The sequence below is a fragment of the Paraburkholderia sp. BL25I1N1 genome (assembly GCF_003002025.1).
Classification (GTDB): Bacteria; Pseudomonadota; Gammaproteobacteria; order Burkholderiales; family Burkholderiaceae; genus Paraburkholderia.
The window spans coordinates 57,672-114,200 of sequence record NZ_PVZB01000015.1; the positions used below are offsets into that span (position 1 = coordinate 57,672).

Below are 56,529 nucleotides of genomic sequence, written 5' to 3' on the forward strand. Positions count from 1 at the left end.
CGCACTAACCGATTTTCCGTCGCGCCCTCCAGTCGATCCGCGCGGCGGCTTCGTTCGCCTTTTCAAATGGAGAGATTGTCATGACCGATATCGTTCGTATCGACACCAACCAGCGTATGAGCCGCGTCGTCAAAGCAGGCGGCCTTGTGTTCGTCGGCGGCCAGACTTCCGCCGATCACACCCCTGACGTCAAACTCCAGACCGCGAAGGTGCTGGAAAAGATCGACGGCTATCTGGAGAAGGCGGGCATCGACAAGACGCGCCTCGCTTCCGCACAAGTCTGGCTCGCGGACATTGGCCGGGATTTCGCAGGCATGAACGAAGTGTGGGACGCGTGGGTTCCGCAAGGTCACGCACCGGCGCGCGCGACGGTGCAAGCAAAGCTTGCCGCGCCCGAGCTGCTGGTCGAGATCGCGGTCGTGGCGCTGGGTTGAGTAACGCAGTTAGCGCAACCGCGCCGTGCTGATCACGGCGTGCCGATGCCTCGCCGCCCAATCCATCAGGTTGGCGAGCGGCCCGTCACCAGGGCACGGCGCGTCCGAGATAGTCGAGGTAATGGAAACCGGCGCGCCCTTCGTAAGCCTCGATGGTATTGACGAGATTCGGAATGCTTTCCTCGATGGTCAAGCGCGCCGCAGGGCCACCCATGTCTGTCTGCACCCATCCGGGCGCCATGAGCAGAAGGCTGCGCGGATAACTCGCGCTACGCGCCGCGAAGGTACGCATGAACATGTTCAACGCGGCCTTGCTCCCTCGGTAGACTTCATAGTTCGCGTTGGTGGCATTGGTGATACTGCCCTGCCCCGACGACATGACACCGATCGTTCCAGTCGGCGGGACCAGGTCCTGAAACGCATGGATGACCCTCATCGGACTCAGCGAGTTCGTGACCATCACGCGCACAAATTCCTCGGTCGAGACGTCCGCCAGCGTTTCACGATCGTCGTTCTTCACGCCCGCGTTCACGAAAAGCACATCGACACGCCGACCTTCAAGGCGGCCGCGCAGCGCTGCGATCTGCCCGGGAATCGTGATATCCACAGTCTCCACTTCGAGCGAGCCAGCGCAGGCGTTGGCAAGATGCTGAAGTCTTTCTGTAGAGGCAGCTCGCCCGGTAGCGATGACTCGGTAGCCGCGCTTCAACAACTCCTCGGCCATCGCCAAGCCAAGGCCGCGCGAGGCGCCGATAAGGAGAACGGTTTTCTGCGAAGGTGTGTCTTGCATTGGCATCCTCGATAAACAAAGCTGCTCTCGAACCTGAGTAACGAGAGCGATCCTTTCGGCTCGATCACGCAAACCAATGTAGCGGTTCATCGGGCATGGCGGAAGCCGCACTGAATGCAACTAATATATGCATCGGACGCCCTACCTCACCTTGCTTACCACGATCAAGCGATGCCAGAACCGGACCTCAATCTACTCTTCGCGCTCGATGCGTTGCTGACCGAGAAAAACGTCACACGTGCCGCTCGATCGTTGCATCTCAGCGCGTCCGCGATGAGCCGCACGCTGAGCCGCCTTCGCGCCGCAACCGGCGATCCATTGCTGGTCCGGGCGGGGCGCAATATGGTGCTGACTCCGCATGCCGAAGCGATTCGAGAGCAAACACAAAACATTGTCCTCGAGGCGCGTTCGTTGCTTTGTCCGTCGTCGACGGCAGCAGATTTTTCAACGCTGCGCAGAACCCTGAGGATTCGTGCCAATGAAGCTTTCGTGGAAGCCTTCGGCGCAGCATTGATTGCTGAAGTGAGCGCGGTTGCGCCGCTCGTGCGTTTGCACTTTTCCTCCAAACCGGAAAAGAGCGCCGAGTTTCTGCGAAATGGTTCGGCCGATCTCGAGATCGGCGTGCTGGAGGAGATGGGACCTGAAATACGCGTGCGGGCGCTGTTTCGAGACCGCTACGTGGGTGTGGTCAGAAAGGGGCTCCCCTTGAGATGAAACAGGACGTGACTACCGAACAATACGCAGCCTTTGGCCACGTGGTCGCGCCGCACGGCCGCCAGATAATCGAGTCTCTCGACGCCGCGATTGCCTTGCTGGGATTGGAGCGAACAACCATGGCGATCGTGCCGAGTTTTCCGGCCGCATTGGCGGTGGCGCGAGCATCCGATCTGGTCGCGCTCCTGCCTGCATCTTTCGTGAACGCCCAGCAGAGCGAATCCGTCCACTCTTTTGAGCTTCCCGTAACGACGGATGGCTTTACGATTTCCCAGATGTGGCATCCCCGTTTAGAGAACGATCCGGTTCATCGTTGGTTTCGGCAATTGGTTCTCGACGTATGCCGTCGGCAGGTGCCGTTCTGAACGCAAGCGGAAGCCCGCAAGAGCTCACGAAGACTCCGTGTCTCCGGCATTGCGCGCGGTACACAGGCGCCACGCGGACTTTGGCGCAGCAACGGTCTCGCCGACGTGGCGCCACCAGCGTTCGCCGCGATGCGGCGCGCTCAGATCCAGCCGTTCGCCCATGCGCGGCGTCGACAACGAGACACCGCGCGCAAGAGCCAGTGCCATCACCCTTTCGAACGGCTCCTGCCAGCGGTGCATGGCGAGGTCGAAGGTGCCGTTGTGAATCGGCACGAGCCAACGGCCGCGCAGGTCGATGTGCGTCTGCACGGTTTCTTCGGGCTGCATGTGAACATACGGCCACTGCGCGTCGTAAGCGCCAGTTTCGACCAGCGTGACGTCGAACGGCCCAAGCCGCTCGCCGATCGTTTTGAAACCATCGAAGTAGCCCGTGTCGCCGCTGAAGAACACGCGCAGATCATCGTCGACGATCACCCACGACGCCCACAACGTACTGTTGCCGTCGAACAGGCTACGGCCGGAAAAGTGCTGCGCGGGCGCAGCGGTGAATTGCACACCGTCGACCTCGGTGCCCTGCCACCAATCGAACTGCCGCACCTTCGACGCGTCGATACCCCATTCGATCAGCCGGTCGCCGACGCCGAGCGGCGTCAGAAACACGCCGGTGGTCTGCGCGAGCGCGAGCACGGTTTCGCGGTCCAGGTGATCGTAGTGATCGTGCGACAGGATCACGCCGCGCAACGGCGGCAAATCGGCGAGCGCGATCGGCGGCGCATGGAAGCGCTTCGGGCCGAGATGCCGGAACGGCGAGGCACGTTCGGCGAACACCGGATCGGTCAGCCAGAACTGGCCGCGCAGCTTCAGCAGCATCGTCGAATGGCCGAGCCGGTAGAGGCTGCGGTCGGGCGCCGCATCGAGCTGGGCGCGCGTCAGCGCGTCGACGGGCAACGCCTCGGCCGGCACGGTGCCGCTCGGCTTGTTGAGCAACACGTTCCACACAATGCCGAGCGTCTTGCGCAGGCCTTCAGTGGGACGCGGCTTGACGTTGCGAAAGCGTTCGCCGTCGTGCTGCGGCGAGGTGCTGGACAACGCGCGGCCGCGACGCGCGGCGGTAAAGCCGAGCACGCGGCTCACAAGAGCGGGAAGCGACGTCATGAGGTAGGCCGTCCAAAGAAAAATGTACACTCGGCAGTGTAGTTTGTTTTCGAGAAAAGTAAACTACCCGGTGTAAAATCTCTCGATGGATCCAAGTACCACTCACCAACGCCTGACTGACCGCAAGCGTGTCGCCATCGTCGGCGCCGCGATCGAGGAATTCCTCGCGGCCGGCTACGACGCGACCAGCATGGACCGTATCGCCGCTCGCGCGAACGTCTCGAAACGTACGGTCTACAACCATTTCCCGAGCAAGGAAGTGCTTTTCGCGGCGATTCTCCATCGGCTATGGGACGCGAGCCAGAGTGGCGATGCGCCCGCCTACCGCGCCGACCAGCCCCTGCGCGCGCAGTTGCTCGACCTGTTGGGCCGCAAGCTGCGGCTGCTGAACGACGAGTCCTTCCTGTCGCTGGCACGTGTGGCGATCGCGGCCGGCATCCATTCGCCGGAACGAGCGCGAAACATGGTCGCCCGACTCGGCGAACGCGAGGAAGACCTGACCGTGTGGATCCGCGCTGCCGCCGCCGACGGCCGTCTCAAGACCGACGATCCGCTCTTCGCGGCGCTGCAGATGCAGGCGCTCGTGAAGGCTTTCGCCTTCTGGCCGCAGGTGACAATGGGCCAGGCGCCGCTCGGCGAACTGGAGCAACAGCGGGTCGCGGAATCGGCCGCTGACATGTTCCTCGCGCGCTATGCATGAGCGGACAGCCGGGCCTTGCATGGCATAAAAGCCCGGCCAAACGCCATGTACGAGCGTCTACAATCGAGATTTTCGACCCGTTCAAACTGTGCCGATGTCCCAAAAGATCGACTACCTCAACCCCGCCCTTCCGGCCGGCCTCCGGCGCGTATCGATCCCCGTGGTCGACGCCACGCCGGCAACGCTCGATGGATTTGGCCGGCTCGTAGCGGACCCGAGCGAGTGTCCGATCGAGATCGTGCAGTGGCCGCCGATGGGCTCGCGCCCCATCGACCCCGGAACCGGCGATGAGGCCGGCACCACCGAAGGCACGTTCGTAAGCGAATGGCGCGGCGACATCCTCTACGGCTGCAACGAGGCTGTGGGCGGCCACTACGTTCTTGCCTACGCAACCGAGCCTGAAGCCGCGCGCGACGATAGCGCCCACACACCGGAGCGCATGTTGCTGTGGCACGCGAACTACCATCCGGATGGCGGCCAACTGTTCTTTCCGCTGGACCATCGCCCGTTCTACGTTCCCCTGGCATTACCCGGCGACGACATCGCGCCGGAGAAGTTCGTGTGCTTCCGCTTCGACGGCAAGCAAGGGCTCTACATTCATCCGAGCATCTGGCATGAAGGGGTGTTCACGCTTGAAGGGACGCAGCGGTTCTTCGATAAGCAGGGCGCGGTCCACGCACGGGTCTCTGTCGACTTTGCCCGCGAGTTCGGTTGCCTGCTCGAGGCTCCGATCGTGCGTGACGTCCCACTGTCCGGGCGAAACGGCGACCACCTGTAGCGGTGGGAAGAACGGGGTGATGGCCCAGCGCTTGCGGAAAGCGGAGGTGTTGTGACAGCGCGTCTAGGCGCGCCGCGGATGTAGAAAAGGCCACGTCCTTCACAGAACGTGGCCTTATTTCCTGGTGCGTGAGGCCGGACTCGAACCGGCACACCATTTCTGGCGTCAGGACCTAAACCTGGTGCGTCTACCAATTTCGCCACTCACGCGAATTTTTACTGCAGGCAGGACCACTGCGGTCTCGCAAGCGAAACAACTCGCCGCAATTCCAGCAACAGCCTTTTATTCTACGCGGGTTCCAACGACTTCATCCCCGCCACCGCCCGCGCAGGCGGGCATGACACACTGCGCCTGCCTGTTGTTCCGCGTGCTTTCGGCCGCGTCGAAAACACGCGCCCGAAAGCGTAAGCGCGAGATTCTAACCGATTGATTCGCGCTTGTCTGCATTTGCCCGGCATCTGTCCGGACGGCGCCGATGCTACAATTTTTGGCTTGATGCACGCACAGCGTGCGCCCTCTTCGCCTGCCCTTCCCCAAAACCAATCCCGTGAATTTCGACGAATATTGCCAGCAGAAAGCGGCGCCGCCCGGATCGAGTACTTACTATGCACTTCGGCAGGCGCCCGCAGCCAGCCAGCCGCTGTTGACCGCGCTGTTCGCACTGCGCCGCGAGTTCGAGGAAACGGTCAAGGAGACCAGCGATCCGGCCATCGGCCGCACGAAACTCGCGTGGTGGCAGAACGAACTCGCCGCGCTGGCGTCGGGCTCGCCGTCGCATCCGGTGTCCAAGGCGCTGGCCGCCTACCTGCCCGATGTGAAGGCCGACTACCCGATGCTGCAGGCCTTGCTCGCCGGCTTCGAGATGGATCTCGACCAGGCGCGCTACCTCGACTATCCGAATCTGCGGCGCTATGTGCAAGGCGTCGGCGGCACGTTCGCGTCGCTGGTCGCGCGCGCCACGGCGAAAGATGCCGCACAGGCGTCGAACTGGTCCGCGGCGCTCGGCGAGGCGCTGCTGCTCGCGCAGTTCGTAGTCGAAACGGGCAATGACGCGCGCCACGGCCGCATCTACATTCCGATCGACGAAATGCAGCGCTTCAATGTGACCGCCGCGGATCTGATCAATCGAAAATATAGCGACGCGTTCACCGAGTTGATGCGCTTCGAGACGAAGCGTGCCCGCGACGCGTTGCAGACCGCGCTCGGCGCCGTGCCCGCCGGCGAGCGCCGCTCGCAGCGCACGCTCGTCGCGCAGGCGGCCTTGGCGTTGGCCCTGCTGGATGAAATCGAACGCGACGGCTATCACGTTCTGCATCAGCGCATCGCGTTGACGCCGATTCGCAAGCTTTGGATCGCGTGGCGCGCGAAGTGAACTGAGCTACTGGCGCGTCGGCTTTACGCGAGGCGCGTTCAGCACGTCGTCATGCGCGTAGCAACGGCAGCGGTTCGAACCGCTGCTGCAGGATCGTCGACGCGTCGAGTCCCCACCAAGGCCCGAGCACGGTGGCGTAAAGCTGCCGGAAATCGACGCCGACCGGCAAGTTGCCATTGCCGTCGAGCCGCGCGAGCACCGGGGGCACGCCGTACAGGCCGCCGCGCACGCGTCCGCCCACGACGAAATGCGGCGCCACGGTGCCGTGATCGGTGCCGTTGCTCTGATTCTCACGCGGACGCCGGCCGAACTCGGCATAGGTCATCACCAGCGTATCGTCCCAACGGCCAAGCTCGACAAGCGCCGACTTCATCGACATCAATCCTTCCGCGAGCTGCTTGAGCAGCGCCGCCTGTTGACCCGGCTGGTTCTGGTGCGTGTCGAAACCGTTCAGCGTGAGACGGATCACCGCCACGCCTTGGCCTCGCTGCGGCGATTCCTGCTGCGCGTTGCGCGACGCAACGTCTTTTGGAACTTCGCCGGCTGCCAGAACCTGCATCGCCGTTCTGATCGAACTGCCGAACGCGCCGTCGGGAAACACGGTCTTCAACGGCGCCTGCCCTTGCACGGGGCGCAGCCGGTCGGCGGCTTTCACGATGTCGTTTTCGACGTCGAGAATATGCGCCAGTTCGGGATTGCGCTCGTGCAGCGATACCGGCGTGGCAAGCCGCGAAGCCTTCACGAACTGCGCCGGATTGACCAGCGCGATAGCGCGCGCGCCGTTCGCGAGCGGCCCCATCTCGGCGCTGCCGATCACCACGCCGTCGGCGGCAAAACCGGCGGGCACCGGCGTTTGGGCAAATGCGCGCGTTAGCCACCCCTCGCGCAGATACTGGTCGGAACGCGACGCGGTGTCCCAGATTTCGATCGAGCGGAAGTGTGACAGGTTCGGTTGCGCATAGCTCACGCCCTGCACGATCGCCAGTTGCTGGTCACGCCATAGCGGCATCAACGCTTGCAAGGACGGATGCAGCGCGGTGCGTTCGTCGAGTTGAATGACCTGTTCGCGTTTGATGCCGATGTTCTTGCGCAACTGGTAGTACGTGGGATCGGCAAAGGGAATCACCGTATTCAAACCGTCGTTGCCGCCCTTCAGTTCAACAAGAATCAACAGGTTGTCGTAGCCGCGTGCCGAAGACGCGCCCGGCGCCGCCATTTGCGCGCCGAATGCGCGGGGCAGCCAGAGGGTCGCGCTCGCGGCCGCGCTCATCGAGAGAAAGCTGCGTCGTTTCATCCTGCACCTCGTTCGATTGCCGCGGCGCGAGTCGTATCGCCGTCGACAGACACATTCTTTTTAGCTGCCTTGTGCGTGCTTAGTTCAGCGGTTCACTTCAATTGATACGCCGGGTCCATCAGCAATGCCTCCAGATACGCACTCGCGGTCGAACCGGTTTCGATCGCATCGACCGGCGTGAGCGGCAGGACCGCATGCTGCAACTGCAGCTCGGTCGACAACCCCGGCCTGGCCGTCGGCGCGGTGTTGTAGTGCGCAAGCCATGTCTCGATGTCGAAGCGTACGCCACCTTTGCCGCCTTGAGCGGCGCGCGCCATCGCGCGCTGCAGCGTGGGAGCCGGCTGCATGTCGGGCATGGTGCCGCTCGCGGCGATCCTTGTGGTCGTCGGACTGGTCATGCGCTGCGGGCCGGCGGCCTCGGTCGCGCGAAACAGTTGCTCGACGAATTGCTTGCGGGCAAGCAGCGTGGAACTGTTGATCCATGTCGTGCCGCCCGGCCATCCTTTGACGTTCGGCGGGTAGAACAGGTTCTCGCCGAGCGTGCGGATTTGCGAGGCGAACGGCGCCGTATTGTCGTAGCCGATGTCGAACGCGCGCAGCGTGCCGACCACGAACTCCGCCGGCGACTTCACGAGGACACCCCGATCGCCGTCGTCCCAGAACGCCTCGCTCAGAAAGACTCCCCGCAGCGCGACCTTGATATCGTAGTGGCTCGCGCGAAACCGCGCCGCGATCGGTTCGACGCGCGACAGGTCCGGCGTGTCCGAGACAAATTCGCGCCACAGTTTGGCGGTCACGAAGGTGGCCGTTTCCGGCCGCGCGAGCAGGATATCGAGCACCTGATCGCCGTCGAATGGCCCTGTCTCGCCGAGCACAGTCTTCTCGCCGTCGTCGTGCTGGTTGGCGCGCCACACGTAGGCCTGCGTGTCCGGATCGAGACTCCAGCCCGTATAGGCGCGCGCGGCCTCCGACACGTCACGCTGCGTGTAGTGTCCTTCGCCTAGCGTGAACAGCTCCATCACTTCACGGGCGAAATTTTCGTTGGGCTTACCCTTGCGATTGCTTGCGCCGTCGAGGTATTGCAGCATCGCCGGATCCTTCGCGACGTCGTGCAATAACTCGCCGAAGTTGCCGAGCGCGTCGCGCCGCAACAGCATGTTCTGCTGCGCCATCTGCTGCGGATACGGCACCTTGTCCTGACCCGAGGTGAAGTGGTTATGCCAGAACAGCGTCATGCGCTCGGTGAGCGGCGACGGTGTGGTCAACATCTCGCGCACCCACCATGAGCGTAATATTTCGTAACGCTGCGCGCGCAGTCGCTGCTCCTCGCGACGTTGATCGTCGGTCCACGCTTTCTTCGTCTCGCGAGTCGGAATCGGTTCGAGGATCCAGTCGGGTAGTGGCGTGACCGCCTCGGTCCGCGCGCTCGCGAGTGCTTTATCGACGGCCTGCGCTCGCGTGAGTCCAACGTATTGCGCGAGTTCGGCGCTATCCGGCGCGAAGCCGACACGTGTCAGGAAGAAGCGCGCATCGTCGGCATCGAGGACGCTTTGTTCATGCTGCGAAGCGGCCTGCTCGTCGGCGCCCGGCAGAGCGTGCCTGATGTGTGGAACACGAGTCGCGCCAGGCTGCACCGCGGCCGCCGGGCCGCTTAGTGTCACCACCGCCAAGGCAAACGCCGACGCTACAAACTTGCGGCCACAACTACCACGCGCGTGCAATTTCATCATCGGTCATCGAGGTTGCCGCGATGTCATGGAGAGGCGTTGCGTGCGCACTGCATACATCGCGCGCTTCGTTCTGACGACTTTTCGGCAGATTGAACGGGGAGAGTGGACAGGGAAAGTGCAACGAATTCTTTCACGCAGGGAAGAAGCGTGAACCGCGTGCCGAGGGCTGGCACGATAATAGCTACCGTTTGTAGAGTTCGCGGACAGCATCTTCGATGTGCTGCCGCAACAGGCGCCGTTCGTCGGGCGTCATATGACCGTCGCGACGACGTTGATCGAGATCGGGGGGAACTGCGGTGCGCAACATGACGTCTGATGCGGGATGGTCGGTGCTCGGGTCGTGGCGGTTGGCCTTGCCCTGCCTGGGCGCGCGCTGGCTCATGGCTCTGTCGGCGGAAGGCTGGGCATGGGCGAGCGTTGGTCCTAGTGAGCCTGCCAGCGTACCGGCTACCGCCAGTGCAATCACGCTTAGGCGCACATTCGGCCAAACCCCTCCCTTCATGTTGTTCCCTTCGTGGCGCGGCAACCGGCTACCTCAAATGCGTATACAAACCCCGGTAACGAGCCGGGTGCGAGAGTTTTAGTCGTGTGAAGTATCCACCGAACAGCCGCATTCAGTAAAGGAGTCTACCTGCCCCCGCTTTACGTCGTGCCACAGTGCGGGTAAATTTTGTAACTGACTGTAACCCGTTAAATGATGCAAACGCGCACCCCTTTCTAATCGCGCTAAGATGCCGACCATGGAAACCAAAAACCCTTCGAAAATCCTCGTCGTCGATGACGATCCACGCCTGCGCGATCTGCTGCGCCGCTACCTCGGTGAACAGGGCTTCAACGTCTATGTCGCCGAGAACGCGCCGTCCATGAACAAGCTTTGGGTGCGTGAGCGCTTCGATCTGCTGGTGCTCGATCTGATGCTGCCGGGCGAAGACGGTCTGTCGATCTGCCGCCGCCTGCGTGGCAGCAACGACCGTACGCCGATCATCATGCTGACGGCCAAGGGTGAAGACGTCGACCGGATCGTCGGCCTGGAAATGGGCGCCGACGACTATCTGCCCAAGCCGTTCAACCCGCGCGAGCTGGTTGCGCGCATCCACGCGGTGCTGCGCCGCCAGTCACCGTCGGAGTTGCCGGGCGCGCCGTCCGAAACCACCGAGGTATTCGAGTTCGGCGAGTTCGCGCTGAATCTCGCCACCCGCACGCTCACCAAGGCCGGCCAGGAAATTCCGCTGACCACGGGCGAGTTCTCGGTGCTCAAGGTGTTCGCGCGTCATCCGCGCCAGCCGCTGTCGCGTGAAAAGCTCATGGAGCTCGCACGCGGCCGTGAGTACGAAGTGTTCGACCGCAGCCTCGACGTGCAGATCTCGCGTCTGCGCAAGCTGATCGAACCCGATCCGGGCAGCCCGCGTTTCATCCAGACCGTCTGGGGTCTGGGCTACGTGTTCATCCCCGACGGTGCAGCCTGAGTTTGTTCTCACCTCCAGTTTTTGATTTCAGATAAGAAGGGCCCATGCGGATCGACCGGCGCCTCCTGACGCTCGCGTTCGGCGGCCTTTTCTGGCGGACCTTTCTGTTGATCGCGCTGTTGATCGCAGTCAGTCTCGCCGCGTGGTTCCAGAGCTTCCGGGTGATCGAACGCGAGCCGCGCGCGCAGCGCGTGGCGCTGCAGCTCGTCGCCATCGTCAAGCTCACGCGCACCGCACTCCTCTATTCCGATCCCGACCTGCGGCGCGCCCTGCTGCAGGATCTGGAAAGCAATGAAGGGGTGCGCGTGTACCCGCGCGAAACCACCGACAAGTACAAGCTCCAGCCCGACGAGTCGCTGAACCGGCTGATCGAACACGACATTCGCGGCCGCCTCGGCGACGACACCGTGATTGCCCAGAGCGTGAACGACATCCCCGGCGTCTGGATCAGCTTCAAGATCGACGACGACGACTACTGGGTCGCGCTCGACCGCGATCAGCTCGACAACGCCACCGGTTTGCAATGGGCCGGCTGGGGTGTGTTCGCGCTGGCGCTGTCGCTATTCGGCGCGGCCTTCATCACGAGTCTCGTGAACCGTCCGTTCGCGCGCCTCGCCATGGCCGCGCGCAAGGTCGGCTCCGGGCAGTCGCCCGAGCCGCTGCCTGAGCGCGGCATGGGCGTGGCCGCGGAAACCAATCGCAGTTTCAACCAGATGGTGCAGGACCTCGAACAGCTCGAAGCCGACCGCGCGCTGATGCTTGCCGGCATCTCGCACGACTTGCGCACTCCGCTTGCGCGTCTGCGGCTCGAAACCGAAATGAGCCCGTCGGACCAGGCTACCAAAGACGCGATGGTCGATGACATCGAGCAGATGGACATGATCATCGGCCGGTTCCTCGACTACGCGCGCCCGGTGCAGCGCGTGCCGGAGCCTGTCGACCTGTCCGTGATCGCGGGCGAGTTGGCCGCGCGCATGCAGAGCGAAGACAGCATGCGCCTGATCACGCGGCTCGCGCCGTCGGCGGTGATCGAGGCCGACGAGACCGACATGCGCCGGGTGGTCGGCAATCTGCTCGAAAACGCACGCAAATATGGCTTGAGCGATGGCGACGGCATTCCGCACGTGATCCTGGAAACGCGGGTGTCGCACTCGCGGGTCGAGCTCTCGGTGGTCGACGAAGGGCCCGGCATTCCGGAAGACCAGCTATCGCTCGTTACACGGCCGTTCTACCGTGTGAATTCGGCGCGCACCCAGGCGAACGGCACGGGCCTAGGCATGGCCATCGTTCAACGCCTCGTGGGCCGTTACCGCGGCGCGCTGCGCTTGCGCAATCGCACGCCTGGACCGGGTCTCGAAGTCACCATCGAATTTCCGCTGGCCAAGGGCGCCTAACGGAACGGGCATCGCCCGACAGAGGCGAAAGCAGATAACGTGTAACGCGTTCGTTGCGACGAGTTAGTCGCTTCAGACATGCTGTTTTCCGACGCACGAAGGAGCACTCGCATGAAAACGGTCGGCGATAAAGTTGAAGCATTCACCGTCACGGCGGCGAAGCCGGGCTTCAATCATCATGAAGAGAACGGCATTTCGGCATTCGAAGAGATCACGGAGCAGTCGTTTCCGGGCAAATGGAAGATCATCTACTTCTACCCGAAGGATTTCTCATTCGTGTGTCCGACGGAGATCGTCGAGTTCGGCAAGCTGGTCAGGGATTTCGAGGAACGTGACGCAGTGTTGATGGGCGGCAGCGTCGACAACGAATTCGTGAAGCTGGCATGGCGCCGCGAGAACAAGGACCTGAACCGGCTGAATCACTATTCCTTCGGCGACGTGAAGGGCGAGTTGATCGATCAGCTCGGCGTGCGTGATCAGGAAGCGGGTGTCGCGCTGCGCGCCACCTTCATCATCGATCCGGACAACACGATCCAGCATGTGTCGGTGAACAATCTGAACGTGGGCCGCAATCCGGAAGAAGTGCTGCGGATTCTGGACGGCCTGCAAACGGACGAGCTGTGCGCTTGCAACCGCCCAATCGGCGGCGCCACGCTCTGAGTCGTGCCGGTGAAAAGGCCGCCGCGCTGTTGAATGCGCGCGGCGCGACTTGACTGCCGTTGCCGCGCGCCTCCTGTAAAACCGGGCTCAGTTCTTGATCAGCAGAACCGCGGCCTGAGCTTCAATGCCCTCGCCTCGGCCGAGATAGCCGAGCTTTTCGTTGGTCTTGGCTTTGACGTTGACGCGCTCGACCGGCAGACCGAGATCGGCGGCGATATTGGCGCGCATGCCTTCGATATGCGGCGCCAGCTTCGGCGCCTGCGCGACCACGCTGCTATCCACGTTGGCGATGGAAAATCCCGCCGCTTTCACACGCGCAAAGCATTCACGCAGCAACACGCGGCTGTCCGCGCCGGCAAACTTCGCGTCGGTGTCGGAAAAATGCCGGCCGATATCGCCCATCGCGGCGGCGCCGAAAATGGCGTCGGTAATGGCGTGCAGCAGCACGTCCGCATCCGAATGGCCGAGCAGACCGCGCTCATAAGGAATCGTCACGCCGCCGATAATCAACGGGCGTCCCGGCACCAGCGCATGCACGTCATACCCTTGCCCAATTCTGAAATCCATATGCGTCAAGTCCTCAAGCCCGCTAGTTAAAATTGAATTCGTCCAGTCAGGACGCAGCCGCTGGCCGGCTCAGAATCGCCTCGGCCAGATCGAAGTCTTCCGGATACGTCACCTTGAAGTTGCGCAAGCTGCCCTGCACCAGCTTCGGCGCGTGGCCCAGCCATTCGATCGCGCTCGCTTCGTCGGTCAGATCGTGACCGTCGGCCTGCGCGCGCAGGATCGCCTCGCGCAGCATGCCGATGCGGAACATCTGCGGCGTCTGCGCCTGCCACAAGCCGTCGCGCGCCTCGGTGCGGGCGATCCGGCCATCGGAAGAAGCCGCGTCGATGCGCTTCAGCGTGTCCGCCACGGGCAAGGCCATGATGCCGCCCACCGGGTCGTCCTTCAACGCGCCGACCAGCGTGCGGATCAGCGCGGGCGTGATGCCGGGGCGCGCCGCGTCGTGCACCAGCACCCAGTCGTCGTCACGCGCGCCGAACTCGACGAGCGCATGCAGACCGTTGAGCACCGACGCCTGGCGCGAGGCCCCGCCGCTGCGGCGCACCGCGAAACGCAAGCCGCCGAAGCGGCGGCCGTCGAAATGAGCGTCGTCCGGAGCGATCACGACGAGGGTTTGCGCAAACTCGCTGCAGGCGTCGAATGCCGCCAGCGAGTAATGCAACATGTCGCGGCCGGCAACAGTGCGATATTGTTTGGGCATCGCGGCGCCGGAACGGCTGCCGGTGCCAGCGCACGGAATCAGGGCAAATAGACGGGAAGTCACGAGTGCGGATGCCGCGAAGTCAAAGTAAAGGATGGATTTTATAATAGGTCCTTCGCATCCACGCCCCGACGCGCGTAAACTTGCCGGTCACGTGTGAGCCTGAGGCCGCTTTTTCTCTTCTATGCCAGACATCGCCGCATCATCGCAGTACTCCCCGCCCGTCGCGCTCGTCAAGGCCGGCCAGCGTTTCGCCTTCGACGGCACGCACGGCTCGTCCGACGCGCTGCTGATCGCCCGCTACCATCTCGCCTATCGCGAGCAGGTGCCGCTGCTCGCGGTGGTGTGCGAAAGCGCCGTCGATGCGCAGCGTCTTGCGCAGGAAATCGGCTTTTTCGCGCCCGAGGCGCGCGTGCGTCTGCTGCCGGACTGGGAAACGCTCCCTTACGACACCTTTTCGCCGCATCAGGATCTGGTCTCGGAGCGTCTCGCCACGCTGCACGATCTCGGCGAAGGCCGCTGCGACATCCTGCTGGTGCCCGCCACGACGGCGCTGTACCGCATGCCGCCCGCCTCGTTCCTGGCCGCCTACACGTTTTCCTTCTCGCAAGGTCAGCGGCTCGACGAAGCCAAACTCAAGGCGCAGTTGACGCTGGCCGGCTATGAACACGTGAGCCAGGTGGTGCGTCCGGGCGAATACTGCGTGCGCGGCTCGCTGCTCGATCTCTATCCGATGGGCTCCCCCTTGCCCTACCGGATCGACCTGTTCGACGATCAGGTCGACTCGATCCGCGCGTTCGACCCGGACACGCAGCGCAGCCTCTACCCGGTGAAAGACGTGCGCCTGCTGCCCGGCCGCGAGTTTCCGTTCGACGAAGCCGCCCGCACCGCCTTCCGCAGCCGCTGGCGCGAGACCTTCGAGGGCGACCCGAGCCGCGCGTCGATCTACAAGGACATCGGCAACGGCGTGCCGTCGGCGGGGATCGAATACTATCTGCCGCTGTTCTTCGAAGACACGGCCACGCTGTTCCATTACCTGCCCGAAGGCGCGCAACTGGCGTTCGTCGGCGATCTCGAAGCGGCGATCCGGCGCTTTACCAACGACACGAAGCAGCGCTACAACTTCCTCTCGCACGACCGCGACCGGCCAATTCTGGAGCCGCAGCGTCTGTTCCTGTCGGACGAGGATTTCTTCACGCTCGCCAAACCGTTCGCGCGGCTCTCATTGCCTGCGAACGCCGGCGGCGGCTGGTCCACGCCATTGCCGAATCTCGCGATCGACCGTCATGCGGAAGATCCGGTTTCGGCCTTGCGCGCCTATCTCGACACCACGCCGAATCGCGTGCTGTTCGCCACCGAATCGGCGGGCCGGCGCGAAACGCTGCTGCAATTGCTCGCCGACAATCAACTGCGGCCGGTATCGAGCGACAGCTTCCAGGACTGGCTGACGAGCGACGAGCGCTTTTCATTGGGCGTCGCGCCGCTCGCCAACGGCTTTGCGGTGCCGGTCGACGGCATCGCGATCATCACCGAGACCGAGCTGTATGGTCCGCTCGCGCGTCGCGCGGGGCGCCGCCGTCAGGAACAGGCGAGCAACGTCGATTCGATGGTGCGCGATCTGTCCGAGCTCAAGGTGGGCGATCCGGTCGTGCATTCGCAGCACGGCATCGGCCGCTATATGGGACTCGTCACCATGGATCTCGGCGAGGGCGAGACCGAGTTCCTGCACCTCGAATACGCGGGCGATAGCAAGTTGTACGTTCCTGTCGCCCAGCTACACGTGATCTCGCGCTACAGCGGCGCCGATCCGGAAAGCGCGCCGCTGCATTCGCTCGGCTCCGGCCAGTGGGAAAAAGCCAAGCGCAAGGCCGCGCAACAGATCCGCGATACCGCGGCCGAACTGCTGAATCTCTACGCACGCCGCGCGGCACGTGAAGGCCACGCGTTCGCGCTCGAACCGAAAGACTACGTGAAGTTCGCGGAGAGCTTCGGCTTCGAGGAAACGCCGGACCAGGCCGCGGCGATCGCTGCCGTGATCGGCGACATGACGAGCGGCAAGCCGATGGATCGCCTCGTGTGCGGCGATGTCGGCTTCGGCAAGACCGAAGTGGCATTGCGCGCGGCGTTCATCGCGGTGATGGGCGGCAAACAGGTCGCGCTGCTCTCGCCCACTACGCTGCTCGCCGAGCAGCACACGCAGACTTTCAGCGACCGCTTCTCCGACTGGCCGGTGCGGATCGCCGAGCTGTCGCGCTTCAAATCCACCAAGGAAGTCAGCGCGGCAATCCAACAGATCAACGAAGGCACGGTCGATATCGTGATCGGCACGCACAAGCTGCTCTCGTCCGACGTGCAATTCAAGCGGCTGGGACTCGTGGTCATCGACGAGGAACACCGTTTCGGCGTGCGTCAGAAAGAGGCGCTGAAGGCCTTGCGTGCCGAAGTGGACGTGCTCACGCTGACCGCCACGCCGATTCCGCGTACGCTCGGCATGGCGCTCGAAGGCCTGCGCGATTTCTCCGTGATCGCCACCGCGCCGCAGAAGCGCCTCGCGATCAAAACCTTCGTGCGTCGCGAGGAAGACAGCGTGATTCGCGAAGCCATGCTGCGCGAGTTGAAGCGCGGCGGCCAAGTCTACTTCCTGCACAACGAAGTCGAGACGATCGAGAATCGCCGGCAGATGCTCGAAGCGCTAGTGCCTGAAGCGCGCATCGCGGTCGCGCACGGCCAGATGCACGAACGCGAACTCGAACGCGTGATGCGCGACTTCGTTGCGCAGCGCGCGAACGTGTTGTTGTGCACGACGATTATCGAAACCGGCATCGACGTGCCGAGCGCCAATACCATCCTGATTCATCGCGCCGACAAGTTCGGTCTTGCGCAATTGCACCAGTTGCGTGGCCGGGTGGGCCGTTCGCATCACCAGGCGTATTCGTATCTGCTCGTTCACGATCCGCAAGGGCTGACCAAACAGGCGCAACGCCGGCTGGAGGCGATCCAGCAGATGGAGGAACTCGGTTCGGGCTTCTATCTGGCCATGCACGACCTCGAGATTCGCGGCACGGGTGAAGTGCTCGGCGATAAACAATCCGGCGAGATTCACGAGATCGGCTTCCAGCTCTACACCGACATGCTGAACGACGCGGTGAAGGCGCTCAAGGAAGGCAAGGAGCCGGATCTCACCGCGCCGCTCGCAGCGACCACCGAGATCAACCTGCATGCGCCGGCGATTCTCCCCGCGGACTATTGCGGCGACGTGCAGGAGCGTCTGTCGCTCTACAAGCGGCTGGCTAATTGCGAGCACAACGATTCGATCGACAGCATTCAGGAAGAACTGATCGATCGTTTCGGCAAGCTGCCGCCGCAAGCGCATGCGCTGGTGGAGACGCATCGTCTGCGGCTGGCGGCCAAACCGCTCGGCATTTCGAAGATCGATGCCGGCGAAGCGGTGATCGGCTTGCAGTTCATCCCCAACCCGCCGATCGACGCGATGCGGATCATCGAGATGGTGCAGAAACACAAGCACATCAAGCTCGCGGGTCAGGACAAGCTGCGTATCGAAACGCGCAGCCCCGATCTGGCGGTGCGTGTCGCCACCGTCAAGGAAACCTTGCGCGCGCTCGGCACGCCGAGCCGTGGCACCGCGGCGAGCGCGGCCGCGCGATAAGTTCGTGCGTTACACGGCAGCGGCAGCGCTAGCGCAGCGTCGAAAACCGGGGTACGTCTAGCGTTTTTCCCATTCATGCTGCGGTGCGCAAACACGCACCGCAGCATACGGGCGTCTTTTTTTTGGGTATGATCGAAAGACTCAAATGCCGGAGTCTTGTCATGTCTCATGTCGCTGAAACAGCGCAGTCCACGCCGCAGTCCACCTCGTCTTCGCCCGTTTCGCTCCCGTGGGTCGCCCGCCTCGTGTCGATGGACACGGTCAGCCGCAATCCGAATCTCGGTCTGATCGAAACAGTGCGCGACGAATTGCGCGCGGCCGGCGTCGAGGCCACGCTCACGCACGACGCAAGCGGCAAATGGGCCAACCTGTTCGCGACGATTCCCGCGCACAACGGCGAAACGAACGGCGGCGTGGTGCTGTCGGGCCATACCGACGTCGTGCCGGTTGACGGCCAGCAATGGGACAGCGATCCGTTCAAGCCGGAAATTCGCGGCGACAATCTGTACGGCCGCGGCACCTGCGACATGAAAGGCTTCATTGGCGCGGCGCTGACGCTTGTGCCGGAAATGCAGCGCACCAAACTCGCCAAGCCGATTCACTTTGCGCTCTCCTTCGACGAGGAAGTGGGCTGCGCCGGCGCGCCGCTCCTGATCGCCGACCTGATGAAGCGCGGCGTGAAGCCGGACGGCTGCATCGTCGGTGAGCCGACCAGCATGCGGCCGATCGTGGCGCACAAAGGCATCAACGCCTACCAGTGCTGCGTGCGCGGTCAGGCGGCGCATTCGTCGCTAACGCCGAAGGGTTTGAACGCGATCGAATACGCCGCGCGGCTGATCTGCTATATCCGCGACATGGGCGATCAATTCCGCGAGCAAGGCCCGTTCGACGAACTGTACGACGTGCCCTTCACCACCGCGCAAACCAGCACGATCGTCGGTGGCAACGCGATTAATACCGTGCCGGCCGAATGCAAGTTCCAGTTCGAGTTCCGCAACCTGCCCACGCTCGATCCCGAACCGATCTTCGCGCGCATCGATCAATACGCACGCGAAACGCTGCTGCCGAAAATGTTGCGCGAGCATCCATCGGCGGCAATCGAGATCACGAAGATCGCCGCGGCGCCGGGGCTCGATTCGTCTGAACAAGCCGCCATCACGCAACTGGTGCGCGCGTTGACCGCCGATCAGGACAAACGCAAGGTGGCCTACGGCACGGAAGCCGGCCTGTTCTCGCTCGCGGGCATTCCGAGCATTGTTTGCGGACCCGGCAGCATCGAGCAGGCGCACAAGCCCAACGAATTCGTCGCGCTGGATCAGTTGGTGGCATGCGAGCGTTTCCTGCACAAATTCATTCACAGCATGTCGGTCGACGCGCACGCGCACTGAAACCGACGCACGTAGAAAGAGTCTTACCCATACCGAGCCACGCACGCCCACGCCATGTCCACCGCCACGCCGCAACACACTGACCATACGATCGACGGCGAGCCGATCCCCACGCTCGACGACATCGCTGCACAGCATTTTGCGTTGACGCCGTGGGTGGCGCGAACGCCGGTGTTCGACAGGGCGGACTTTCCGTCGCTCGAAGGCACGGTGGTGAATTTCAAGTTCGAGTTGTTGCAGGCGGGCGGTAGCTTCAAGGCGCGTGGTGCGTTCACCAACCTGCTCGCACTCGACGAAGCACAGCGCAGCGCAGGCGTCACGTGCGTGTCTGGCGGCAATCATGCGGTGGCGGTCGCGTATGCGGCCATGCGCCTCGGCATCAGCGCCAAGGTCGTGCTGTTTCACGCGGCCAATCCGGCGCGCGTGGCGCTGTGCCGGCAATACCGCGCCGAAATCGTGTTCGCGCAGGACATTGCCGAGGCATTCGAACTGGTGCGCCGGATCGAGGCCGAAGAAGGCCGCTATTTCGTGCATCCGTTCAACGGCTATCGCACGGTGCTGGGCTCGGCCACGCTCGGCTACGAGTGGGCCACGCAAACACCGGATCTCGAAGCGGTGATCGTGCCGATCGGCGGCGGCGGCCTCGCGGCGGGTGTGGCAACCGCCATGCGCCTGGCGAATCCGAACGTGCATGTGTATGGCGTGGAACCCGAAGGCGCGGATGTCATGGGCAAGAGTTTCGCCGCCAATCACACAGTCAAGATGCGCCAGATGCACGGCATTGCCGACTCGCTCATGTCGCCGCACACCGAAGAATACAGCTACGAATTGTGCCGGCGGCATATAGATCAGCTCGTCACGGTATCGGATGACCAATTGCGTGCGGCCATGCTGACCTTGTTCGGACAACTGAAGCTCGCCGTCGAGCCGGCCTGCGCCGCGGCGACCGCCGGCTTGCTCGGCCCGTTGCGCGAACAGCTGCAAGGCAAACGCGTGGGCGTACTGTTGTGCGGCACCAATACAGACCCAGTCACGTTTGCCGCGCATATAGAACGCGCACGGCATAGCGAGCCACTGTTTCCACAATAAAAAACAATCCTCGCCGCCCTGGCCAAAAGACTAGCCTATCCTTCTCAGGTTGGTATCATTCGAATATCGATTTCTGGGAGGAACCTCTATGAGCATGGTCAAGGAATTCAAGGAATTTGCCCTCAAGGGCAACGTGATGGATCTGGCAGTCGGTGTGATTATCGGCGGCGCGTTCTCCACCATCGTCAATTCAATTGTTAAAGACCTGATCATGCCGGTTGTCGGGCTCGCCACCGGCGGCCTCGACTTCTCCAATAAGTTCGTTCGCCTCGGTCCCATTCCGCCGACCTTCAAGGGCAGCCCCGAGTCGTATAAAGACTTGCAAACGGCGGGCGTTGCCGTATTCGGTTACGGCTCGTTCATCACCGTGCTGATCAACTTCGTGATTCTCGCGTTCATCATTTTCCTGATGGTCAAGTTCATCAACAATTTGCGCAAGCCGGCAGAAGCCGCGCCGGCGGAACCGCCGCCGACGCCGGAAGACGTGCTGCTGCTGCGTGAAATCCGCGATTCGTTGAAGAACTCGCCGCGCTAACTATTCCGGCGCGTCAGCCGGAGTCAGTCATAAGCAAAAGGCCTGTTGCGATCCGATCGCAACAGGCCTTTTGCCTTATTTGGGTCAATGCCGGCGGCCTCGACGCTCACGCGTCCCGCTGCTCCTTCTGAGTCACCGCGACTTCGATCATCGTCTCGAGCTGACTGAAATTAACCGGCTTGGTCAGATGCGAGGTGAAACCGGCGCTCAGGCAACGACGCACGTCTTCGTCGGTGCCGAAGCCGGTCAATGCGACCGCGGGCGCGTCCGAGTGCTCGCGGAACGCTTTGATGAAGTCGAGACCGGTACCGTCGGGCAATCCTACGTCGCTGACGATCAGATCGAAGGTCTGCGATTGCGTGGCGGCTAATGCATCGTCGACCCGGCCCACGGTCGTGACTTCATGGCCGAGGCTGCGAATCAGTTGCTCCATGACCTCCGCGGTGTCCACATGGTCTTCGATCAGCAGGATGTTCAGCAGACCGCCCGAATGCACTTCGTCGGGCACCACGACCGGCGAAGTCACCTGCGGTGCCGCGGCCGTCGGCAAGGTAATCGTGAAGGTCGCGCCGCAGTGCGCGCCCGGGCTTTGCGCGGTCACCGTGCCGCCGTGCACGTCGGTCAACGCCTTCGTGATCGCGAGACCGAGGCCGAGGCCGCCGAACTGCCGTGTCATGTTCTGGTTGCCTTGCTCGAACGCATTGAAGAGTTTGCCGATCTGGTCCGGCTCGATGCCGATCCCCGTATCTTCGACCGAGATCTGCACGTGCATGCGTTCGTCGCGCGTGCGCACGTAAATATGGCCGCCGTCCGGCGTGAACTTGGCGGCGTTGCGAATGAGATTCCACAGCATCTGCTGCAGCCGCGCGCGATCGGCCAGCACGTAATGATGCTGCGCGTCTTTATGGACGTGCACGTCCTGCTGCTTGACCTGGATCTCGCTGCGAAACAGTTCGAGCACACTGTCGATCACGTCGTGCACGTCGACAGTTTCCAGCGACAGCCGCAGCTTGCCGTTCGCCACGCGCGTGAGATCGAGCAGGTCGTCGATCAGCCGCGCTTCGAGTTCGACGTTGCGACGGATCATGCGCACGCTCGCTCGCGCCTGATCGGGCAGACCCGGAATCATTTCCAGCACGCTGGCGCCGGCCAGCACCGGCGTGAGCGGCGTGCGCAATTCGTGCGAGAGCATGGCCAGAAAGCGGTCTTTGGCGCGATTGGCTTCTTCGGCGGTCTGGCGGGCGGCCTGCTCCGACGCCAGCAGCCGTTCGCGCTCCTCGGCCGCCTCGCGCTGAGAATGAATGTCCGTGCAACTGCCGAACCATTTACTGACGTTGCCCTCGGCGTCGCGCATCGCCACCACGCGCAAGTCGAACCAGCGATATTCGCCGTCGTAACGGCGAATCCGCAACTCGTGCCGGTAGTCGCCGGCGTTGCTCGACACCGTTTTGAGCCAGCTTCGGCGAATCTCCTCGCGGTCGTCCGGATGCACGGCGTCGAGCCAGGCGAGACCGTACGAACAGCTTTCAGCGACGCCCGTGTAGTCGTACCACTGCTTGGACAGAAAATCGCAGTCGCCCGTGGCATTACAGGTCATGACGAGGTGCGGCAACGCCTCCGACAAGGTGCGGTAATGCTGCTCGCGATCGCGCAGCAATAAGGCTTCGTCCGAGGCGCGCTGCAGGCGCACTTGCGAGAGCACCCGTTCGACGGCTTCGGGCAGGTAATCGAGGTAATCGCCGGATTTCGGCACGACGTCGGACACGCCCGAGCGCAGCGCTTCGATAACACGCGATTCGTCGGTAAAGCCGGTCACGAGGATGGCGGGAATCCGCACGCCTTCCGCGCGCAGACGGCGAAAGAAGTCCAGCCCGGTTTCCGGCCCGCTCAGTTGGTAGTCGAGCACCAGCAAGTCGGGGCCGCCTGCCGCGAGCCGTTCACGGGCCGCTTCGACGCCGGCGCAGATTGCGACCCGGCAGCCGGCGCGCTCGAGCGACTTGCGCGCGAGCCGCAGGATGCCTTCGTCGTCATCGACGACCAGCACGTAGGCGGCGGGCGGCACGGACACTTCTTCGGTCATGCGGAGTCTTCTCTGGCTAGGGTCAACAAGTGGTCTATCTTGTCACGAGCGTCTTTCGGCCGGCTTCATGCGAACCTTCCATCACGGCGCCGCGAGACGATGCCCTGAAGGCAGCTTGACCACCTGCAGGAAAAAACCGAGGCGGCGCACGGCTTCGATAAACGCATCGTATTCGACCGGCTTGGTGATATAGACATTGCAGCCGAGTTCGTAGCAACGCGCGATTTCGCGCGGGTCGTCGGTCGTGGTCAGGACGATCACCGGCACGGCGGCCGTCTGCGGCGATTCTTTCAGACGCCGCAAGACTTCAAAGCCGTCCACCCGCGGCATTTTCAGATCGAGCAGCACGACGAAATTCATCAAATCTTCGCGCGCGGGCACAGCGCTGTTAGCGGGATCGGCCGGGGAACTCGCGGCGTCGGCCGTTGACGGCTCCGGGCCGAAGAAATAATCGAGCGCCTGCTGGCCGTCGCGAAAGCGCACGAAACCGTTCGAAATGCCGGCGCGGCGCAGATTGCGCTCGACCAGCGTGGCGTGGCCGTCGTCATCTTCGATCAGTACGATGCTGACCGTTTCCCCGTGATTCATATGCTCTCCGTGCTCAACGATGGGTTGATGCCCGCCGCTTGTGATTATCCGCGCCGCCGCCCTCTTTGCCTGCTCAAGTTCAAAGACGCGCGGGCTGTTCCGGCAACACCACGAAAAACGTCGACCCCGCGCCCTCCGCCGACTCGACCCACACGCGGCCTCCATGCCGTTCCACCGTGCGACGCACCACCGCGAGACCGATGCCGTCGCCGTTCGCGACGTCGCCGTGCAGGCGCTGAAACGCCCGGAACACTTTCGACATATAGGCGGCCGGAATGCCGAGGCCGTTGTCGCGCACATAATACGTGCGCATGCGGATCGCGCGCGGCTCGCCTGCCTCGGCCGGCTCGACCGGTTCGGGTTCCAGCGCGCCGACTTCGATACGCCCGTTGCGCGCCGGGTCGAGATAATTCAGCGCGTTGCCGATCAGATTGCTGAAAATCTGCTCGATCGCGCCGGGGTCGCCCCACGCGGGCGGCAGATCGCGCACGGTCACCACGGCGGCATGCTGCCCGATCGCGCCCTGGAGTGCGTCGACCACCCGGCCCACCACGCGCCCGACGCTCACACGCTGCCATTGGTATTCGAGCCGGCCCGCGCGTGAAATACGCAGCAATGCGTCGATGATCGACGCGGCCCGCGTCACTGCCGTGCGCAAATATTGCAAGGACTCGCGCATCTCGCCATCGAGAATATGCGCCATGCGTCGATGCTCGGCTGGCGGCAATTTTGCCGCCTCGACGACGCTGCCCAACTCGTCGCACGAGACCTGCAGTTCCTTCGAGAAGCCTTGCAGATTCACCAAGGGCGAGCGCAGATCGTGCGACACGCTGTAGATGAACATTTCATTATCTTGCGTCTCCTGACGCAGTTCCTCGTTGACGCCCGCCAGTTCCCGCGCGCGCGCTTCGAGCCGCGTCTTCAGCATGGCCTGCTCGGCTTCCGCCGCACGCAGGCGCGCGCCCGTCTGATGCAGCACGGTGTCGAGCGCGGCAATTTCGTCCTTACCCGACAGCGCCGGCGCCAGCGTGCGCCCGCTGCCCAAGCGCTCGGCGTTCTCGGTCAACACTTCCAGTCGCCGGCCGATGCTGCGCGCAAAGGCCACCGCGGTCGCGGCCCAGATCAGCATCGAGCCCAGCACGGCGCCGATCAGCGCGTACTGCTGATGGTCGCGGCGCCGCGCGAGCGCGGCCGAACGTTCAGCGTCGAGCCGCGACGCCTCGTCGCCGAACGCCGCGAGTTCATCGCGAAACACGGCGATCTGCTGTGGCAACGCGCCAGTCTCCAGCGCCGCAAACGACGTCGGACGACGCCCTTCGCGCAGCGCCTGCGAGATCGCGACGGTTTGTGTGCGATACGCGTCGATGGCCCGCTGCATCTTGTGCACGCGTTCGACCTGTTGCGGCGTGCCGGCGACCAGCACCTCGAGATTCGACAGCCGGTCGCCCAGATCGACCCACACGGTATGGCGGTCGATCAGCGACGCGTCGCCGATCACCATGCCCGTGCGAACCCGCGCCGTCTGACGCAGCAGCGGATCGACGATGGCCGATGACTGATAGAGAATCTGCTTGCTGTTGGTGACCCACTGCGCGGCCTGCGCTGTCTGCTCCTGGGTATCGAAGACGACCCCAAGAAGCGCCAGCTCGACCGCGCTCGGCACTGCAATCAGCAGCAGACCCTTGGTGAATAGTTTCATGTTCGCCCGAAGGGTCGCAAAGGGTCGCTCAAGCGGTCGATCAAGCCGCGGCGGTGCGCGTGACCGGCCACGCAGCGCCGCGCCGGCGGGACATTGCGGTGTGATATCGGCGAGCTCGGTGTAGGGCAGCCGGACGGGCCATTATCGACGTGAATTCGAGATATTTCAACGTGCCGGCAAGATGCGCCGCCCCACACAAAAATGACTTTTTTATTGGTATGAGATGATTTTTCGACGCCTCGTGCGTCTATGATGGAAACAGGTGGGCTAGGAAGCGAAAGCGCGCGGCGAGGCGGTTCGGCATGATTCGTGCGGGAGGCGGTGGGGCGGCGTTGTTGTCGAATCACCGTGAATCCGACCTTGTCGTATGCTATAAAAGATCGACGTGCGGCGCGCGAAGCCGGGAGTGGTCGCATGAGGACGCTGCGTTTCTTGCAATTCTTTTTCAGGCGAATTTTTATGTCCTTCCCGAAAAAGCGTAGACGCGCGAAGGTGGACGGCGATGAGTCGTTCCTCGCGGTACTACGGCATTTCAAGCCGTTCGGTCAGCTCGACACCAAGATTGCGCGTGCTCGCGCGCAAGACGAGCCTGTCCTTTATGCGCACGTGCTGCCGGGACTCGATGTACTCCTGTGCAGTGTGCGTGGCGCACAACCGCCCTATCCGGCACCCGCCGAGTTACGGCGCCGTTGCATCGAATCCATTACCAATGCGCTGGAGCAGCCGCTCGACGGTCTCGAGAACGGCGGCTACTGGTATGAGGCCGACGGCTTCGGCTTTCTGGTGTTTGCCAGCCGGGCTCGCGCCAGGATCCTGACGGAATTCGGCGCGACTCGCGTAGGCGGTGCGCGTCGCGGGGTGCGTCGTCAGGATGCTGCTGGAGACGCCGCGCCGCGCTCGCTCAGGTAGACCGCTCAGGTAGACCTTTAGCTTTATAGTTGCGCTTCACGCTCGCAACACCGTCTGTTCACACAGTTCATCACACGGTGTTGCGTCATCACCTTTCCTTGATTCGATTTGTCTCTCAGGTGATCTGTCTGCGCGCGCGTGCGGCGCTCGCCGTGTCTCGTTTGCTCGTAATGTCGTCGAAATTGTCGAAGTCGTCGCGCCCGGGCGGCACACTGATCAGCCACAAAAAGATCAACGACAGGCCGCCGCCGAAACTCCAGCTCAGCCAATCCGAAGGCAGGATGAAAGGCATCAGCTTCCCTTGTATGTAGCCGCGCTGGCGGGCGACACCGCAGCCGGCTTCTTCTTATCCGTCGTCGCCGGTGACGAAGCGCCGCCCGATGATTTGTTGACCGGCGCGCCATCCAGAGAAATCGCCGACTTGGGCTGCTGCTTTACGCCCGGCGGCGGCGCCGTCGGCGCCTGGCGGATCTGCGCGAGCATTTGCGTGCACGGCAACGGCTTGTTGTTGCTCGGCGCGAGCAACGGAATCAGCGCCGCGAACGGATTGATCAGGCCGAGGCCGACCGCCGCGCCGCCGCGCAAGGCCAGCGCGGCCGCGTTCACGCCGACGTGCGGGTCCTTGAAAGTGCCTTTCACGTAGAGCGGCGAACGCAGCGAGAAGACACGGAAACCCTTGGTATGCGGATGCACGCCGAGGTCCATCGACTCGTCGCGCAGATTCACGTTGCCGTCGATGTCGATCACGGCGTCGTCCGTATCGAGCGCGAACACACGCGATTCCAGCACGCCGTTGGTCGCGACAAAATCGGCGGCCGCGCAGTTGATTTTCACATCGCGATTGCCGAACAGCTTTTCATACACGACGTTCGCCACGTTCAGCCCGGCCGCTTCCATCAGCAGACGGCTCACCGTGCCGTCCGTCACCAGCGCCTTGACCTCGCCGTTCGACGTTGCCGCGAGCGCCGCCGGCGAATTGCCCGTGGCGGTCAACGCGGCGTCGCCGTTGATTTCGCCAAGGGCGTTCTGCATCGTCTTGAAGTTCGGGAACAACTGCTTGAGCTTCAGATGCCGCGCCGAGGTCGCGAAACGGCCCTTGAGCGGCGTCGTGCTGCCGTCCAGATGAATGTCCGAAGCGAGCGTGCCGCCGGCCACGCCAAACTTCAACGGTTCCAGCGACAGTACGCCGTCGGTCATCACCACGTGCGTGTACAGATCCGTGATCGGCAGATTCACGTCCTTGACGATGCGCCGGCCGGTGAACTTCACGTCGGCGTCGATCGCCTTCCAGCGGTCGGTGCGGAATTCTTCGACCGGCAGCGCCTTGTTGGACGGCTGCGTCGTCGCGTCGCCGCGCTTGGCCTTGCTGGCGTTCGAGTCCGCGCCGATCACCGGCGCCAGATCGGAAAATTGCAGCAGATGCGACACGAGTTCGCCCTGCAGCAGCGGACGCGGTTCACGCGCCGTATAGGTCATTGAGCCGTTGATATCGCTGCCGCCGACCCGGCCTGTAAAATTTTCATACTTGAAGACGTTCCCCGTGGACTTGAACTGGCCGACGAGCCGCCCTTCGGTTGCATAAGGCGGTGTGTCGGGCAGCGTCACGCCAGTCAGCGAATAGAGACGCGCCATGCTGTTGCCTTGCAGCCAGAGGCGCAGATCGACCGCGGCAAGATGCGCCGGATCGGTGATCGTGCCGACCAGGCCGACATGCAGATCGCCCGCCTTGACATCGGCTTGCACCGGGAACGGCCGGTTCGCGTCCTGCAGCGCGAGCACACCGCCGACCTTGCCGCTGCCCGACACCGGCGTCTTGTTGTAAGTCCCTTTGACGGTCCAGCCGATGGCGTACGGCGGAATTTCCTGCTTCGCGCCGGCTTGCGTCTGCGCCTCGCTCGCGCCCGAAGCCGAGGCCGGCGCGGACGCCACGCCCACGCCGCTCGCGCCTGCAACCAGGGCCTCGCTCGCGCCTTTCGAGCCGCCCGCGACCAGGCCGCCCGAGGCGCCCGTGGCCGCCGTGGTACCCGACGCGCTGATATCCGTCGACGACGCGCCGGAGGCAGCCGCCGCGGACGCCGCCGCGGCCTCCGACGCCGCTTGCGCATTCGCCTGCTGAGTCAGCTTGCTCGCACCCGACTTGCCGATGGTTTGCGCCGACGAACTGCGCGACGCCGCTTCCTGCTGCTTCATGGCTTCGCCGATCGGAATCGGCTGGCCGAGCGTGTCGATGGCCATCTGCAGATCGACCTTTTTCTGCTGATCGGACAGCGCGATATTGCCTTTGGCAAAGGCGATATCGTGCAGTTCGAGCTTCCATTCCGAAGGCGCGCTCGACGCCGCCAGCTTGAAGGTCCAGTTGTTGCGGCCGTCGAGCACGCGCTCGAGGTCGACCGAAGGATTCACAAGGTTGATGGTGGGAATCACGATATCGTGCGCGAGCAGCGGCAGCACCTTGACCTGGAAGTCGATCTCGTCGAGCGTGGCGAACTGCGGCTGCTTCGTCCAGTCCGGATTGCCCACGGTGATATTGGCCGCCGAGAAACGCGGCCACGGCACCCAGCCGCGCCAGCCGGTTTCGCCGACCGGATGCCGCCAGCCGACCTTCAGATCGCCGTTGATGGCGAACGGCCTGCCGATCGCTTGCGTGACCTTGTCGTTGATATAAGGCCGTGCCCGGTTCCAGTCGAACGTCAGAATAAAAATAGTCAGCGCGACAATCAGAATGACGATAATCGCCAACAGCCACGCGATGATTTTTCCGATTCGCCGTCCTGTCGTGCTCGACACTGCCATTGAGAGGCTCCGCTAATTCTTTTACGTTGAACAAAGAGCAGCACGTTGCGTGCCCGATCATTGACCGCCAGCGCCGTGCCGCCGGCGCTTTATTAGCGCTTTATCAACGCTTTATCATGTTGAGCGCAGGTTGCACCCACACACACGTTGCAGCGAGCCTCGACCTTACGCATCCCCCATTACAAATTCAAACATGACCGATGTTCCCTTAGTCCTCGCCGAAGGCATCGTCCGGCGCGATGCCGTGCGCGGCCAGACGTTGCTGCAGCCGACCACCTTCGCTTTACAGGGAGGCGACCGTGTCGCGATCACCGGACCGTCAGGCTCGGGCAAGAGCGTGTTCCTGCGCGCCCTCGCGCTGCTCGATCCGCTCGATGCGGGACGCGTGATATGGCATGGCGCGCCGGTGGAACGCGCCGCCATTCCGCGCTACCGGCGCAACGTCGCGTATATCCGGCAGCGGCCCGCGCTGCTCGACGGCAGCGTCGAAGACAATCTGCGCTACCCGTTCGAGTTGCGCACGTATCGCAGCGTACGCTTCGATCGCGCGCGAGCGGCGAGCCTCGCCGCTCAGGCCGGCCGCGGCGACGACTTTCTCGACAAGCGCGCAAGCGAGTTGTCCGGAGGCGAGGCGCAGATCGCCGCGCTGATTCGCGTGCTGCAACTCGCGCCCGAGGTTCTGTTGCTCGACGAGCCGACTGCCTCGCTCGACCCGGAGTCGTCGCATGCGATCGAAGGACTGGTGCACGCATGGTTCGACGCCGATCCCGCTCGTCATGCGTCGATCTGGGTGTCCCACGATCCGGCGCAAGCCACGCGCATGAGCGCGCGGCATCTGACCATGCGCGCCGGCGTGCTCGACGAAACCGCGCGGACCGAGGCACGGCCCGAGATGCCGCCCGCCCATCAGTACCAACAGGAGTCCGGCCAATGACACTGCAAAACCTGAGTCTGTGGGATGTCGCAATCGCCGCGCTGCTGATCGTCGTGAACGGTGCCGTCTCGGTGGCGCTCAAGCTCGATCTCGAACGCAAGCTCGCGTGGGCCGCCGTGCGCACCGTCGTGCAGTTACTGGCGATCGGCTACGTGCTCGGCTGGGTATTCCAGTACGACCGCTGGTACGTGGTGTTGCCGCTGATGATCGTGATGACGCTGATCGCCGGCTTCGCGGGCGCGCAGCGCGGCAACCGCACGTATCGCGGACAACGCGCGGACAGCGTGCTGTCGATCTGGGTGAGTTCGTGGCTGGTCGCCGCGGTCGGGCTGTTCGTCGTGATTCGCATTCACCCGTGGTACGAGCCGCAATATGCGATTCCGATTCTCGGCATGATCCTCGGCAATACACTGACCGGCGTGTCGCTCGGCATCGAACGCATGACCGAGGAATTGACCGCGCGACGCGATCGCGTCGACATGGCGCTCGCGCTCGGCGCGACGCGTTGGGAAGCGGCACAGGCGCCCGCGCGCCAGGCGGTGCGGGCGGGCATGATGCCGACGCTCAATCAGATGGCCGTGGTCGGCGTGGTGAGCCTGCCCGGCATGATGACCGGCCAGGTGCTGGCCGGCCAATCACCATTGCAGGCGGTGCGCTATCAGATCGTGATCATGTTCCTGATCGCCGCGTCGTCAACGCTGGGGACCGTGGGCGCGGTGCTGCTCACCTACCGGCGGCTCTTTTCCGCCGAGCACCGGTTTCTGTCGGCGCGGCTCGTGGAGCGGACCGTGGCACGGCGCTAAGCCGCGTTCAGGCTCGCCGCTGTGCTCCCTTCACGCGCCGGACTCAACGCTTCGCGCTTATCGCGACTTCCGTGCCGTCGCTGAGCGTGAGTGTTTTCGTGCTGCCGTTCACCGGCATCGTGAAGCGCACGATCTGGCTGACGCTCACGTCGTTCGGACACTTGAGCGTTTTGCCGCCGCTCGTGACGGTTTTCACGCCCTTCGGCGTCTGCGCCTGGAAGCTCAGTTGTACCGTCGCCGTGCCGTCGCCGGCAACCACCGGCGCGAAACGGATCTGCGTCTGCCGGATCATCGCGCCATTGGTGTCGGTCGGTAGTGACGCGTAGTTCGGACACGCATCCGTCGCGGGAACCGGTCCGCCAGGCGGCACCGTCTTCCATGTGAAGTCGTCCGATTCGCCGGAGCGGATCGTGCGGGTTTCCTGCGAATTGCCGAACTGTTTCGACGTGACGCGCACCGTGTAGCGGATCGGGCCGTCGAGGGCGGACTGGGACGTGACCGTGATCGGCGTGGCCGCGCGAGCCACCGGCGCAAACATGCCGGGCGCGAGCGCGCATGCGAGAGAAGCGACAACTGAAACGGCGGAGAGTCTGAAGCTCATACTGTCACCTCGTTGTTGTGCCGCTGCGCGCCCGCTTCAGCGCTACTGCTCGCGCACCGCCTGGCTCGATGATGCCGGGCCGCGAGACACGCAACTGTTTTAGCATGCTGCCCTGCCAGTCTAACGCCAAGCGGCGCTGCGCGCGCTGCCTGCGAATCGGGTGTTAACCCGCTTGCGGCGACGCGTTTTCTGCGCGTATCGCGGCTTTGGCGCACGAAAGCGCAGGTCGCGCCGCACTGCTGCAGATCGACGCACCGGATAGCACAGTTTGATGTGCATCAAATGAACACGGCCGGCGCGCATTGCTGCGACGCCGGCCGTTTTTTCGCTTCAGCCCGCTACGGCGAAACGCTATTTACGCGTCGAAACCCGTCAGCACCAGTTTGCCGATCGCGCGCCCTTCTTCAAGCAGTTGATGCGCGCGGCGCAGATTCGCGGCGTTGATCGTGCCGAGGCTCTGGCCGACGGTCGTGCGCAGCGTGCCCGCATCGACGAGACGCGCGACTTCCGTCAACAGCTTGTGCTGCTCGATCATGTCCGGCGTGCCGAACATGGAGCGCGTGAACATGAACTCCCAATGAAAGGCGGCACTCTTCGCCTTCAGCAGTTCGACCGGCACCGGCTGGCTGTTTTCCACGATCGTGCAGATGCTGCCTTGCGGCTTGACGACTTCCGCCGCGGCGGGGAAATTCTTGTCGGTGTCGTTGAACATCAGCACGTAATCGACCTGGTCGATGCCGAGCTTTTTCAATTGCGCGGGAACGTCGCCGAAATGATCGACGATGTGATCCGCGCCCAGCTCCGTGGCCCATTTCGCCGATTCGGGCCGCGACGCGGTTGCGATCACCTTCAGCTTCGCGAGTTGCTTCGCCAGTTGGATGCCGACCGAGCCGACCCCGCCCGCGCCGCCGAAAATCAGCACGCTGCGGCCTTCGTCCGCGCCTTGCGGCGACACGCCGAGACGGTCAAACAACGCTTCCCAGGCGGTGATCGCGGTCAGCGGCAACGCGGCCGCGTGAGTGAAATCGAGCGACGCCGGCTTGCGCCCGACGATCCGTTCATCGACCAGATGGAACGCGCTGTTGGCGCCCGGCCGCGTAATGCTGCCCGCATAGAACACCGGATCGCCGACCTTGAACAGCGTGACGTCCGGGCCGACCGCGGCCACGGTGCCGGCAGCATCCCAACCGAGGATGCGCGGCGTCTTTTCGAGCGTGTCTTTCGGCGCGCGCACCTTGGCGTCGACCGGATTGACGGAGATCGCCTCGACCTTGACCAGCAGATCGCGACCAGTGGCTTCGGGTTTCGGGATCTCGACATCGACCAAGGCTTCCGCTTGATCGATCGGCAAATAGCGATAGAGACCGACGGCTTTCATACATGCTCCTGTTAGTTCAAATCAGAGTGAAAGGATCGCCGTCTTTGCGACGGCCCGCTGGTGCCGGTTGCGCGTCGGCGATTCCATTGGCGTCATCCTACGGCGGCTCTTATTCTTTTAAAACCGTCATAATGACTAAAACATTTTTTGGAATTTCAGAAGAATGAACTCACCTCCTGTTCAGGTTTCGTCCGAGCGCACGCCACCGGGCGACCGGGAGCGGCTCGATCTGCTCGACGTCGCCCTGTTTGTGCGCGCCGCATTGCTGGCCAACGTGTCGGCGGCCGGACGCGAATTCGGTTTGTCCGCAGCCGTGGCCAGTTCTCGCATCGCGCAGCTGGAAAAGCTGCTCGGCGCGCGTTTGCTGCACCGAACCACTCGCCGCATCAGCCTCACGCAGGACGGTGAAGTCTTCATGACGCGCGCCGAAGCCCTGCTCGACGCGGCCGCCGCCGCGCGCGCCTCGGTGGGCCGGGCGCAGGCCGAGCCGCAGGGCCGTCTGCGCGTCTCGATGCCGTCTTCGTTCGGACGGCAGCACGTGTCGCCGGTAGTCGGCGAATTTCTGCGCCGCTATCCCGGCGTGAGCGTCGATTTGCGGCTGACCGATCAACTGGTCGACCTCGTCGATGCGGGTATCGACGTGGCGATCCGCGTCGGCGCGCTGAAGGATTCGTCGCTGGTGGCGCGGCGCCTCGCGGTAAACCGGCGGGTGCTGTGCGCCGCGCCCGCTTACCTTGCCGCGCGCGGTACGCCGCATCATCCTTCGGACCTCGCGGAGCACGAGTGCATGATTCTGTCGGACCAGCGCGACTGGTCCTTCGTGACGCCGGCCGGACCGCTCACGGTGCGCGTGAGCGGGCGCCTCGTCACGGACAACGGCGAAGTGATCCGCGACGCCCTGCTCGCTGGATTCGGCATCGCGCTCAAATCGACGTGGGACGTCGCGCTGTATTTGCGCAGCGGCGAACTGGTCAGCGTGCTGGACAGCTATCCTCTCGCCGATAGCGTGGCGATCTGGGCCGTGTACCCGAGCCGTTCGTTCGTGCCGCCGAAGACGCTCGCCTTCATCGAATTTGTGGCGGCCCATTTCGGCGATCCGCCTTACTGGGACAGAGAGCCGGTTTGAGACCGAAGCGCCGGCGACGGCGCTCGAATCGACGCATGGTCAGTGCTTGTTGCCGCGTGCGCCGCCGGCTCCTTTGTCGTCGGAGTTGACGTCGGTGTGCGCATCGTTCTGCGTCTTCTGCTGATACTCGCCGCCGCCGCGGCGGTCGGTATCTTTCAGACCGCGTTCGAGGTCGCGATGCGCCTGCTTGCCGACTTGGCGCGGGCCGTCCTCGCGCTGCGACTCCGGATTCTGATCGGCTTCATGAGGCAGAGGCGCGGCGGCTTCCTGCATCGATTGGGGCTGCTTTTTTGCGTGTGGGTCCGCCTGCTTGTCGCCGTCGGACGATTGCGGTGAAGTCTTCATGGTATTGCTCCTTATCGTTCTGAATCGGGTCCGGCCGAGTTTATTGCGCATCGACCAGACGTTTTTTCATGGCTGCGGTGATGCGCTGACGCGTCTTCGCATAGTCCGCCCACGGGTCGCTTTTGAGGTCGGCGAGGCGTTCGTGCAGATTCTCGATGGTCCATTGATCGCCGCCCTTGGTGCCGGCGACCTCGTCCCACGCGAGCGGCACCGATACACCGAGGCCCGGACGCGCCCGCGCCGAGAATGCCGCGACCGTGCTGGAACCGCGGTTGTTGCGCAGATAGTCGACGAAGATTTTCTGCTTGCGATTCTGCGCGCCCATCTTCGCGCTGAAGTACTTGGGCAGCGTTGCCGCCATGTGCTGGGCGACGGCTTGCGAGAAGTCTTTCACCTCGTCCCAGCCGGCCTGTTTCGCGAGCGGCACGACCACATGCAAGCCCTTGCCGCCGCTCGTCTTGCAGAACGATTTGAGGCCGAGTTCTTCGAGCAGCGAACGCGTGAGTTGCGCGGCTTCAATCATGCGTTCCCAACCTAGCGCCGCGTCGGGGTCGAGGTCGAACACCACGCGGTCGGGCTTTTCGATATTCGACACGACGGCGTTCCACGTGTGAAATTCGACGGTGCCCATTTGCGCGGCGCCGACCAGCGCTTTGATGGTATCGACGGTGATCAGCGGCGGATGGCCGGGATCGAGGCCCGGATGCTGCGTGACATTCGGAATCGACAGCTTCTGGCTGTGCTTCTGAAAAAACAGTTCGCCGCCGATGTCCTCGGGCGCACGCACCAGCGACACCGGACGGTCTTTCAGATGCGGCAGCATCCATTCGGCGACGGATTCGTAGTACTGCACGAGATCGATCTTGCGCGCGCCGCTGCTTTTGTCGATGACCCGGTCGGGATGTGAGATGCGGACGCCGGCGACTTCGGCGGGCGGCGCAGCGGTGTTTGATTTTGCGGGTGCGGGTTTGGTGGCTTTGGTTTTCGTGGTCGCGGTTTTCGTTGCGGCGGATTTCGTTGCAGCGGATTTCGTTGCAGCGGTTTTTGCGGCACTGGCCTTCGCGCCGGCTTTCTCTGCGTCGCGGCTTTTTACGCTGGCCTCTTTCGCGTCCGCCGTTTTCGCGTTGGCCTTCGATTTCGCCGCGCCAGTCTCCTTTTCACCGGAAGCGGCCACAGTACTGGCGGAAGTTTTCCGCGCCGCACGTTTCTTCGGCGCGTCGGAGATGGAATCAGTTTGCTGTTGCACGTCGGCTCCCTGGCGAGGTGTTTCCTTGACGATCTGGCGCGCCGGCTTGTCGTTGCGCAGACTCACGAACGACGCCTGACGCACGATGCCGTCACTCGTCCATTCCGCGAAATTGCATTCGGCTACGAGCACCGGTTCGACCCAATGCACCGGCGTGCGGCTGCGCTCGCGCGGCGCGGCCGCAAACGGCATGCGCTGGGTCGCGTGCGCGTCGAGTTCTTTCTTGACCGAGCGCAGCAGCGCCGCGTCGAAGCCGGTGCCCACACGCCCCGCGTAATTCAATTTGCCTTTGCTATCGTAGACGCCGAGCAGCAGTGCGCCGAACGCCGCGCGGCTGCCGGACGGTTCCGAATAGCCGCCGATCACGAACTCCTGACGCCGGCGGCATTTCAACTTGATCCACGTCGACGAACGTCCCGACAGATAGCCGCTGTCGCGCCGCTTGCCGATGATGCCCTCCAGCGCCATATCGCACGCGCTTCTGAGCAGGTCTTCCGCGCTGAAGTCGAAATTGTTCGAGAAGCGCAGCACGCTGTCGTCGACGCCTTCCAGCAAGGCGCGCAGAATCGCGCGGCGCTGTTCGAGCGGCACGCCGCGCAAGTCGTAGCCGTTCAGGAACGGTATATCGAACAGGTAGACGATGATGTCTTGTGGGCGGTTCGCATCGAACGCGTTCTGCAGCGCCTGAAAATTCGGTACGCCGTTCTGGTCCAGCACCACGGCTTCGCCGTCGAGCCACGCGCTTTCGATGCCTAGCTGTTCGAACGCCTTGACCTGTTTGCTGAACTTCGCGGTCCAGTCGTTGCCGGCGCGCGTGAACACCTTGACGGCGCCCGCCTTCGCATCGCGATCGATTCGGGCCAGCACACGGTAGCCGTCGAACTTGATTTCATACGACCATTCGTCACCGGGCGGCGCGGCATCGACGAGCGTCGCCAGTTGCGGCTTGAAGGTCGCGGGCAAGCGGGCTTTCACGGCGCCCTCGATCGAGGGCGCGGCGGCGAGTTCGCGCAGCGACTGTGCGTTGCGCGTCGCCACGATGTCCGGTCGCCGGGGATCGGCGTTGGATGAAGCAGCTTTCGCGCTGTTCTTGCCTCCTCGTTTTGCGGACGACGTCGTATCAGAAACGGCCGCAGTGGCTGCCGCAGTTTTGCGTGTGCCCCTGGTTGCCGCTGTCTTCGTCGTTTGCTTTCCGCCTTTGCCCGACGAAGCGCTGCCGCTGAGCACGCTGCCTGGACGCTTCTTCAGAATGTCGTAGTCGCTCTCGTCGCGCGCTTCGTCGTCGCGTTCCTTGATCAGCAGCCATTGCTCCTTGTCGCCACTACCACGCATATGGCTGCGCACCAATGTCCAGCCGCCTCGCAGTTTTTCTCCATGCAAATGGAACTTGAGTTTGCCGGCTGCGTAGGAACGCGCCGCTTCCGCCGCGCCGCCGACCGGCCCCCACGTGCCGCGATCCCACACGATCACGCTGCCCGCGCCGTAGTTGCCCGGCGGGATTTCGCCTTCGAAAGAACCGTATTCGACCGGATGATCCTCCACATGCACTGCCAGCCGTTTCACCGACGGATCGAGGCTCGGCCCTTTCGGCACCGCCCACGACAGGAGCGTGCCGTTCAGTTCGAGCCGGAAATCGTAATGCAAGCGCCGTGCGTCGTGCTCCTGAATCACGTAGGAGAGCGCCTCGCCGACTGCCTTGCCGGTCGTTTTCCGGCCGCCTGGTTTGCGCCTGGCGCGCGTGCCAGCCGGCTCCGGCGTGTCGTCGAAGCGGCGCTTGCGGTTGTAGAGATCGAGTCTGTCGTTCATGGCGATGACGTCGTCGTGAGTGGCTCAGGCGCGATGCCGACGATCAGGCCGCCGCGCGACGTTTGCGGGCCGCCGGCGTCGACGAGGTTTTGGTGCTCGCGCGGCCGCTTGTGCCACCAGCGCGCGTTGTTGTCTTGCTCGCTGTGCGAGTCGTGCGCGGTTTCTTGCGGGCCGGCGTCTCATCCTCGGTATCCGCATCGGCCTCATCGCCGTCGTCGTCCGCGGCGCGCTTGCGGCCGCCCGCCGCCGGCTTGCTCTTGCCGCGCCCCAAGCTGCGCTTGAGCAGATCCGATAGATCGAGGATGTCGGCGGATTGACGCGACTCGTGCGGCGCTTCGACTTCGGTGATTTCCTCGGTCTTGCCCGCGCGAATCTTGCGATCGACCAGTGCCATGATGTCGTCGCGGAAGGTGTCGTGATACTGCGACGGATCCCACTTGTCGCTCATGTCGTCGATCAGCTTCTTCGCCATGTCGAGTTCGCGCGCGGATACGCCCGCCGCCTTCACACCATCGGCCGGCAGCTTGAATTCGTCGAAATCGCGCACCTCCGCGGCCCAGCGCAGCGTGTTCAGCGCCAGCACCGGCCCCACTGGAATCAGCGCCGCCAGATGCTGCTTGTTGTGCAGCACCACGCTCGCCACGCCGATCTTGCCGGACGCCTTCATGGCTTCGCGCAGCAGCGCGTAGACCTTTTCGCCCTTGCGGTCGGGCGTGAGGAAATAAGGTGTGTCGAGATAGAGAAACGAGATATCGGGGGCGTCGACAAACGCCAGAATATCGACCGTTTGCGTCGACTCGGGGTTCGCCGAGCGGATTTCGTCGTCGGAGAGCACGACGTACTTGTCCTTCTCGTACTCGAAGCCGCGCACGATGTTATCGCGCGTCACATCCTTGCCGGTGCGCTTGTTGATCTGCTTGTAGCCGATCGGATCGATCGTGCGCTTGTCCAGCAGATTGAAGCCGACTTTCTCGGACTGCGTCGCCGGATATAACTGCACCGGCACGTGAACGAGGCCGAAGCTGATTGCGCCTTTCCAGATCATGTGTGCCATCGTGCGTTCCCCTGGGCCTAAGACCTGACACGAAGCAGCAAGCGTGCCACGGCCTTGCGGGCAGCGCCGGCGCGCGGCGCGGTACGACGGGCGCCGGCACAGGCTGTAAGTCTTGCGTCAGCACGGCAAAAGCTACGCCGTGCGGCTGGCGGCCGGTACAAGTTCCAGCGGCACTTCGGCGAAGCCGCGAAAGCGGACGCGTCCGCCGCGCGTCGGCTCGCCATCGAGGCGATAGTCGGGAAAACGCTGCACGAAGCGGCCGATCGCGATGCGCGCCTCGAGCCGCGCGAGCGACAAGCCGGCGCACTGATGGATGCCGAAGCCGAACGCCAGATGCCGGTTCGGATCGCGGCGAATGTCGAAGCGGTCCGGATCCGCGAACTGCTCCGGGTCGCGATTCGCCGCGCCGATGCACAGCGTGACCGGCGTGCCGCGCGCGACCGCGACGCCGCCGATCTCCGTGTCGACGGTCGCCATGCGGTTGCCGAGCTGGTTCGAACTCTCGAAACGCAGGCATTCCTCCACCGCGGATTCGATCAGCGACGGCTCGTGCAGCAGCGCCGCGCGTTGCTCGGGCCACTGCGTCAACGTGACGAGGCCGTTGCCGATCAGATTGGTGGTCGTCTCATGGCCGGCGTTCAGAATGAAAATGCAGTTCTGCAGCAACTCCGCTTCCGATAACTGCTCGCCGCCCTCCTCGCCCTGAATCAGACGCGTCAGCACGTCATGCTGCGGGTCGCCGGGCGCGCGCCGGCGCCGCGCCACTAGATCGCGCAGATAGCCGACGAATTCGTCCACCGCGCGATTGCCGCGTTCGAACTGCGCTGCGGTCAACGACGGCTCGAGCGCGCCGAGAATCGCGAGCGACCAGTCACGCAAGGGCTCGCGCTCCGCGTGCGGCACATCCAGCAGATTGCCGATGATCTCGACCGGAATCGCCGACGCGAACTCGCCGATCAGATCGATCCGGCCGCGTGCGCCGGCGGCATCGAGCAAGCCGTCGACGAGGCGCACCAGCCCGGGCTCCATCGCCGCGATGGCGCGCGCCGTCAGCGCCCCGGCGATCAGCTTGCGCACGCGCGTGTGGCGCGGCGGATCGTTGAAGACCAGGCTCGTGGTGTGATGCGCGTAGAGCGGCGAGTCGCCGTACTTCGGCTTGAATTCGACGGTCTTGTCGGAGCTGAAGGTTTTCGCGTCGCGATACACGGCCTGCACGTCACGAAACCGTGTCAGAAATAGCGAACCGTCCGGCATGCGCTTGACCGGTTCGTGAGTGCGCAATGCGTGATAGACCGGATAGGGATCGGCGTGGAAAGCGGGATCGAGGTGGCGCAAATCGAAGTCGCGCGCAAGAGTGGATGCGTCGCTGGCGGTCGCCGGGGGCATGCGTGTCTCCGTAGTGGTGCGCCTCGTCATGGATGCCGGTGCGTTCACGTGGCGGACGTTGCACGCCGCGAAGGCGCGGATGCGACGGTCGGTGCGCGCAGCGGCTGCGGGGCGTCGTTCGATGCGCCAGTATGAACTGGGCGCCGCAGGATTGCACGGTGCGCTGCGAGGTGGGGCGTGGCGTGGCGTTTCCTGCGGATTGCCAAAGGTGCCGTGCACTGCGAAGCCTGGCGCTCCGCTACCGATTGCCGAAGGCGCGGTGCGATGCGATGCGAGATGCGGCGCGGCGTCCGCCGCGGATTGCCAAAGGCGCGCAGCGGTCCCGCTCTCCGAGCGGATCGCCAGCGGCAAGGCCAACCGGCGAACCGTTACAATAGCGGGATTTTCCGCGCGCGCCGCGCGCCGTCCTTTTCCGCGTTACTGCGTCGTCGTCCATGAACCTCGTCATTCAAAGCCCCGCGCCCCTTTCCGCCGACCATCACAAAGCACTCGTCGCGCTGGCGCGCGGTTCGCACGCCAGCGTCGTCGACGCGAACGCGATTCGCATTGCGGACGCCAACATCGCCCAGCGCGCCGACCTCGACGTCTATTGCGGCACGCATCAACTGGACTACGCGTTTGTCGAAGCTGGCCGCCAGCTGCGCGACTTCGGGCTAGTGGCGATGGACATGGATTCGACGCTGATCACGATCGAATGTATTGATGAGATTGCGGACTTCTGCGGACTGAAAGCGGAAGTGGCCGCGATCACCGAAGCCTCGATGCGCGGCGAAATCAAGGACTTCAACGAAAGCCTGACACGCCGCGTGGCGCTACTCGAAGGCCTCGACGCAAGCGCGCTGGAACGTGTGTACGAAGAGCGGCTGCAACTCACGCCGGGCGCCGAGCGGATGTTGCCTGGCGCGAAGGCGGCCGGGTTGAAAACGCTGCTGGTGTCGGGCGGATTCAACTTCTTCACCGAGAAACTGAAGGCACGGCTGGGCCTTGATTTCACTCGCGCCAACACGCTTGAAATCGTGGATGGCAAACTGACCGGCAAGGTGGTCGGCGAGATTGTCAATGCCGATGTCAAAGCGCGCACGCTGCGCGAAACATGCGCGCAACTGGGCATTGAAACGAGCCGCGCCATTGCCATGGGCGATGGCTCCAACGATCTGAAAATGATGGCCGAAGCCGGGCTCTCCGTTGCGTTCCGTGCGAAGCCGGTGGTGCGCGAAGCGGCTAGCGTGGCGTTCAACTATGTCGGCCTGGATGGCTTGCTGCGGCTGTTCTGATGCCGGTTGGATGCGCTGGCCGACGCAATGGCGGCCAGCGCCCGGCAGTGATGTCATTTTTTCAGAACGTCCACTGCGATTAACGCCAGCATGCTGGCGAAATCGACGACACCGATGATCCCACACCACTTCAGAAAGCGCGCGTAGTTTTCCTCTACTGTCAGCCACATTGTCATTTTTTTCACGAGAGCCTCCTTTGAGAGGACAAGTATAAATGCTGCACTATCTAAAAAATCTATCTCAGGTGCACATGTAGGAATGCCAATATAAAGGCAGCGCCGCAAGCGAAGAGGATTGACATAGCTATCTCCATGCGCGAGAAAGCTCCATCAGCAAATGGTTTGTTTCGCGGCGGCGCCTTCGCCTTGGTCCGTTCGTAATGCGTATTGACCAGACCCGACATCACGAGGCTGGAACAGGTGAATGCCGCCACGCACAATCCGGCTGCGTAGTACGCCAGAACCGGTGCCTCGGCACTGCCACGCTCCAGCGCCGTCACCACTTCATAGACCGCCGACGCGCACAAGCCGATCGCACACCAGAACAGTTGGCCGTCTTTCACCGAGCCGGCAATCAACGCCTTTGCGACGTGCCAGCCGTGCGCGGGCGCGACGAGCACTAGCGTAAAGATCGGGCCGATGATCGGCACGCCGAGATTCAGCAACACCCAGAAGAAAAGATTCATCGAAGCTCACCATAGTGCGGCAACCGTAAGTTGGGATGCGCACCATCGTAGCGTCGAGACCGCACGCCGAACATTCGGCCGAATGGTTAGGCTTACTGGCTATCTTGACAAGAAAAAACCCACCGGGAACATGTCCCGATGGGTTCACTTTTCCAAACGGAAAAAAGTCGATCTAGCGTTATCCCAGCGCCGCCAGAGACTGCTCGATATCCGCACGCAGGTCCGCCTCGGCTTCGAGGCCGATATAGAACCGCACCAGCGTCCCGCCGTGCGGCCATTGGCCCGCCGTGCGCATCGACGCGACGTCGTACGGCATCACGAGACTGTGCGCACCGCCCCAGCTCCAGCCGAGCGAGAACAGTTCGAGCGACTCGCAGAACGTGTCGATTTGCGCCGCGCTGTAGCGGCCGTCGAACACGACGGAAAACAGCCCGCCCGCGCCCGTGAAGTCACGCTTATAAAACTCATGGCCCGGACAGTCGGAGAGCGCCGGGTGCAACACCGCGGCAATTTCCGGCCGCGTCTTCAGCCATTTGGCCAGGCCGAGCGCCGCGCGGTCATGCTGCTCGAAGCGTAGTTGCATGCTCGGCAGGCTGCGTAGAATCAGCGAGCAGTCGTCCGACGAAACGCCGATGCCCATGCGCATGCGCGCCGCCTTCAGCTTCAGATGCAGTTCGCGATCGACGGTAATGGTCGCGCCCATCAGCACATCGCCGCCGCCCGATTGATATTTCGTGAGCGCCTGCACCGAGATGTCGACGCCGTGATCGAACGGCCGGAAACCGAGCCCCGCCGACCACGTGTTGTCGATTGCGGTGACGACGTTGCGCGCGCGCGCCGCCGCGGTGATGGCGGGCACGTCGGCTACTTCCATGGTCACCGAGCCGGGCGCTTCGAGCCAGATCAGGCGCGTATTCGGCTGGATCAGCGCGGCGATTCCCGCGCCGATCATCGGATCGTAGTAACGCACGGTGATGCCGAAATCGCGCGCCAGCCAGTCGCCGTGATCGCGATTCGGCGAATAGACGTTATCGGGAATCAGCACGTCGTCGCCGGCCTTGACGAGGCCGAAGTACACGTTCGAGATCGACGACAGCCCCGACGGCTGCAGCAACGCATGATTGCCGCCCTCGATGGTGGCGAGGCGCTGCGCGAGCGCGAGCGACGTCGGCGTGGCATGCAGCCCGTAGCGCCATTGCGCATCGTTTTTCCAGTCAAGCGCGCGCATGGTCGCGAGATCGGGGAACACGACCGTCGACGCCCGCGTGACCGGCATCGAGAACGATTCGAAGCCCGGCGTGAGCTGATCCTCGGCACGTACGATGCGGGTTTGCAGTTCGCGTTGGAGTTTGGATTGAGTCATGGTGAATTCTGGTGAGAAGCAGACGGAAACGGAGGGCGCGCGGTGTCAGGGCGAGCGCCGCCCACGCAAGAGTAGACGAGCCTGCGGGATTTCGCTCGCGACACAGCGCGCGAGCGGTCGGGCGCCACGCGGCTGTGGGTTCACTCGCCGGTTCGCAGGTTGCTGACGCCGCCCACGGCGTGGCCGCCGGCAGCAGCGGCGCTCGAAGCGGGCACCGTGGCGGCGCCAGCGGAAGGCTGCGCCGTAGCCTCGTTCGTCGCGGCCGCGGCCACCGGTGCGCCCGGAGGCGGCACCGCCTGCCCTGCCGCCAGCGGCTTCAGGTCGAACGGCTGCGGGTCGGAATCATCGACGTTCATGCGCTCGCCCGCCACCGAGCCGTCCGCTGCGAACTTGCCGACCCAGTTGCCGGTGATATGGGTGCCGTCGTTCGATTCCTCGACTTCGAGCGTATCGCCATCCCGGTCGCCCGCGATCAGGATCACCGCGCCGGTGTCCGTGAACTGATACTCGCCGTGCACGCCCGACGGGTCGTCGCTTTTCGGGCCGAGCTTCAGCACGATCTGGCGTGAACCCAGCATGCCGGCGTAGCGCGGGAACTTCGCGAATTCGGGGCTCGGCTTGAGTGGCAACTGGATCGGCGGAGGTGCCGCCAACGCCTTCACCGCGTCGCTCTCCGCCCACGCCTGCGCGGGCAGCGTCGTCGCCGCACCGGCACACATCAATACGGCAGCGCTCGTCATCCACCAACCGCGCCGGCGCACCGCACCCTTCATCGCTTTCAATTCCCGCATCCTTCCTTTCCTTTGCTCGATACTACTTACGGCCGACATGCCGCGCTTCAGATCCGTTCGAAGATCGCCGCGATGCCTTGCCCGCCGCCAATACACATCGTAACCAGCGCATAACGCCCGCCGATCCGCTGCAGCTCGTGCAGCGCCTTGACAGTGATGAGCGCACCGGTCGCGCCGATCGGGTGGCCGAGCGAAATGCCCGAGCCGTTCGGATTGACCTTGGCCGGATCGAAGCCCAGTTCCTTGCTGACCGCGCAGGCCTGAGCGGCGAACGCTTCGTTGGCCTCGATCACGTCGAGGTCGGCGACCGTCAGCCCGGCGCGCTCGAGCGCGCGGCGTGTGGCCGGCACCGGACCGATGCCCATGTACGCCGGATCGACGCCGGCATGCGCGTACGACACCAGCCGCGCCAGCGGCTTGATGCCACGCTGTTCGGCGAGGCTGCGCTCCATCAGCACGACCGCCGCGGCGGCGTCGTTGATGCCCGACGCATTGCCCGCCGTCACCGTGCCGTTTTCTTTCGCGAACACCGGCTTCAGCTTGGAAAAATCTTCCGCCGACGCGTTCATGCGCGCGTGTTCGTCCGTGTCGAACACGACGTCGCCTTTCTTCGACCGAATCGTGATCGGCAGAATCTGTTGTTTGAAGTAGCCGCTCGTGATCGCGTTGGCCGCGCGGCGATGCGATTCGAGGGCGAGCGCGTCCTGTGCTTCGCGCGAGATGTCGTATTTACGCGCGACGTTCTCGGCGGTCACGCCCATATGGATCGACTGGAACGGGTCGTTCAGCGCGCCGACCATCATATCGACGAGGCGCGCGTCGCCCATGCGTTGACCGAAGCGCGCGGCCGGCATGGAGTAAGGCGCGCGGCTCATGTTTTCCGCGCCGCCGCCGATCGCAATGTCGGCGTCGCCAAGCAGCACGCTTTGCGCGGCCGACACGATAGCCTGCAGGCCGGAGCCGCACAGACGGTTCACCGTCAACGCCGGCGCATGTTGCGCAACGCCGCCGTTGATTGCGGCCACGCGCGCCAGGTACATGTCTTTCGGTTCGGTGTGCACGACGTTGCCGAACACCACGTGGCCGACTTCGTCGCCCGACACGTTGGCGCGCGCCAGCACTTCGCGCACCACGCATGCGCCGAGATCGGTCGGCGAAAAATCCTTCAGGCTGCCGCCGAAACCGCCGATTGCCGTACGCACACCGCTTACCACCACTACGTCCCGTTGCATCGCTCGCTCCTCTTTAGTCTCTCAAGATGATCTTGCCTCGGCGGGTGGCGCTCTGTAGCGCGCGTATTCAGCCCGCCAGAAGTTGTTCGACCGTCGCGCGCGAAGGAATCGGCGCCACCGCGCCGTAACCTTGCGTGGACAGCGCAGCGGCGACGTTCGCGTAACGCGCCGCGGCAAACGGATCGTCGCCCGCGACGATGCGCGCGATGAATGCGCCGCCGAAGCAGTCGCCCGCGCCGGTTGCATCGACGGCATTGACGACGTGGCCCGGCACGACGCGCCGCTCGTTCGGCGTCGCGATATACGAGCCCTCTTTGCCGAGCTTCAGCGCAACCACACTCGGGCCGTGCGACAGCAGGAAATCGACGATTTCGTCACGGCCGGTCAGGCCCGTGAGGTCGGTGACGTCGTCCCAACTCGGCAGGCAGATATCGGTCTGACGGATCGCTTCGAGCATCACCGCGCGCGCCCGCGCGAGCGGCCAAAGCTTCAGACGCAGATTGGTGTCGAAGCTCACGCGCACGCCGTTGGCGCGCGCATGCGCGATCGCTTCCAACGCTGCGTCGCACGCGCTAAGACTGATCGCGAGACTGATGCCCGACAGATGAATCACCTTGGCTGCGGCGATCGCGTCGAGCGGCAGATCGTGCGGCGCGTAGCGGCTCGCGGCCGAGCCGGCGCGCAGATAGTCGAATGCGTGGCCGTTCGGGCCGTGCGACACGAAATACACCCCCGTGGACGCCCGCGGATCGACGCGCACCAGCGACGTGTCTACTTGTTCACGCTCCCACAGATCGACCAGCAAACGTCCGAAGTGATCCGCGCCGACCGCCGACACGAAACCGGTCCGCGCGCCTTGTCGTGCAGCCGCGATACAGAAGTTCGACGTATCGCCGCCGAAACCTTGCAGATAGTTCGGCTGGTCTTTGGCCGACTGGTTGAATTCGATCATCGCCTCGCCGAGCGCGAGGATTTCGGGACGCCCGGATTGCGGCATTGCGGTCGTGCTGGCCGTCATCGATTAAACCTCGCCCCACAAGTCGTGACCGTCGGCGCCGGTGATTTTCACCGACACGAAATCGCCGACCTTGTAGCGCTTCGACGCCTTCGCAGCCGGAGCGATATACACGACGCCGTCGATCTCCGGCGCGTCAGCCGCGGTGCGGCCGATGCCGCCGTCGGCGTTGATTTCGTCGACCAGCACCTTCAGCGTCTTGCCAACCTTCTTCGCGATACGCTTGGCCGATACTTCCTCGGCGACTTCCATGAAACGCGCACGACGCTCTTCGCGCACTTCGTCAGGCAACGCGCCATCGAGTTCGTTGGCCGTCGCGCCTTCGACCGGCGAATAGGCGAAGCAGCCGACGCGATCCAGTTCCGCCTCGCGGATAAAGTCGAGCAACGTCTGGAACTGCTCTTCGGTCTCACCGGGGAAGCCGGCGATGAACGTGCTGCGGATGGTCAGATCCGGGCACATTTCGCGCCATTTCTTCACGCGCTCCAGCACTTTCTCGGCGTTGGCCGGGCGCTTCATGCGCTTCAACACTTCCGGATGCGCATGCTGGAACGGCACGTCGAGATATGGCAGCACGTGGCCCTTGTACGGACCTTCGGCCATCATCGGAATCACTTCGTCGACGCTCGGGTACGGATACACGTAGTGCAAACGCACCCACGCGCCGTATTGCGCGGCGAGTTCGCCGAGCGCGCCGACCAGGTCGGTCATGCGCGTCTTGATCGGCTTGCCGTTCCAGAAACCCGTGCGATATTTGACGTCCACGCCGTACGCGCTCGTGTCCTGCGAAATCACCAGCAGTTCCTTCACGCCCGACTTGAACAGATTTTCCCCTTCGAGCATCACGTCGGCGACGGGACGCGACACGAGGTCGCCGCGCATGGACGGGATGATGCAGAACGTGCAGCGGTGATTGCAGCCTTCGGAAATCTTCAGGTACGCGTAATGACGCGGCGTGAGTTTCACGCCGGCGGCCGGCACCAGGTCGACGAACGGATCGTGCGGCTTCGGCAGATGGGTGTGCACGTGCTGCATCACTTCGCCGAGCGCGTGCGGGCCGGTCACGGCCAGCACCTTGGGATGCACTTCTTCGATCAGCCCCGAGCCGCTCGCGCTTTTCTTCGCGCCGAGACAGCCGGTCACGATGACCTTGCCGTTTTCGTTGAGCGCCTCGCCGATCGCGTCGAGACTTTCCTGCACCGCTTCGTCGATGAAGCCGCAGGTATTGACGACCACGAGGTCCGCGCCGTCGTATGTGCCGGAAATTTCGTAACCTTCGGCGCGCAGTTGAGTGATGATCTGCTCGGAATCGACCAGGGCTTTCGGGCAGCCAAGGCTAACGAATCCGACCTTGGGCGTGGCAGTCGGGACAATCGTGGGTGTGGCAGACATGGGGGACCGCTTGAAGACGTTAAACCTTGAATTGTAGCGGTTCGCCAAGGCTGCCGCTCGTAAGTCTTTGAATTTTCGCCCTCAAACGACCGCGAGGTCGGCTGGATTGCGCTGTGAAAGGTGCCCGGATTGATGTGTCGCCGTTAATTGACCGACGCCCAAAGCACGCTCGATCACTTCCAGAATTTCGTGCGAATCCTGCACCCGGCGGATCGCCGCATGCAACTCGGCGGCCTGCGGCCAGGTCCGTTGCAGATAGCTGAGCCACTTTTTGACGCGCCCATGCTCGTGCCGGGAAACGACACGGGCCTGCAATTTCCGCAGATAACCGGCGATGTGACTCAGCACGTCCTGCCAGTCCCCGTCGGATGGCGAGCGCTCCATCAGTCCGCGGATTCTCAGTGCCAGGAAAGGGTCCGAGACGGCGCCGCGTCCGATCATCACGTCCGCACAACCGCTGACCGCGCGGCAGCGCTCCCAGTCGGCCACCGTCCAGACTTCTCCGTTCGCGATCACCGGCACGTCCACGGCGGCGTCGATGCGCGCGATCCACTCCCAGTGGGCGGGCGGCCGGTAGCCGTGATCCCGCGTTCTGGCGTGGACGACCAGCGAGGCCGCGCCGCCTTCCGTCAGCGCCGTGGCGCAATCAATTGCAAGCGACGTGTCGGACACGCCGAGGCGCATTTTTGCCGTCACCGCGATGCCGGCCGGCACCGCGGCGCGTACCGCCGACACGATCCGGTTCAACTGTTCAGGGTCGGCCAGCAGCATGGCTCCGCCGCCGTGCTGATTCACGACCTTGGCGGGACATCCGAAGTTCAGATCGATGCCATGCGGCGACAAGGTGGCCGCGTGGGCCGCGTTCAGGGCCATCCATTCGGGGTCGCTGCCGAGCAGCTGGATGACCATCGGCGTGCCGTTGGGCGTGTAGGCTCCGTCGAGCACTTCGGGCGCTTCCCGCTCGTAGACGCGGGTGGGAAGCACCGAGCCCGTCACGCGAATGAACTCGGAGACGCATCCGTCGAATCCGCCGATGCCGGTCAGCACGTCACGCAAGACGTAGTCCGCGAGACCTTCCATGGGGGCGAGATAGAGGCGGCTCATGCGGAAATGGGCGCCGGGAAATGGCGCGTTTCCTGAGGATAAACGGGGCGTCCGTAAAACATGAGATCGACGATCGGAATGGGGATGAAGTTGGCGGCCAGAGCGCCCTCTCCGAGGAAATGCCCCACACACGCAGCCGGCGATTGTACCGCGCCTGCAGCGGATCGGCCGCGGCCGGCCGCTCAGTCCTGGCGAGGGCCGCGCATGCGAAGCGTCAAAACTCCGGGGCGCTTCCCGACGACACCCCAACGCCGCGACACCCCGCTCGTCTGATCGCCCCTACTTCTTCTCCGCCTCCGGATCAACTTCCGGGCTACCCTGCGGATTGGTTGGAGCACTTCCGGGATTGCCGGCACTGACCGCGCCACCCGGCGTAAACGGAAATGTGGCGAACATCGATTTCGCCTGGTTCTGCATCTGCTCCTGCATCTGCACGAACATGTTTTTCGACTGCTCGATATAGCTGGTCATCATGCCCTGCATCATCGGCGCCTGCATGTTCATGAACTGCGACCAGACCTCGGGGTTCATCGCCTTGCCTTCGTACAGATTCTTCGACTGGTCGGCGAGCTTCGCCTGAATGTCGATGAAGGCCTGGATGTTCTTTTCCAGATACGTGCCCATCATGCCCTGCATCGCATGACCGTAGAAGCGGATGATCTGCGACAGCATCGACGAGGAGAACATCGGCAAGCCGCCGCTCTCTTCTTCGAGAATGATCTGCAACAGGATGGCGCGCGTCAGGTCCTCGTTGCTCTTGGCATCGATGACCTTGAAATCCTCCTGATCCAGCACGAGCTGTTTGACGTCCGTCAGCGTGATGTACGTGCTTGTCTCGGTATCGTAGAGCCGACGATTCGGATATTTCTTGATCAGTCGTTCGGCTGTTTTCTTTGTAGTAGTGGTCATGTAACGCCCTTGAGCGCAAGTTGAGCGTGGAAACGGCGTCAGCGACTGCGCAATCGGGCCTTTGCGCAGTCGAGACGCCGCCGAACCATCTGAGCCGTAGCGCGCTGCCTTGTGAGCGGCGCGCCGGTGACTCAGCCCATATGCAAACCGCCGTTCAGCGAAAAATCAGCGCCCGTGGAGAAACCCGATTCTTCCGATGCCAGCCATGCCACGATCGAGCCGATTTCGTCCGGCTGGCCGAGACGGCGCACCGGGATTGTCGCGACGATCTTTTCCAGCACGTCGGGGCGGATCGACTTGACCATATCGGTGCCGATGTAGCCCGGCGACACGGTGTTGACCGTCACGCCCTTGGTGGCCACTTCCTGCGCCAGCGACATCGTGAAGCCGTGAATGCCGGCCTTCGCGGTCGAGTAGTTGGTCTGGCCGAACTGGCCCTTCTGGCCGTTCACCGACGAAATGTTGATGATGCGCCCAAAGCCACGCTCGACCATGCCGTCGATCACCTGCTTGGTGACGTTGAAGAGGCTGGTCAGGTTGGTGTCGATCACCGCCGTCCAATCTTCGTGCGTCATCTTGCGGAACACGACGTCGCGCGTAATACCGGCGTTGTTCACCAGAATGTCGATCTCGCCGACTTCGGCCTTGACCTTGTCGAACGCGGACTTGGTCGACTCCCAGTCGCCGACATTGCCTTCGGACGCGACGAAATCGAAGCCCAAGGCCTTTTGCTCTTCGAGCCACTTCACGCGGCGCGGCGAGTTCGGGCCGCAGCCCGCGACGACCTTATAGCCCTCTTTGTGCAGCCGCTGGCAAATGCTCGTGCCGATGCCACCCATCCCGCCCGTTACGTACGCAATTCGCTGTGTCATAAACTACACTCCGTTATCGTTTTCGAGGCGCCGACTGGCTGCCTCTTCCCTCGCCTGTACTTCATCTCCACTGCCGCCGGGCGACCGGCTGACGAGGCCTCCGCTGACCGCGCGCTACAGCGCGCGGCAACGTTTCATCCGGCGCATGACCGGCGCCCGCGGCGCCCGCCACGCGCCCCTGCTCAGGCGCGCTCGAGCGCCAGCGCCACACCCATGCCGCCGCCGATACACAGCGACGCGAGACCCTTCTTCGCATCGCGCTTCTGCATTTCGTGCAGCAGCGTGACGAGAACCCGGCAACCGGACGCGCCGATCGGATGGCCGATCGCGATGGCGCCGCCATTCACGTTGATCTTCGACGTGTCCCAGCCCATTTGCTGATTCACGGCGCACGCCTGCGCGGCAAACGCTTCGTTGATTTCCATCAGGTCCAGATCGGCCGGCGTCCAGCCCGCGCGTTCCAGACAGCGGCGTGAGGCCGGCACCGGACCCATGCCCATCACCTTGGGATCAAGACCCGAGGTGGCGTATGCCTTGATGCGCGCGAGCGGCTTGAGGCCGAGCGCTTCAGCCTTCTTCGCCGACATCACCAGCACCGCCGCCGCGCCGTCGTTCAGACCCGACGCGTTCGCCGCCGTGACCGAGCCTTCCTTCGAGAACGCCGGCTTCAGGCCAGCCAGCGACTCAGCCGTCACGCCATGGCGCACGAACTCGTCGGTGGCGAAACGCAGCGGCTCGCCCTTGCGTTGCGGAATTTCGACCGGCACGATTTCGTCGTCGAAACGGCCCGCCTTCTGCGCGGCTTCCGCCTTGTTCTGCGACAGTGCCGCGAACGCGTCCTGCTGCTCGCGCGTGATGCCGTATTCCTTGGCGACGTTTTCCGCCGTCATGCCCATGTGGTACTGGTTGTAGACATCCCACAGGCCGTCGACAATCATCGAGTCGACCAGCTTCGCGTCGCCCATGCGGAAACCGTCGCGCGAACCCGGCAGCACATGCGGCGCCGCGCTCATGTTTTCCTGACCGCCGGCCACCACGATATCCGCGTCACCCGCGATGATGGCGTTCGCCGCGAGCATCACCGCCTTCAGGCCCGAGCCGCACACCACGTTGATCGTCATGCCGGGCACAGCCGTAGGCAAGCCGGCCTTGATCACAGCCTGACGCGCCGGATTCTGGCCCGAGCCGGCCGTGAGCACCTGACCCATGATCACTTCGCTAACCTGCTCCGGTTTCAGACCGGCCCGCTCGAGGACGGCGCGAATTACCGTGGCACCGAGTTCGGGTGCGGCGATCTTCGCCAGCGACCCGCCGAATTTGCCCACTGCCGTACGAGCGGCCGATACGATCACAACATCAGTCATTTCCATTTCCTCCGGGCGGTCGGCCTCATGCGCCGCTGCCCGTCAAGTTAAAAATCTCGTTGCTCTTAGTCACGCGCCAACTCAAGCAGACGCTCACTCACATCGCAAACAACCGCGCCGTGAAGCGCGTTCAAACCTACTCCCGCTGCCGCACGTAACGCCCGGGCGCCGCTTCGATCACCGGGAACTCAGCCGAGCCGGCGGTGGCGCGCGGCTTCACCTTCTTGCCGCCGTACTGGTCGAGCCACGTGGTCCATTCAGGCCACCAGCTGCCCGGGACTTCGGTAGCCTGATCGAGCCATTCTTCCGGGTTCTCCGGCAGCGTCTTGACGTCGCCTTCCAGCATCCAGAAGTTGCGTTTTTTCTTCGCGGGCGGATTGATCACACCCGCGATGTGACCCGACGCGCCGAGCACGAACTTCAACGGCCCGCTAAGGAGCGGCACCGACGCGTACGCTGATTGCCACGGCACGATATGGTCTTCGCGTGAACCGTAGATGAAGGTGGGCACGTCGATCTTCGACAGATCGATCGGCTGGCCGCAAGTGGTCAACGCACCCGGCTCGCGCAGACGATTCTCGAGATACGTATTGCGCAGATACCAGACATACATCGGGCCCGGCAGGCTGGTCGAATCACTGTTCCAGTACAGCAGGTCGAACGGCACCGGCGTGCGGCCTTTAAGGTAATTGTCGACGACGTAGTTCCACACCAGATCGTTCGGGCGCAGGAACGAGAAGGTGTTGGCGAACTCGAGGCCGCGCATCAGCCCCGGCGGCGTACCGTTCTTGCCGCCAATGGTCTGCTCGCGCATCTGCACATGCTGTTCGTCGACGAACACGTCGAGCACGCCCGTGTCCGAGAAATCGAGCATGGCGGTGAGCAGCGTCATGGACGCCGCCGGATGTTCGCCACGCGCGGCGGCCACTGCCAGCGCCGTGGCGAGCATCGTGCCGCCGACGCAGAACCCGAGCGTGTTGATCTGCTCGCGGCCACTGATCTTGCTGACCGTGTCGATGGCGGTAAGCACGCCCTCGCTGATGTAGTCGTCCCACGTTTTATGCGCGATAGATTGATCGGCGTTGCGCCACGAAATCAGGAACACCTGGTGTCCCGAATCGAGCCCGTGAGCGACCAGCGAGTTCTCGGGTTGCAAATCGAGAATATAGAACTTGTTGATGCAAGGCGGCACGATGAGCAGCGGCCGCTCACGCACGGTCGCCGTGCGCGGCTTGTACTGGATCAGCTGCATCAGATCGTTTTCGAACACGACCGAGCCTTCGGTGTTCGCGAGATTTTCACCGACCACGAAACCCGATTCGTCGGTCTGCGAAATCTTGCCGCGCTGCAGGTCGCCGAGCAGGTTCATCACGCCCTGGCGCAGGCTCTCGCCCTTGCTGTCGAGCAAGGTCTTTTGCGCTTCCGGATTCAAGGCGAAGAAGTTGCTCGGCGAGGCGGCCGCGGTCCATTGCTGGACGGCGAAACGGATGCGCTCGCGCACCTTGGGCTCGGTGTCGAGCGCGTCGACCATTTCCTGCAGATAGCGCGCGTTCAACAGATACCACGCCGCGGTGAACGCATAGGCCGGCGCCGAACTCCACGCGTCGGAACTGAAGCGGCGGTCCTTGAGCTGAGGCGCCTGAGTGACTGACGTAGTGGCTTGCTGAATCAGCTCCATTGCCTCGCGCGAATAGTCAGCCTGCAACTTCTGCAGACGCTCGGAGGGAATGGCTGCGGTCGGGATATTCAGGCCGGCGAAGGACGGCATGCCGGGCATCGATCCTGCCGCCAGCTTGCTGAAGTCCGGCATGCCGGGAAACGACGGCATCTGAGGGAAACCCTGCGGCAAGCCCATCTGAGGCATTGCCAGTGGCATCTGCGGCATGGCGAAAGGCATGTTACTGCCGCCGGGTGAACGCCATGCGTTCATCCAGGCGTCGATAAACTGCTGCATGCCTGCGGCCGGTGTTGCACCGCTCGTACCGGCCTGCTGCGTGTGCTCCGTGGAGGAGTCCGTGCTGGGGGAAGCTGAGGAATGTGAAGCTGCCATACCTGCTTTTGACCGGTAAGTCCTTGCGGACGGGTTGAGAGGCAGGCTCGTGCGCACGTGAGCAAGAGCTCGCGACCTCGTCACGCCCTGTCCCTTGTACGAGGAGCCGTGAGGAACATTCTTGCTCCCCATCGCAAGGCATGTCAATGCTTGTTCCCGATTTTGCCGCAGTGCGATAGTTTTTTAATTATCGTTTTCCCTGTGTAGAAGATCGCGCTTTTGGAACATGCGTAATTCGACGCGCACGAGAACGGAAAAAGCTCCCAAATTGCATAGGCTTATGTGCATTTATCCGTTCGCGCGCGGACAGTTTTGGCGGCAGATTCACGCCAGCGCGCGGAATTCCGGCAGTGCAGCAAAAACGCTCGGGCTTCTCCGAATAAACCCTCATACGGGTGCTCGCGGGCAAGGGTCGTGCGAGACATGGTAATGCTCAGACAAGCATGCCCGCATGCATGACATCGCGCCGTGTCGATGTCATGCATGCGGGCATATGTGTGTTGGCGATCGCGAAAAAAACCGCGCGCGACGCCTGTCGCGGTTTAGTCCGCGATCGACTGCGCCTGTGCGTCCAGCCAGATCAGCGCGGCCATGCGGCCGGTCTCGCGATCGCGGCGATAGGAATAGAAGCACTCACGCTGCGTGACCGTGCAGAGATCGCCGCCGACAATGCGCTCCACGCCGAGCCGCTGCAGACGCAAACGCGCCAGCGCCGGAAGATCGGCCAGATATTTCCCGGGATTGCGCGGGTGCTCGACGAAGGCGTTTGCCGTCGCCTCGCGTTGTGCGGCGTCCACGCCGTTCATGAAGGCGTCACGTACATCTGCGCCGACTTCGAAGGCGTCAGGACCGATGGACGGACCGAGATAAGCGTGCAATGCGCCCGCCTCGACTCCGGCAAGCTCGGCGACGCGCGCTGCCGTCTGTTCGACGATGCCCGCCGCCAGTCCGCGCCACCCGGCGTGCGCCGCGCCGACCGCGCGGCCCGCTTCGTCGCAGAACAGCACCGGCATGCAATCGGCCACCATCACGACGCACACCGTGCCGGGACGATCGGTGACGCTGGCGTCGGCGCGCGTCGGCGTGCCGTTCGCATGTGCTTGCGCGAGCACGTCTTCCGCCCGCACGATGCCGGCGCCGTGAATCTGTTCGAGCCACGCGGCCTCGCTCACGCCGGCCAGCTTCAACAGACGTTCACGATTCGCCGCAACCGCTGCCGGATCGTCGCCGGATTTCATGCCCAGATTCAGGCCGCCGGGCAAATCCGCGCCGTTCCGCCAGCGGCCGAATGGCGCTTCGCTCACGCCGCCGTCGCGGGTCGTGACGAGCGCACGCACGCGCGGCGAGACATTCCATGCGGGTTGCACGACATCGGCAAAGCTCAGCTCGGGCGCGGTCATGCGTGATCGTCCTCGTCGTGTTCGTCGTGTTCGTCGTGTTCGTCGATGTCGCCGTGATCCAGGGCGCCGTCTTCATCGGCGTCCTCGTCGAGCGACGCGTCGTAGTCGTCTTCCTCGTAGTACGTCTCGTCGAACTCGCCCGCGTCGTCGCGGCCGAGGCCGAGCGCGGCCGACAGCGCTTCCATGTCGGCCGGCGCATCCGCACGCCATTGCATCGTGCGGCCGGTCTGCGGATGAATCAGACCGAGGCGCCATGCATGTAGCGCCTGGCGGGCGAAACCGTCGGGCAACGGTGTGACCGAGCGCTTGCCGCGGGCCCGCCCGTACACCGGATCGCCGAGCAGCGGATGACCGATATGCGCGCAATGCACGCGAATCTGATGGGTGCGCCCGGTTTCCAGATCGCAATGAATCGCGGTGACCGGCTGACGCTGCCAGATCGCCGAATCGACGCGCCGGAAATGCGTGCGCGCGGGCTTGCCCGAGGCGCTCGTGACCACGGCCATGCGCGTGCGTTCGCGCGGATCGCGGCCGATCGGCGCGTCGATCGTGCCTTCTTCGGGCATGTTGCCCCACACCAGCGCGAGATAGCGGCGCTTCACCGTGCGCGCCTGCAACTGGCGCACGAGGTCGGTCTGCGCCTCGAGCGTGCGCGCCACCACCATCAGCCCCGAGGTTTCCTTGTCGAGCCGGTGCACGATGCCCGCGCGCGGCAGGCCCGCGGCAGCGTCGCCGTAGCGGTACAGCAGGCCGTTGAGCACCGTGCCGCTCCAGTTGCCGGCCGCCGGATGCACGACCATGCCGGCCGGCTTGTTGATGACCACCAGCGTGTCGTCTTCATAGACGATTTCGAGCGGCACCGGCTCCGGCGTGAACGCCAGTTGCTCGGGCAGCAGATCCGGCACGAGTTCGATAGTCGCGCCGAGCGGAACGGGCTGGCGGATTTTCGCGGGTTTGCCGTCGATCCGCACGCGCTCGGCCTCGATCCAGCTTTGCAGGCGATTACGCGAGAACTCGGGAAAAACCCGCGCGAGCACCTTGTCGAGGCGCTCGCCGGCCAACTCGTCGGGCACGGCGACGCTGCGCGGCGTTTCGTCCGCCACGCGGCTCGCCACGGTCGGCACATGGCTGGGCAGAGCGGCGGCACTGAGCGCGTCGCTGCCGAGATCGTCGTCGAGGGAATCGACGCCCAACGCGTCGGAGGGGTCAGCGCTTACGCTATAATCTTTGTTGCTATTCCCGGCGCCGGTTGCGGCGCCTGGAGTATTTGAGCGGGTCATTGAGTCTGGGTCACCTGGACGTAAAGCTAGACTGGAAAATGCGAGCCTTGAACACCATTACTAAAGCGGCGATCAATTTGGCGGCCATCAAGAAGGCGGCCCGGAAAGTGGCCGGATACATTGCGTGCGCCGCAGCCGTCGCCGTTGTTGCGGCTTGCCACGGCCTGCCGGAGAAGACCGACGAGACGGCAACGTGGAACAACAACAAATTATATACGGAGGCGAACGACGCCTTGACCGGTGGTGATTACG

At 63.7% G+C, this 56,529-nt stretch carries 50 protein-coding genes, 1 tRNA gene and 1 pseudogene (2 of these 52 running past the window's edge); 19 read left to right on the forward strand and 33 right to left on the reverse strand.

Features of this window, described 5'->3' with window-relative positions; all coding sequences use genetic code 11:
- Positions 1 to 8: the final stretch of an FAD-binding oxidoreductase gene (locus B0G73_RS22590; protein WP_106283495.1), read on the forward strand. Its footprint begins 1,165 nt before the window's first position; 8 of the gene's 1,173 nt are visible here — the last part of the coding sequence; its start codon lies beyond the left edge, outside the window; its stop codon occupies positions 6 to 8.
- A gap of 72 nt (positions 9 to 80) precedes the next feature.
- Positions 81 to 434: a RidA family protein gene (locus B0G73_RS22595; protein ID WP_106283496.1), complete on the forward strand. Its 354-nt coding sequence runs from the start codon at positions 81 to 83 to the stop codon at positions 432 to 434.
- A gap of 85 nt (positions 435 to 519) precedes the next feature.
- On the opposite strand, the gene B0G73_RS22600 is transcribed toward B0G73_RS22595, so the two are convergent.
- Positions 520 to 1,224, reverse strand: coding sequence for an SDR family NAD(P)-dependent oxidoreductase (locus B0G73_RS22600; protein WP_106283497.1), 705 nt, complete (start codon positions 1,222 to 1,224; stop codon positions 520 to 522).
- Between the two features lie 171 nt (positions 1,225 to 1,395).
- Here B0G73_RS22600 and B0G73_RS22605 point away from each other — a divergent pair.
- Positions 1,396 to 2,303: pseudogene (locus B0G73_RS22605) on the forward strand (LysR family transcriptional regulator).
- Between the two features lie 24 nt (positions 2,304 to 2,327).
- Here the strand turns inward: B0G73_RS22605 and B0G73_RS22610 are convergent.
- Positions 2,328 to 3,458, reverse strand: coding sequence for an MBL fold metallo-hydrolase (locus tag B0G73_RS22610; RefSeq protein WP_106283646.1), 1,131 nt, complete (start codon positions 3,456 to 3,458; stop codon positions 2,328 to 2,330).
- Between the two features lie 85 nt (positions 3,459 to 3,543).
- Between B0G73_RS22610 and B0G73_RS22615 the strand changes: the two genes are divergently transcribed.
- Together B0G73_RS22615 and B0G73_RS22620 are read left to right on the forward strand one after the other, a co-directional pair.
- On the forward strand, positions 3,544 to 4,158 hold the full coding sequence (locus B0G73_RS22615) for a TetR/AcrR family transcriptional regulator (protein WP_106283498.1): 615 nt from the start codon (positions 3,544 to 3,546) through the stop codon (positions 4,156 to 4,158).
- Between the two features lie 94 nt (positions 4,159 to 4,252).
- A complete protein-coding gene (locus B0G73_RS22620; RefSeq protein ID WP_106283499.1) occupies positions 4,253 to 4,936 on the forward strand; it encodes an ureidoglycolate lyase in 684 nt (227 codons plus the stop codon).
- A 122-nt stretch (positions 4,937 to 5,058) separates the two neighbouring features.
- On the opposite strand, the gene B0G73_RS22625 is transcribed toward B0G73_RS22620, so the two are convergent.
- Positions 5,059 to 5,145 (reverse strand) — tRNA-Leu (locus B0G73_RS22625).
- Positions 5,146 to 5,483: 338 nt separating this feature from the next.
- Here B0G73_RS22625 and B0G73_RS22630 point away from each other — a divergent pair.
- On the forward strand, positions 5,484 to 6,308 hold the full coding sequence (locus B0G73_RS22630; RefSeq protein WP_106283500.1) for a squalene/phytoene synthase family protein: 825 nt from the start codon (positions 5,484 to 5,486) through the stop codon (positions 6,306 to 6,308).
- Between the two features lie 49 nt (positions 6,309 to 6,357).
- On the opposite strand, the gene B0G73_RS22635 is transcribed toward B0G73_RS22630, so the two are convergent.
- From B0G73_RS22635 to B0G73_RS22645, 3 genes are all read right to left on the reverse strand, one after another.
- Positions 6,358 to 7,602, reverse strand: a complete 1,245-nt coding sequence (locus B0G73_RS22635) for a DUF1501 domain-containing protein (RefSeq protein WP_106283501.1) — start codon at positions 7,600 to 7,602, stop codon at positions 6,358 to 6,360.
- Positions 7,603 to 7,694: 92 nt separating this feature from the next.
- Positions 7,695 to 9,332 carry a DUF1800 family protein gene (locus tag B0G73_RS22640; RefSeq protein ID WP_106283502.1) on the reverse strand — a complete coding sequence of 546 codons (1,638 nt, stop codon included), beginning with the start codon at positions 9,330 to 9,332 and terminating at the stop codon, positions 7,695 to 7,697.
- Positions 9,333 to 9,513: 181 nt separating this feature from the next.
- Positions 9,514 to 9,834, reverse strand: coding sequence for a hypothetical protein (locus B0G73_RS22645; RefSeq protein WP_106283503.1), 321 nt, complete (start codon positions 9,832 to 9,834; stop codon positions 9,514 to 9,516).
- Positions 9,835 to 10,063: 229 nt separating this feature from the next.
- On the opposite strand from B0G73_RS22645, the gene ompR reads away from it, so the two are divergent.
- The 3 genes from ompR (at position 10,064) to B0G73_RS22660 (ending at position 12,852) form a co-directional block, all read left to right on the forward strand.
- Positions 10,064 to 10,798, forward strand: a complete 735-nt coding sequence (ompR, locus tag B0G73_RS22650; protein ID WP_006048917.1) for a two-component system response regulator OmpR — start codon at positions 10,064 to 10,066, stop codon at positions 10,796 to 10,798.
- Positions 10,799 to 10,842: 44 nt separating this feature from the next.
- A complete protein-coding gene (locus tag B0G73_RS22655) occupies positions 10,843 to 12,192 on the forward strand; it encodes an ATP-binding protein (protein WP_028196599.1) in 1,350 nt (449 codons plus the stop codon).
- Between the two features lie 111 nt (positions 12,193 to 12,303).
- Positions 12,304 to 12,852 carry a peroxiredoxin gene (locus tag B0G73_RS22660; RefSeq protein WP_106283504.1) on the forward strand — a complete coding sequence of 183 codons (549 nt, stop codon included), beginning with the start codon at positions 12,304 to 12,306 and terminating at the stop codon, positions 12,850 to 12,852.
- Positions 12,853 to 12,939: 87 nt separating this feature from the next.
- Here B0G73_RS22660 and ispF read toward each other — a convergent pair whose 3' ends face one another.
- The gene (gene ispF, locus B0G73_RS22665; RefSeq protein ID WP_012432887.1) at positions 12,940 to 13,419 is read right to left on the reverse strand and encodes a 2-C-methyl-D-erythritol 2,4-cyclodiphosphate synthase; all 480 of its coding nucleotides are present in this window, start codon (positions 13,417 to 13,419) and stop codon (positions 12,940 to 12,942) included.
- Between the two features lie 46 nt (positions 13,420 to 13,465).
- The gene (gene ispD, locus B0G73_RS22670) at positions 13,466 to 14,182 is read right to left on the reverse strand and encodes a 2-C-methyl-D-erythritol 4-phosphate cytidylyltransferase (RefSeq protein WP_106283505.1); all 717 of its coding nucleotides are present in this window, start codon (positions 14,180 to 14,182) and stop codon (positions 13,466 to 13,468) included.
- A gap of 121 nt (positions 14,183 to 14,303) precedes the next feature.
- On the opposite strand from ispD, the gene mfd reads away from it, so the two are divergent.
- The 4 genes from mfd to mscL all read left to right on the forward strand — a co-directional run bounded on the left by mfd (position 14,304) and on the right by mscL (position 20,798).
- Positions 14,304 to 17,786, forward strand: a complete 3,483-nt coding sequence (gene mfd, locus B0G73_RS22675) for a transcription-repair coupling factor (RefSeq protein ID WP_106283506.1) — start codon at positions 14,304 to 14,306, stop codon at positions 17,784 to 17,786.
- 161 nt (positions 17,787 to 17,947) lie between these two features.
- Complete coding sequence (gene argE / locus B0G73_RS22680) at positions 17,948 to 19,174, forward strand: acetylornithine deacetylase (RefSeq protein ID WP_106283507.1); 1,227 nt, start codon at positions 17,948 to 17,950, stop codon at positions 19,172 to 19,174.
- Positions 19,175 to 19,228: 54 nt separating this feature from the next.
- On the forward strand, positions 19,229 to 20,263 hold the full coding sequence (locus B0G73_RS22685; protein WP_106283508.1) for a threonine/serine dehydratase: 1,035 nt from the start codon (positions 19,229 to 19,231) through the stop codon (positions 20,261 to 20,263).
- Positions 20,264 to 20,351: 88 nt separating this feature from the next.
- Positions 20,352 to 20,798: a large conductance mechanosensitive channel protein MscL gene (gene mscL / locus B0G73_RS22690; RefSeq protein WP_106283509.1), complete on the forward strand. Its 447-nt coding sequence runs from the start codon at positions 20,352 to 20,354 to the stop codon at positions 20,796 to 20,798.
- A 106-nt stretch (positions 20,799 to 20,904) separates the two neighbouring features.
- Here the strand turns inward: mscL and B0G73_RS22695 are convergent, their stop codons facing one another.
- The 3 genes from B0G73_RS22695 to B0G73_RS22705 form a co-directional block, all read right to left on the reverse strand.
- Positions 20,905 to 22,878 (reverse strand): response regulator, encoded by a 1,974-nt coding sequence (locus B0G73_RS22695; protein WP_106283510.1) that lies wholly within the window; start codon positions 22,876 to 22,878, stop codon positions 20,905 to 20,907.
- An 81-nt stretch (positions 22,879 to 22,959) separates the two neighbouring features.
- Positions 22,960 to 23,466: a response regulator gene (locus B0G73_RS22700; RefSeq protein WP_106283511.1), complete on the reverse strand. Its 507-nt coding sequence runs from the start codon at positions 23,464 to 23,466 to the stop codon at positions 22,960 to 22,962.
- A 79-nt stretch (positions 23,467 to 23,545) separates the two neighbouring features.
- Positions 23,546 to 25,165: an ATP-binding protein gene (locus B0G73_RS22705; protein WP_106283512.1), complete on the reverse strand. Its 1,620-nt coding sequence runs from the start codon at positions 25,163 to 25,165 to the stop codon at positions 23,546 to 23,548.
- 414 nt (positions 25,166 to 25,579) lie between these two features.
- On the opposite strand from B0G73_RS22705, the gene B0G73_RS22710 reads away from it, so the two are divergent.
- Positions 25,580 to 26,074 (forward strand): hypothetical protein, encoded by a 495-nt coding sequence (locus tag B0G73_RS22710; RefSeq protein ID WP_106283513.1) that lies wholly within the window; start codon positions 25,580 to 25,582, stop codon positions 26,072 to 26,074.
- Between the two features lie 115 nt (positions 26,075 to 26,189).
- Here the strand turns inward: B0G73_RS22710 and B0G73_RS40610 are convergent, their stop codons facing one another.
- Positions 26,190 to 26,366, reverse strand: coding sequence for a hypothetical protein (locus B0G73_RS40610; RefSeq protein ID WP_181196630.1), 177 nt, complete (start codon positions 26,364 to 26,366; stop codon positions 26,190 to 26,192).
- Complete coding sequence (locus tag B0G73_RS22715; RefSeq protein ID WP_106283514.1) at positions 26,366 to 28,867, reverse strand: AsmA family protein; 2,502 nt, start codon at positions 28,865 to 28,867, stop codon at positions 26,366 to 26,368. The genes B0G73_RS40610 and B0G73_RS22715 overlap by 1 nt, the downstream gene beginning before the upstream one ends.
- 193 nt (positions 28,868 to 29,060) lie before the next feature.
- On the opposite strand from B0G73_RS22715, the gene B0G73_RS22720 reads away from it, so the two are divergent.
- Entirely contained in the window at positions 29,061 to 29,801 is a 741-nt protein-coding gene (locus B0G73_RS22720) for an ATP-binding cassette domain-containing protein (RefSeq protein WP_106283515.1), read from the forward strand.
- Entirely contained in the window at positions 29,798 to 30,604 is an 807-nt protein-coding gene (gene fetB, locus B0G73_RS22725; protein WP_106283516.1) for an ABC transporter permease, read from the forward strand. Before B0G73_RS22720 ends, fetB begins: the two co-directional genes overlap by 4 nt.
- A 43-nt stretch (positions 30,605 to 30,647) precedes the next feature.
- Here fetB and B0G73_RS22730 read toward each other — a convergent pair whose 3' ends face one another.
- Together B0G73_RS22730 and B0G73_RS22735 are read right to left on the reverse strand one after the other, a co-directional pair.
- Positions 30,648 to 31,205, reverse strand: coding sequence for a DUF6013 family protein (locus B0G73_RS22730; protein ID WP_106283517.1), 558 nt, complete (start codon positions 31,203 to 31,205; stop codon positions 30,648 to 30,650).
- 355 nt (positions 31,206 to 31,560) lie between these two features.
- Positions 31,561 to 32,583 (reverse strand): zinc-binding alcohol dehydrogenase family protein, encoded by a 1,023-nt coding sequence (locus tag B0G73_RS22735; protein WP_106283518.1) that lies wholly within the window; start codon positions 32,581 to 32,583, stop codon positions 31,561 to 31,563.
- 163 nt (positions 32,584 to 32,746) lie between these two features.
- Between B0G73_RS22735 and B0G73_RS22740 the strand changes: the two genes are divergently transcribed.
- Positions 32,747 to 33,709 (forward strand): LysR family transcriptional regulator, encoded by a 963-nt coding sequence (locus B0G73_RS22740; protein ID WP_106283519.1) that lies wholly within the window; start codon positions 32,747 to 32,749, stop codon positions 33,707 to 33,709.
- A gap of 39 nt (positions 33,710 to 33,748) precedes the next feature.
- Here B0G73_RS22740 and B0G73_RS22745 read toward each other — a convergent pair whose 3' ends face one another.
- From B0G73_RS22745 to B0G73_RS22760, 4 genes are all read right to left on the reverse strand, one after another.
- Positions 33,749 to 34,054 carry a hypothetical protein gene (locus B0G73_RS22745; protein WP_106283520.1) on the reverse strand — a complete coding sequence of 102 codons (306 nt, stop codon included), beginning with the start codon at positions 34,052 to 34,054 and terminating at the stop codon, positions 33,749 to 33,751.
- A gap of 40 nt (positions 34,055 to 34,094) precedes the next feature.
- Positions 34,095 to 37,106: a DNA ligase D gene (ligD, locus tag B0G73_RS22750; RefSeq protein WP_106283521.1), complete on the reverse strand. Its 3,012-nt coding sequence runs from the start codon at positions 37,104 to 37,106 to the stop codon at positions 34,095 to 34,097.
- A 43-nt stretch (positions 37,107 to 37,149) separates the two neighbouring features.
- Positions 37,150 to 38,160, reverse strand: a complete 1,011-nt coding sequence (locus tag B0G73_RS22755) for a Ku protein (RefSeq protein WP_106283522.1) — start codon at positions 38,158 to 38,160, stop codon at positions 37,150 to 37,152.
- Positions 38,161 to 38,292: 132 nt separating this feature from the next.
- Positions 38,293 to 39,546, reverse strand: a complete 1,254-nt coding sequence (locus B0G73_RS22760) for a cytochrome P450 (RefSeq protein ID WP_106283647.1) — start codon at positions 39,544 to 39,546, stop codon at positions 38,293 to 38,295.
- Positions 39,547 to 39,980: 434 nt separating this feature from the next.
- Between B0G73_RS22760 and serB the strand changes: the two genes are divergently transcribed.
- Positions 39,981 to 40,820 (forward strand): phosphoserine phosphatase SerB, encoded by an 840-nt coding sequence (gene serB / locus B0G73_RS22765; protein WP_106283523.1) that lies wholly within the window; start codon positions 39,981 to 39,983, stop codon positions 40,818 to 40,820.
- A gap of 53 nt (positions 40,821 to 40,873) precedes the next feature.
- On the opposite strand, the gene B0G73_RS41390 is transcribed toward serB, so the two are convergent.
- The 14 genes from B0G73_RS41390 to B0G73_RS22830 all read right to left on the reverse strand — a co-directional run bounded on the left by B0G73_RS41390 (position 40,874) and on the right by B0G73_RS22830 (position 56,277).
- Positions 40,874 to 41,005 (reverse strand): hypothetical protein, encoded by a 132-nt coding sequence (locus B0G73_RS41390; protein WP_258193421.1) that lies wholly within the window; start codon positions 41,003 to 41,005, stop codon positions 40,874 to 40,876.
- Between the two features lie 50 nt (positions 41,006 to 41,055).
- Complete coding sequence (locus B0G73_RS22770) at positions 41,056 to 41,505, reverse strand: hypothetical protein (RefSeq protein WP_106283524.1); 450 nt, start codon at positions 41,503 to 41,505, stop codon at positions 41,056 to 41,058.
- 178 nt (positions 41,506 to 41,683) lie between these two features.
- The gene (locus B0G73_RS22775; protein WP_106283525.1) at positions 41,684 to 42,868 is read right to left on the reverse strand and encodes a cystathionine beta-lyase; all 1,185 of its coding nucleotides are present in this window, start codon (positions 42,866 to 42,868) and stop codon (positions 41,684 to 41,686) included.
- Positions 42,869 to 43,008: 140 nt separating this feature from the next.
- Positions 43,009 to 43,659: a hypothetical protein gene (locus B0G73_RS22780; RefSeq protein ID WP_106283526.1), complete on the reverse strand. Its 651-nt coding sequence runs from the start codon at positions 43,657 to 43,659 to the stop codon at positions 43,009 to 43,011.
- Positions 43,660 to 43,706: 47 nt separating this feature from the next.
- Positions 43,707 to 44,891, reverse strand: a complete 1,185-nt coding sequence (gene bktB / locus B0G73_RS22785; protein ID WP_106283527.1) for a beta-ketothiolase BktB — start codon at positions 44,889 to 44,891, stop codon at positions 43,707 to 43,709.
- Positions 44,892 to 44,958: 67 nt separating this feature from the next.
- Positions 44,959 to 45,909: a sugar kinase gene (locus B0G73_RS22790; RefSeq protein WP_106283528.1), complete on the reverse strand. Its 951-nt coding sequence runs from the start codon at positions 45,907 to 45,909 to the stop codon at positions 44,959 to 44,961.
- Positions 45,910 to 45,912: 3 nt separating this feature from the next.
- Positions 45,913 to 47,298, reverse strand: a complete 1,386-nt coding sequence (gene rimO / locus B0G73_RS22795) for a 30S ribosomal protein S12 methylthiotransferase RimO (RefSeq protein WP_106283529.1) — start codon at positions 47,296 to 47,298, stop codon at positions 45,913 to 45,915.
- Between the two features lie 81 nt (positions 47,299 to 47,379).
- Positions 47,380 to 48,402 carry a tRNA-dihydrouridine synthase gene (locus B0G73_RS22800; protein ID WP_106283530.1) on the reverse strand — a complete coding sequence of 341 codons (1,023 nt, stop codon included), beginning with the start codon at positions 48,400 to 48,402 and terminating at the stop codon, positions 47,380 to 47,382.
- 279 nt (positions 48,403 to 48,681) lie between these two features.
- The gene (gene phaR / locus B0G73_RS22805) at positions 48,682 to 49,311 is read right to left on the reverse strand and encodes a polyhydroxyalkanoate synthesis repressor PhaR (protein WP_106283531.1); all 630 of its coding nucleotides are present in this window, start codon (positions 49,309 to 49,311) and stop codon (positions 48,682 to 48,684) included.
- Between the two features lie 131 nt (positions 49,312 to 49,442).
- On the reverse strand, positions 49,443 to 50,183 hold the full coding sequence (locus tag B0G73_RS22810; protein WP_106283532.1) for a 3-ketoacyl-ACP reductase: 741 nt from the start codon (positions 50,181 to 50,183) through the stop codon (positions 49,443 to 49,445).
- Positions 50,184 to 50,365: 182 nt separating this feature from the next.
- The gene (locus B0G73_RS22815) at positions 50,366 to 51,547 is read right to left on the reverse strand and encodes an acetyl-CoA C-acetyltransferase (protein ID WP_106283648.1); all 1,182 of its coding nucleotides are present in this window, start codon (positions 51,545 to 51,547) and stop codon (positions 50,366 to 50,368) included.
- 136 nt (positions 51,548 to 51,683) lie between these two features.
- Complete coding sequence (phaC, locus tag B0G73_RS22820) at positions 51,684 to 53,501, reverse strand: class I poly(R)-hydroxyalkanoic acid synthase (RefSeq protein WP_106283533.1); 1,818 nt, start codon at positions 53,499 to 53,501, stop codon at positions 51,684 to 51,686.
- A gap of 638 nt (positions 53,502 to 54,139) precedes the next feature.
- The gene (pgeF, locus tag B0G73_RS22825; RefSeq protein ID WP_106283534.1) at positions 54,140 to 54,997 is read right to left on the reverse strand and encodes a peptidoglycan editing factor PgeF; all 858 of its coding nucleotides are present in this window, start codon (positions 54,995 to 54,997) and stop codon (positions 54,140 to 54,142) included.
- Positions 54,994 to 56,277, reverse strand: a complete 1,284-nt coding sequence (locus B0G73_RS22830; protein ID WP_106283535.1) for an RluA family pseudouridine synthase — start codon at positions 56,275 to 56,277, stop codon at positions 54,994 to 54,996. The genes pgeF and B0G73_RS22830 overlap by 4 nt, the downstream gene beginning before the upstream one ends.
- A 38-nt stretch (positions 56,278 to 56,315) precedes the next feature.
- On the opposite strand from B0G73_RS22830, the gene B0G73_RS22835 reads away from it, so the two are divergent.
- Positions 56,316 to 56,529 carry the 5' portion of an outer membrane protein assembly factor BamD gene (locus B0G73_RS22835; RefSeq protein WP_106283536.1) on the forward strand. It continues 647 nt past the right edge of the window, so 214 of the gene's 861 nt are visible here — the first part of the coding sequence; the start codon lies at positions 56,316 to 56,318; the stop codon falls past the right edge of the window.

What these genes read in the sequence shown, in the direction of transcription:
- B0G73_RS22755 (WP_106283522.1), bottom strand. Translation starts at nt 38,160, where the DNA reads ATGGCACACATGATCTGGAAAGGCGCAATCAGCTTCGGCCTCGTTCAC.
- fetB (WP_106283516.1), top strand. Translation starts at nt 29,798, where the DNA reads ATGACACTGCAAAACCTGAGTCTGTGGGATGTCGCAATCGCCGCGCTG.
- ligD (WP_106283521.1), bottom strand. Translation starts at nt 37,106, where the DNA reads ATGAACGACAGACTCGATCTCTACAACCGCAAGCGCCGCTTCGACGAC.
- bktB (WP_106283527.1), bottom strand. Translation starts at nt 44,891, where the DNA reads ATGCAACGGGACGTAGTGGTGGTAAGCGGTGTGCGTACGGCAATCGGC.
- B0G73_RS22770 (WP_106283524.1), bottom strand. Translation starts at nt 41,505, where the DNA reads ATGAATCTTTTCTTCTGGGTGTTGCTGAATCTCGGCGTGCCGATCATC.
- B0G73_RS22735 (WP_106283518.1), bottom strand. Translation starts at nt 32,583, where the DNA reads ATGAAAGCCGTCGGTCTCTATCGCTATTTGCCGATCGATCAAGCGGAA.
- mfd (WP_106283506.1), top strand. Translation starts at nt 14,304, where the DNA reads ATGCCAGACATCGCCGCATCATCGCAGTACTCCCCGCCCGTCGCGCTC.
- B0G73_RS22700 (WP_106283511.1), bottom strand. Translation starts at nt 23,466, where the DNA reads ATGAATCACGGGGAAACGGTCAGCATCGTACTGATCGAAGATGACGAC.
- B0G73_RS22610 (WP_106283646.1), bottom strand. Translation starts at nt 3,458, where the DNA reads ATGACGTCGCTTCCCGCTCTTGTGAGCCGCGTGCTCGGCTTTACCGCC.
- B0G73_RS22775 (WP_106283525.1), bottom strand. Translation starts at nt 42,868, where the DNA reads ATGACTCAATCCAAACTCCAACGCGAACTGCAAACCCGCATCGTACGT.
- B0G73_RS22715 (WP_106283514.1), bottom strand. Translation starts at nt 28,867, where the DNA reads ATGGCAGTGTCGAGCACGACAGGACGGCGAATCGGAAAAATCATCGCG.
- B0G73_RS22695 (WP_106283510.1), bottom strand. Translation starts at nt 22,878, where the DNA reads ATGACCGAAGAAGTGTCCGTGCCGCCCGCCGCCTACGTGCTGGTCGTC.
- B0G73_RS22740 (WP_106283519.1), top strand. Translation starts at nt 32,747, where the DNA reads ATGAACTCACCTCCTGTTCAGGTTTCGTCCGAGCGCACGCCACCGGGC.
- phaR (WP_106283531.1), bottom strand. Translation starts at nt 49,311, where the DNA reads ATGACCACTACTACAAAGAAAACAGCCGAACGACTGATCAAGAAATAT.
- B0G73_RS22705 (WP_106283512.1), bottom strand. Translation starts at nt 25,165, where the DNA reads ATGAAACTATTCACCAAGGGTCTGCTGCTGATTGCAGTGCCGAGCGCG.
- B0G73_RS22655 (WP_028196599.1), top strand. Translation starts at nt 10,843, where the DNA reads ATGCGGATCGACCGGCGCCTCCTGACGCTCGCGTTCGGCGGCCTTTTC.
- B0G73_RS22640 (WP_106283502.1), bottom strand. Translation starts at nt 9,332, where the DNA reads ATGATGAAATTGCACGCGCGTGGTAGTTGTGGCCGCAAGTTTGTAGCG.
- B0G73_RS22815 (WP_106283648.1), bottom strand. Translation starts at nt 51,547, where the DNA reads ATGACTGATGTTGTGATCGTATCGGCCGCTCGTACGGCAGTGGGCAAA.
- B0G73_RS22790 (WP_106283528.1), bottom strand. Translation starts at nt 45,909, where the DNA reads ATGACGGCCAGCACGACCGCAATGCCGCAATCCGGGCGTCCCGAAATC.
- B0G73_RS22645 (WP_106283503.1), bottom strand. Translation starts at nt 9,834, where the DNA reads ATGAAGGGAGGGGTTTGGCCGAATGTGCGCCTAAGCGTGATTGCACTG.
- ispF (WP_012432887.1), bottom strand. Translation starts at nt 13,419, where the DNA reads ATGGATTTCAGAATTGGGCAAGGGTATGACGTGCATGCGCTGGTGCCG.
- B0G73_RS22780 (WP_106283526.1), bottom strand. Translation starts at nt 43,659, where the DNA reads ATGCGGGAATTGAAAGCGATGAAGGGTGCGGTGCGCCGGCGCGGTTGG.
- B0G73_RS40610 (WP_181196630.1), bottom strand. Translation starts at nt 26,366, where the DNA reads ATGCCTTTCATCCTGCCTTCGGATTGGCTGAGCTGGAGTTTCGGCGGC.
- B0G73_RS22810 (WP_106283532.1), bottom strand. Translation starts at nt 50,183, where the DNA reads ATGACACAGCGAATTGCGTACGTAACGGGCGGGATGGGTGGCATCGGC.
- B0G73_RS22745 (WP_106283520.1), bottom strand. Translation starts at nt 34,054, where the DNA reads ATGAAGACTTCACCGCAATCGTCCGACGGCGACAAGCAGGCGGACCCA.
- B0G73_RS22595 (WP_106283496.1), top strand. Translation starts at nt 81, where the DNA reads ATGACCGATATCGTTCGTATCGACACCAACCAGCGTATGAGCCGCGTC.
- phaC (WP_106283533.1), bottom strand. Translation starts at nt 53,501, where the DNA reads ATGCAGCAGTTTATCGACGCCTGGATGAACGCATGGCGTTCACCCGGC.
- B0G73_RS22760 (WP_106283647.1), bottom strand. Translation starts at nt 39,546, where the DNA reads ATGCCCCCGGCGACCGCCAGCGACGCATCCACTCTTGCGCGCGACTTC.
- B0G73_RS22600 (WP_106283497.1), bottom strand. Translation starts at nt 1,224, where the DNA reads ATGCAAGACACACCTTCGCAGAAAACCGTTCTCCTTATCGGCGCCTCG.
- B0G73_RS22635 (WP_106283501.1), bottom strand. Translation starts at nt 7,602, where the DNA reads ATGAAACGACGCAGCTTTCTCTCGATGAGCGCGGCCGCGAGCGCGACC.
- rimO (WP_106283529.1), bottom strand. Translation starts at nt 47,298, where the DNA reads ATGTCTGCCACACCCACGATTGTCCCGACTGCCACGCCCAAGGTCGGA.
- B0G73_RS22660 (WP_106283504.1), top strand. Translation starts at nt 12,304, where the DNA reads ATGAAAACGGTCGGCGATAAAGTTGAAGCATTCACCGTCACGGCGGCG.
- B0G73_RS22730 (WP_106283517.1), bottom strand. Translation starts at nt 31,205, where the DNA reads ATGAGCTTCAGACTCTCCGCCGTTTCAGTTGTCGCTTCTCTCGCATGC.
- B0G73_RS22800 (WP_106283530.1), bottom strand. Translation starts at nt 48,402, where the DNA reads ATGAGCCGCCTCTATCTCGCCCCCATGGAAGGTCTCGCGGACTACGTC.
- argE (WP_106283507.1), top strand. Translation starts at nt 17,948, where the DNA reads ATGTCTCATGTCGCTGAAACAGCGCAGTCCACGCCGCAGTCCACCTCG.
- mscL (WP_106283509.1), top strand. Translation starts at nt 20,352, where the DNA reads ATGAGCATGGTCAAGGAATTCAAGGAATTTGCCCTCAAGGGCAACGTG.
- B0G73_RS22720 (WP_106283515.1), top strand. Translation starts at nt 29,061, where the DNA reads ATGACCGATGTTCCCTTAGTCCTCGCCGAAGGCATCGTCCGGCGCGAT.
- B0G73_RS22830 (WP_106283535.1), bottom strand. Translation starts at nt 56,277, where the DNA reads ATGACCCGCTCAAATACTCCAGGCGCCGCAACCGGCGCCGGGAATAGC.
- B0G73_RS22710 (WP_106283513.1), top strand. Translation starts at nt 25,580, where the DNA reads ATGAGGACGCTGCGTTTCTTGCAATTCTTTTTCAGGCGAATTTTTATG.
- B0G73_RS22685 (WP_106283508.1), top strand. Translation starts at nt 19,229, where the DNA reads ATGTCCACCGCCACGCCGCAACACACTGACCATACGATCGACGGCGAG.
- ompR (WP_006048917.1), top strand. Translation starts at nt 10,064, where the DNA reads ATGCCGACCATGGAAACCAAAAACCCTTCGAAAATCCTCGTCGTCGAT.
- B0G73_RS22615 (WP_106283498.1), top strand. Translation starts at nt 3,544, where the DNA reads ATGGATCCAAGTACCACTCACCAACGCCTGACTGACCGCAAGCGTGTC.
- serB (WP_106283523.1), top strand. Translation starts at nt 39,981, where the DNA reads ATGAACCTCGTCATTCAAAGCCCCGCGCCCCTTTCCGCCGACCATCAC.
- B0G73_RS22620 (WP_106283499.1), top strand. Translation starts at nt 4,253, where the DNA reads ATGTCCCAAAAGATCGACTACCTCAACCCCGCCCTTCCGGCCGGCCTC.
- pgeF (WP_106283534.1), bottom strand. Translation starts at nt 54,997, where the DNA reads ATGACCGCGCCCGAGCTGAGCTTTGCCGATGTCGTGCAACCCGCATGG.